General features: G+C 69.8%; 54 protein-coding genes (1 of these 54 cut by a window edge). 28 read left to right on the top strand and 26 right to left on the bottom strand.

Translation table 11 applies throughout. The features are described from left to right. Positions 1–367: 367 nt before the first annotated feature. The 8 genes from WMF11_RS12270 (at position 368) to WMF11_RS12235 (ending at position 7,720) form a co-directional block, all read left to right on the top strand. Positions 368–1,036 carry a hypothetical protein gene (locus tag WMF11_RS12270; RefSeq protein ID WP_437977600.1) on the top strand — a complete coding sequence of 223 codons (669 nt, stop codon included), beginning with the start codon at positions 368–370 and terminating at the stop codon, positions 1,034–1,036. Continuing rightward, positions 1,033–2,517, top strand: a complete 1,485-nt coding sequence (locus WMF11_RS12265) for a hypothetical protein (RefSeq protein ID WP_437977599.1) — start codon at positions 1,033–1,035, stop codon at positions 2,515–2,517. Before WMF11_RS12270 ends, WMF11_RS12265 begins: the two co-directional genes overlap by 4 nt. Then, positions 2,514–4,517, top strand: a complete 2,004-nt coding sequence (locus WMF11_RS12260; protein WP_437977598.1) for a hypothetical protein — start codon at positions 2,514–2,516, stop codon at positions 4,515–4,517. The genes WMF11_RS12265 and WMF11_RS12260 overlap by 4 nt, the downstream gene beginning before the upstream one ends. Before the next feature lie 418 nt (positions 4,518–4,935). After that, complete coding sequence (locus tag WMF11_RS12255) at positions 4,936–5,304, top strand: response regulator (RefSeq protein ID WP_437299247.1); 369 nt, start codon at positions 4,936–4,938, stop codon at positions 5,302–5,304. 85 nt (positions 5,305–5,389) lie between these two features. After that, a complete protein-coding gene (locus WMF11_RS12250; protein ID WP_437977597.1) occupies positions 5,390–6,067 on the top strand; it encodes a GAF domain-containing protein in 678 nt (225 codons plus the stop codon). Then, complete coding sequence (locus WMF11_RS12245; RefSeq protein ID WP_437908577.1) at positions 6,064–6,588, top strand: chemotaxis protein CheD; 525 nt, start codon at positions 6,064–6,066, stop codon at positions 6,586–6,588. Before WMF11_RS12250 ends, WMF11_RS12245 begins: the two co-directional genes overlap by 4 nt. 5 nt (positions 6,589–6,593) lie before the next feature. Then, positions 6,594–7,589, top strand: a complete 996-nt coding sequence (locus WMF11_RS12240) for a methyl-accepting chemotaxis protein (protein WP_437977596.1) — start codon at positions 6,594–6,596, stop codon at positions 7,587–7,589. After that, positions 7,586–7,720, top strand: a complete 135-nt coding sequence (locus WMF11_RS12235; protein WP_437977595.1) for a hypothetical protein — start codon at positions 7,586–7,588, stop codon at positions 7,718–7,720. Before WMF11_RS12240 ends, WMF11_RS12235 begins: the two co-directional genes overlap by 4 nt. 92 nt (positions 7,721–7,812) lie before the next feature. Here the strand turns inward: WMF11_RS12235 and WMF11_RS12230 are convergent, their stop codons facing one another. The 6 genes from WMF11_RS12230 to WMF11_RS12205 form a co-directional block, all read right to left on the bottom strand. Continuing rightward, positions 7,813–8,367, bottom strand: coding sequence for a hypothetical protein (locus WMF11_RS12230; protein ID WP_437977594.1), 555 nt, complete (start codon positions 8,365–8,367; stop codon positions 7,813–7,815). 115 nt (positions 8,368–8,482) lie between these two features. Further along, positions 8,483–8,938: a hypothetical protein gene (locus WMF11_RS12225; RefSeq protein ID WP_437977593.1), complete on the bottom strand. Its 456-nt coding sequence runs from the start codon at positions 8,936–8,938 to the stop codon at positions 8,483–8,485. 207 nt (positions 8,939–9,145) lie between these two features. Then, positions 9,146–9,523, bottom strand: coding sequence for a hypothetical protein (locus WMF11_RS12220; protein ID WP_437977592.1), 378 nt, complete (start codon positions 9,521–9,523; stop codon positions 9,146–9,148). A gap of 301 nt (positions 9,524–9,824) precedes the next feature. Then, positions 9,825–10,184: an immunity 8 family protein gene (locus tag WMF11_RS12215; protein WP_012234832.1), complete on the bottom strand. Its 360-nt coding sequence runs from the start codon at positions 10,182–10,184 to the stop codon at positions 9,825–9,827. Between the two features lie 127 nt (positions 10,185–10,311). Then, positions 10,312–10,857, bottom strand: coding sequence for a hypothetical protein (locus WMF11_RS12210; RefSeq protein WP_437977591.1), 546 nt, complete (start codon positions 10,855–10,857; stop codon positions 10,312–10,314). 157 nt (positions 10,858–11,014) lie between these two features. Continuing rightward, positions 11,015–11,524, bottom strand: a complete 510-nt coding sequence (locus tag WMF11_RS12205) for a hypothetical protein (protein WP_437977590.1) — start codon at positions 11,522–11,524, stop codon at positions 11,015–11,017. 574 nt (positions 11,525–12,098) lie between these two features. Here WMF11_RS12205 and WMF11_RS12200 point away from each other — a divergent pair. Together WMF11_RS12200 and WMF11_RS12195 are read left to right on the top strand one after the other, a co-directional pair. Further along, entirely contained in the window at positions 12,099–12,719 is a 621-nt protein-coding gene (locus WMF11_RS12200; protein ID WP_437977589.1) for a glutathione S-transferase family protein, read from the top strand. A gap of 65 nt (positions 12,720–12,784) precedes the next feature. Continuing rightward, positions 12,785–13,186 (top strand): hypothetical protein, encoded by a 402-nt coding sequence (locus tag WMF11_RS12195; protein WP_437977588.1) that lies wholly within the window; start codon positions 12,785–12,787, stop codon positions 13,184–13,186. A 601-nt stretch (positions 13,187–13,787) separates the two neighbouring features. On the opposite strand, the gene WMF11_RS12190 is transcribed toward WMF11_RS12195, so the two are convergent. Continuing rightward, positions 13,788–14,390, bottom strand: a complete 603-nt coding sequence (locus WMF11_RS12190) for a hypothetical protein (protein ID WP_437977587.1) — start codon at positions 14,388–14,390, stop codon at positions 13,788–13,790. An 81-nt stretch (positions 14,391–14,471) separates the two neighbouring features. Between WMF11_RS12190 and WMF11_RS12185 the strand changes: the two genes are divergently transcribed. The 9 genes from WMF11_RS12185 to WMF11_RS12145 all read left to right on the top strand — a co-directional run bounded on the left by WMF11_RS12185 (position 14,472) and on the right by WMF11_RS12145 (position 24,721). Then, positions 14,472–14,999, top strand: a complete 528-nt coding sequence (locus WMF11_RS12185; protein WP_437977586.1) for a hypothetical protein — start codon at positions 14,472–14,474, stop codon at positions 14,997–14,999. A gap of 196 nt (positions 15,000–15,195) precedes the next feature. After that, entirely contained in the window at positions 15,196–16,143 is a 948-nt protein-coding gene (locus WMF11_RS12180; RefSeq protein ID WP_437977585.1) for a hypothetical protein, read from the top strand. Continuing rightward, positions 16,137–17,672, top strand: coding sequence for a protein kinase domain-containing protein (locus WMF11_RS12175; RefSeq protein ID WP_437977584.1), 1,536 nt, complete (start codon positions 16,137–16,139; stop codon positions 17,670–17,672). The genes WMF11_RS12180 and WMF11_RS12175 overlap by 7 nt, the downstream gene beginning before the upstream one ends. A gap of 19 nt (positions 17,673–17,691) precedes the next feature. Beyond that, entirely contained in the window at positions 17,692–18,612 is a 921-nt protein-coding gene (locus WMF11_RS12170) for a hypothetical protein (RefSeq protein WP_437977583.1), read from the top strand. 517 nt (positions 18,613–19,129) lie between these two features. After that, on the top strand, positions 19,130–19,507 hold the full coding sequence (locus WMF11_RS12165; RefSeq protein WP_437977582.1) for a hypothetical protein: 378 nt from the start codon (positions 19,130–19,132) through the stop codon (positions 19,505–19,507). Positions 19,508–19,623: 116 nt separating this feature from the next. Continuing rightward, positions 19,624–19,929, top strand: coding sequence for a glutathione binding-like protein (locus WMF11_RS12160; RefSeq protein WP_437977581.1), 306 nt, complete (start codon positions 19,624–19,626; stop codon positions 19,927–19,929). Positions 19,930–19,994: 65 nt separating this feature from the next. Then, on the top strand, positions 19,995–23,390 hold the full coding sequence (locus tag WMF11_RS12155; RefSeq protein WP_437977580.1) for a DNA methyltransferase: 3,396 nt from the start codon (positions 19,995–19,997) through the stop codon (positions 23,388–23,390). Positions 23,391–23,683: 293 nt separating this feature from the next. Then, entirely contained in the window at positions 23,684–24,073 is a 390-nt protein-coding gene (locus tag WMF11_RS12150; RefSeq protein WP_437977579.1) for a hypothetical protein, read from the top strand. A gap of 3 nt (positions 24,074–24,076) precedes the next feature. After that, a complete protein-coding gene (locus tag WMF11_RS12145) occupies positions 24,077–24,721 on the top strand; it encodes a hypothetical protein (protein WP_437977578.1) in 645 nt (214 codons plus the stop codon). A 10-nt stretch (positions 24,722–24,731) separates the two neighbouring features. On the opposite strand, the gene WMF11_RS12140 is transcribed toward WMF11_RS12145, so the two are convergent. Next, positions 24,732–25,586 carry a hypothetical protein gene (locus WMF11_RS12140; RefSeq protein ID WP_437977577.1) on the bottom strand — a complete coding sequence of 285 codons (855 nt, stop codon included), beginning with the start codon at positions 25,584–25,586 and terminating at the stop codon, positions 24,732–24,734. Positions 25,587–25,604: 18 nt separating this feature from the next. Further along, positions 25,605–26,102, bottom strand: coding sequence for a hypothetical protein (locus WMF11_RS12135; RefSeq protein WP_437977576.1), 498 nt, complete (start codon positions 26,100–26,102; stop codon positions 25,605–25,607). A gap of 881 nt (positions 26,103–26,983) precedes the next feature. Here WMF11_RS12135 and WMF11_RS12130 point away from each other — a divergent pair. Continuing rightward, positions 26,984–28,105 carry a hypothetical protein gene (locus tag WMF11_RS12130; protein WP_437977575.1) on the top strand — a complete coding sequence of 374 codons (1,122 nt, stop codon included), beginning with the start codon at positions 26,984–26,986 and terminating at the stop codon, positions 28,103–28,105. Positions 28,106–28,302: 197 nt separating this feature from the next. Here the strand turns inward: WMF11_RS12130 and WMF11_RS12125 are convergent, their stop codons facing one another. Beyond that, positions 28,303–29,001: an alpha/beta hydrolase family protein gene (locus WMF11_RS12125; RefSeq protein ID WP_437977574.1), complete on the bottom strand. Its 699-nt coding sequence runs from the start codon at positions 28,999–29,001 to the stop codon at positions 28,303–28,305. 84 nt (positions 29,002–29,085) lie between these two features. Between WMF11_RS12125 and WMF11_RS12120 the strand changes: the two genes are divergently transcribed. Further along, a complete protein-coding gene (locus tag WMF11_RS12120) occupies positions 29,086–29,406 on the top strand; it encodes a hypothetical protein (protein ID WP_437977573.1) in 321 nt (106 codons plus the stop codon). 380 nt (positions 29,407–29,786) lie between these two features. Next, entirely contained in the window at positions 29,787–31,130 is a 1,344-nt protein-coding gene (locus WMF11_RS12115; RefSeq protein WP_437977572.1) for an endo-1,4-beta-xylanase, read from the top strand. Positions 31,131–31,520: 390 nt separating this feature from the next. On the opposite strand, the gene WMF11_RS12110 is transcribed toward WMF11_RS12115, so the two are convergent. The 11 genes from WMF11_RS12110 to WMF11_RS12060 form a co-directional block, all read right to left on the bottom strand. Next, a complete protein-coding gene (locus tag WMF11_RS12110; RefSeq protein ID WP_437977571.1) occupies positions 31,521–32,696 on the bottom strand; it encodes a hypothetical protein in 1,176 nt (391 codons plus the stop codon). 156 nt (positions 32,697–32,852) lie between these two features. After that, the gene (locus WMF11_RS12105) at positions 32,853–34,094 is read right to left on the bottom strand and encodes a FecR domain-containing protein (RefSeq protein ID WP_437977570.1); all 1,242 of its coding nucleotides are present in this window, start codon (positions 34,092–34,094) and stop codon (positions 32,853–32,855) included. After that, a complete protein-coding gene (locus WMF11_RS12100; RefSeq protein WP_437908557.1) occupies positions 34,091–34,783 on the bottom strand; it encodes an RNA polymerase sigma factor in 693 nt (230 codons plus the stop codon). Before WMF11_RS12100 ends, WMF11_RS12105 begins: the two co-directional genes overlap by 4 nt. An 88-nt stretch (positions 34,784–34,871) precedes the next feature. Continuing rightward, positions 34,872–35,993: a hypothetical protein gene (locus tag WMF11_RS12095; RefSeq protein WP_437977569.1), complete on the bottom strand. Its 1,122-nt coding sequence runs from the start codon at positions 35,991–35,993 to the stop codon at positions 34,872–34,874. A gap of 52 nt (positions 35,994–36,045) precedes the next feature. Then, the gene (locus tag WMF11_RS12090; protein WP_437977568.1) at positions 36,046–37,614 is read right to left on the bottom strand and encodes a serine/threonine-protein kinase; all 1,569 of its coding nucleotides are present in this window, start codon (positions 37,612–37,614) and stop codon (positions 36,046–36,048) included. 111 nt (positions 37,615–37,725) lie between these two features. Continuing rightward, positions 37,726–39,087, bottom strand: coding sequence for a formylglycine-generating enzyme family protein (locus WMF11_RS12085; RefSeq protein ID WP_437977567.1), 1,362 nt, complete (start codon positions 39,085–39,087; stop codon positions 37,726–37,728). Positions 39,088–39,297: 210 nt separating this feature from the next. Continuing rightward, entirely contained in the window at positions 39,298–40,461 is a 1,164-nt protein-coding gene (locus tag WMF11_RS12080; RefSeq protein ID WP_437977566.1) for an NAD(P)/FAD-dependent oxidoreductase, read from the bottom strand. Next, a complete protein-coding gene (locus WMF11_RS12075) occupies positions 40,458–41,192 on the bottom strand; it encodes a methyltransferase domain-containing protein (protein ID WP_437977565.1) in 735 nt (244 codons plus the stop codon). Before WMF11_RS12075 ends, WMF11_RS12080 begins: the two co-directional genes overlap by 4 nt. A gap of 4 nt (positions 41,193–41,196) precedes the next feature. Beyond that, positions 41,197–42,312, bottom strand: a complete 1,116-nt coding sequence (locus WMF11_RS12070; protein ID WP_437977564.1) for a type III polyketide synthase — start codon at positions 42,310–42,312, stop codon at positions 41,197–41,199. A gap of 217 nt (positions 42,313–42,529) precedes the next feature. Continuing rightward, a complete protein-coding gene (locus tag WMF11_RS12065) occupies positions 42,530–42,922 on the bottom strand; it encodes a hypothetical protein (protein ID WP_437977563.1) in 393 nt (130 codons plus the stop codon). 158 nt (positions 42,923–43,080) lie between these two features. Then, positions 43,081–44,262, bottom strand: coding sequence for a hypothetical protein (locus tag WMF11_RS12060; protein WP_437977562.1), 1,182 nt, complete (start codon positions 44,260–44,262; stop codon positions 43,081–43,083). A 683-nt stretch (positions 44,263–44,945) separates the two neighbouring features. Between WMF11_RS12060 and WMF11_RS12055 the strand changes: the two genes are divergently transcribed. The 4 genes from WMF11_RS12055 (at position 44,946) to WMF11_RS12040 (ending at position 48,324) form a co-directional block, all read left to right on the top strand. Then, complete coding sequence (locus tag WMF11_RS12055; protein WP_437908548.1) at positions 44,946–46,421, top strand: basic secretory protein-like protein; 1,476 nt, start codon at positions 44,946–44,948, stop codon at positions 46,419–46,421. A gap of 337 nt (positions 46,422–46,758) precedes the next feature. After that, positions 46,759–46,953: a hypothetical protein gene (locus WMF11_RS12050; protein WP_437908547.1), complete on the top strand. Its 195-nt coding sequence runs from the start codon at positions 46,759–46,761 to the stop codon at positions 46,951–46,953. Positions 46,954–47,533: 580 nt separating this feature from the next. Continuing rightward, positions 47,534–47,836: an RNA recognition motif domain-containing protein gene (locus WMF11_RS12045; protein ID WP_437908546.1), complete on the top strand. Its 303-nt coding sequence runs from the start codon at positions 47,534–47,536 to the stop codon at positions 47,834–47,836. Positions 47,837–48,141: 305 nt separating this feature from the next. Continuing rightward, on the top strand, positions 48,142–48,324 hold the full coding sequence (locus tag WMF11_RS12040) for a hypothetical protein (RefSeq protein ID WP_437908545.1): 183 nt from the start codon (positions 48,142–48,144) through the stop codon (positions 48,322–48,324). 148 nt (positions 48,325–48,472) lie between these two features. On the opposite strand, the gene WMF11_RS12035 is transcribed toward WMF11_RS12040, so the two are convergent. Beyond that, positions 48,473–49,132: a glutathione S-transferase family protein gene (locus WMF11_RS12035; protein ID WP_437908544.1), complete on the bottom strand. Its 660-nt coding sequence runs from the start codon at positions 49,130–49,132 to the stop codon at positions 48,473–48,475. Between the two features lie 313 nt (positions 49,133–49,445). After that, entirely contained in the window at positions 49,446–51,494 is a 2,049-nt protein-coding gene (locus tag WMF11_RS12030) for a penicillin acylase family protein (protein ID WP_437977561.1), read from the bottom strand. 595 nt (positions 51,495–52,089) lie between these two features. Here WMF11_RS12030 and WMF11_RS12025 point away from each other — a divergent pair. After that, complete coding sequence (locus tag WMF11_RS12025; protein ID WP_437977560.1) at positions 52,090–53,571, top strand: hypothetical protein; 1,482 nt, start codon at positions 52,090–52,092, stop codon at positions 53,569–53,571. Positions 53,572–53,691: 120 nt separating this feature from the next. Here WMF11_RS12025 and WMF11_RS12020 read toward each other — a convergent pair whose 3' ends face one another. Further along, positions 53,692–54,552, bottom strand: coding sequence for a hypothetical protein (locus WMF11_RS12020; protein ID WP_437977559.1), 861 nt, complete (start codon positions 54,550–54,552; stop codon positions 53,692–53,694). Between the two features lie 306 nt (positions 54,553–54,858). Beyond that, the gene (locus WMF11_RS12015; protein WP_437977558.1) at positions 54,859–55,581 is read right to left on the bottom strand and encodes an SAM-dependent methyltransferase; all 723 of its coding nucleotides are present in this window, start codon (positions 55,579–55,581) and stop codon (positions 54,859–54,861) included. Positions 55,582–55,780: 199 nt separating this feature from the next. Between WMF11_RS12015 and WMF11_RS12010 the strand changes: the two genes are divergently transcribed. Then, complete coding sequence (locus WMF11_RS12010) at positions 55,781–56,461, top strand: hypothetical protein (protein WP_437977557.1); 681 nt, start codon at positions 55,781–55,783, stop codon at positions 56,459–56,461. 51 nt (positions 56,462–56,512) lie between these two features. Here the strand turns inward: WMF11_RS12010 and WMF11_RS12005 are convergent, their stop codons facing one another. After that, positions 56,513–57,259, bottom strand: the 3' end of a protein-coding gene (locus tag WMF11_RS12005; protein WP_437977556.1) for a hypothetical protein. The gene runs 1,128 nt beyond the window's last position; the window shows 747 of its 1,875 coding nt (coding positions 1,129–1,875); its start codon lies off the right edge, out of view; its stop codon occupies positions 56,513–56,515.

Raw genomic sequence — 57,259 nt, 5'->3', positions numbered from 1 at the left:
CGCCCCCGCGCCCCCTGCACCGACACAGCCAGCGCCGGCTCCGCCTCCTCCGCCACAGCTCGCGCCCGCGGAAGCTCCGCCGCCCGCCCCTGCACAGCCTGAACCGGAGCAGCCCGCGCCGCCTCCTCCGAGCGCCGCCCAGCCGTATCCATACCCGTATCCGTATCCGTATCCATACCCGTATCCGTATCCGTATCCGTATCGAACCCCGTATCCGTATACCTATCCATCGCAGCCTTACCCGCCTGGGCCTCCACCGTTCATGCCCCCGCCGGCCCCTGAGCCTCCACCGTCCATTCCCCCGCCGGCCCCCACCGCTGACGCGCCGTCGAAGCCAGCGCCTCCGGCCAAGAGGAAGCCGCGGAGCGTGCCCTTGTCCGTGTTTCGCTTCGGCTACGGCGCGTACGCGAGCGGCACGCTGAATTTTCAGGGCCAATGCGCCGGCAGCTGCCCGCTGTCCTTGCGCTCCGGGAGGGAGGACGTCGACGATCACACGCCGGTGCTGCTCGGCCTCGATCTGATGTTCGGGCCCGAGCCCGTGAGCCTCGGGTTTGGCTTCTGGTTCACCACGGGCACGACCCTCGAAGGACGAGAGCCCACCGTGCCGGAGCGGGGCATCGGCTGGGAGTTCGCGACCCCCTTCATGCTCGGCGTCGCGGTCCCCGCGACGGAGTCCCTCGCGCTCCGACTGGGCGCCTTCGCCGGTCCGGAGTTCCTGTTCGCGCACGACGGCAGCGCGCAAGGCAGGGACGGCGAGGCCTACGAGAGCTTGTGTGACGACTTGCGGGCCCGCGGGCAAGTCAGCGAGTGCGACGTGACCTATCCGACCCGCTTCAGCTGGATCTACGGGTTCCAGGTCGGCCCTGTCTTCCGCACGTCGCGCCTCAACACCATCGGCGCCGAGCTCCTCGTCCAGCACGTCGATTATCGCCTGTTCGGGGTCGACGCGGAGGGACCGAGCTGGCGAGCCAAGCAGACGTACGACTACAGCGCGTGGAGGTTCTGGCTCATGGTCACCGTCGGGATAGGGAAATGACGTTGCGCTACGGGCTCTCGGCGATGGCCCTTTCGCTGGTCGTCGGGTGTGCAGACGACGGCGACAAGGCCCCGCCGCCCGACTGCGGCGAAGGCCGCGTCTGCACCTGCGCGCCGGGAGACGACCGGCCTGGATGCAATCCGTGCCGGGAGGGATACCGGCCCGCGCTGATCGGGTCCGACTGTGTCCCGACCTGCAACGCCCCCGACGTCGACTGCGGCGAGGCGGGAGTCTGCGAGGAGACGGCGAGCGGGGCCGCGTGTCGCTGCGATCCGGGGCACGCGGGCGAAAGCTGCGAGCGCTGCGAGTCAGGGCTCACGCAGAACGACGCCGGCCAGTGCGTGGCCGCGCTCTCGGCACCATCGCTGCTGACGCTGTCCATCGTCGGCTCCGAGCGCGTCCTCGGCGCGCTCGTCCCGCCCGGCTGGTCGTTCCGCCCTCTGGCGAGCGTGCCGAGCACCGTGACCGACGTCGCCTATGACGCGGGCTCCGGTCGCGTGTTCGCGCTGAACGGCGGGCGCCTGGCGACCCTCGATCTCGCTTCCGGTGCGGTCATGGATCTCACGAGCGCCGACGTCGATCTCGGGAGCGCGCTGTCGCTGGATCCAGCCGGAAACAGGGCGCTCTCCGCCTCGGCGGACGCCATTTACGAGATCGATCTCGACACGTTCCAGGCCGAGGAGCTCTCCGCTGTGGGCGCTCGCGCGCTCGAGTACGACCCGGGCCGCGCGAGGATCCTCGGGCTGGACGAGGCGGGCGCGACCTTCGAGCTCGCTGATTCCACGCCGGAGCTCGTCGGCCAGGCGCAGGGCTCCGACTGGCTCGCCATGGCCTTCGATCCCGGAAGCGCGCGCGCCTATTTGCTCCGCAGCGACGCGGAGAGCCGTGAGGACCGACTCCTGCGTTATTGCGCCGGGGCCCTCGCGCGCTTCGGCGCCGTCCCGGCGTGGCATGCGAACCGCGTCGTCGACGCCGGCGGCGGGAGCACGGCGCCGCTCACGCTGGCGTACGAGGGCGCGGATCCGGCGCTGATCGTGGCCGATCTGAGCACCCAGCCGATCGACGCGGTGACCATCGCGGTCGACCACCCCGACGCGGCCGTGTGTGTCGTCGACGACGGAGGCGGCGGGGCGGCCGAGCTCGAGATCGCGCTGTCCCCGAGCCTCCGGGCCGGCTTCCTCCTGGTCGCCGCGCCGGGCCGAGCGGTGAGCGTCGACGCGACGGCGCGCCCCGCCGACGCCAGCTACAGCTTCATCGTCCACACCAATGAGGGCCTCAGCGTCTCGGGGCCGATCGAAGGCATCACCGGGCACGACACGGCCTCGTGGGAAGCGCTGGCCCTCGACAGCATCACGAACTTCCCCGAGCGGCGCGCCGCCACCCTCGCGCTGATGGACTGGGCGTCTCAGGCCACCCTCGAGGTCCGCCTCCCGCACGAGCCTGCGGGCAACGCGCTTGCGTGGGTAGCGGAGGTGCCATGAAGGTCCTGCGCGTCTCCTGGCCGCTCCTGCTCCTCTCCCTTCCGGGGTGCGAGGACTCGGTTTCTGGCTTTCTGAGCTGCGGCGTCGAGATGTGCAGCGCCCGGCAGGAGTGCGTCAGCGCGGCGCTGGGCCCGACCTGCGTGTGCACCGAGGGGTTCGTCGGCACCGAGTGCACGACGTGCGCGTCCGGTTACAAGCTGGTCGACAACCGCTGCGCGCTCATCCCGCTCGACTGCGCTGTCAACCCGGAGCGGTGCGGTCCGCACGGCACGTGCGTCGCGACGGCCGGCGCGGACGAATGCGCGTGCGAGGCGCTGTACGAAGGTCGGCTGTGCGATCAATGCCAGAGCGGCTACCAGGACAACGACGCGAACGGCGACTGCCGCCCCACCTGCGCGGAGGCCCAGCTCGACTGCAAGGCGCCGAGCCGCTGCTCGGACGCGGGCGGCACGGCGCTGTGCGAATGTCCGACGGGGTACACCGGCGACGACTGCTCGCGCTGCGCGCTCGGCTATCGGGACAGCGGGACGGGCTGCGTGCCCACGTGCGCCGCCTCCGGCTTCACCTGCAGCACGAACCAGATCTGCGTCGACACGGACACGGGCGCCCGCTGCGGGTGCGCCGAGGGGTACGGCGGGATCGGCTGCGCGAGCTGCGCCGAAGGCTACCAGCAGGATTCGACGACGGGCGCTTGCCTGCCCTCCTGCGACGGGGCCGGCGTCCGCTGCGGCGAGCACGGCAGCTGCGACGATTCGATCGGCTTCGCGCGCTGCGTCTGCGTCCTCGGATACACGGGGGAGCGCTGTGACCTCTGCGCCGCGAACTTCGAGCAGGGCGCCGGCGGGACGTGCGGCCGTACGCCCACGGCGAGCGAAACGCTGGTGATGGCGGGCTCCTTCGAGGGGCGTCCGGTCCTCGCCACGCTCGATCCGGGCTCGGGCAGCGCGCTGCCGCTGGCGGAGCTCGAGGTCACGGGGCTGTCGGGCGGCGCGACCCCGCGGGCGCTCTTCGTCAACCGCGCCGGGTCGATCTCGTCCTACTCGCTCGCGACCGGCGCCGTCGAGGACGCCGTGGATGGCAGCGGCGCCGTGGGTCCGCTCACCTGGGATGAGGCGACGAATCGGCTCTACGCGCTCGGTGGACCGAGGTCGTTCTCCCTGCTCAGCATCGATCCCGCCGCGAAGACGGTGGTGCCGCTATTCGACACGGAGCTGGCCGGGGCGGTGGATCTCGCGTTCGACGCCGCGAACCAGCGGGTGCTCGTGCTGCGCGACACCTTGTTCGCGGTGAGCCTCGCCGACGGCGCGGTGACCGAGCTCGCGCCGCTGCCCCCGGCCACGCTGGGCATCGAGATCGGCGCCGACGGCGCGCTCCTCGCGCTGTCGGCGACCGACGCGGACGAGGCCGCCGCCCGCGTGCAGGCCTGTCGCTCGACCGCGGCCGCGCTCGGTCTCGACGGCTACGCGGGCGCGACCGGCCGCTTCGTACAGCCGGACTCCGACGTGGACCAGGTGACCCTCGCGGCCGCGACGCCGGACAAGCTGGAGGTGCAAAGCTATCTGGGCCGAGGCGGCGACAGCGCCCCGCGGACCGTGCAGATCACCGCGGACAACCCCGACGCGTTCCTCTGCCTGGCCCTCGAGGAGGCGACCCTGGTCGGCGTGGCGGCCGGGGCGCGCTTTCGAGCGCTCGTCATCTACGCGGCGGACGACCCGATCGAGCTGCAGATCGAGGACGGATTCGCGGGCGGCGCGGCGCCCCTGATCCATCTGGGCGGCTACGCTCCCGCCTTCACGCGCCCGGATCGAGACGACATCGTTGTCTACACACCAGCGGAGTGGGCCGCGCGCGGGCTGGCCGTCGATCCGCGCTTCCACCGCCCGGGGCCCGGCGTCCTTCACACGCTGGACGGCGCGTTCGCCGTGAGATCGAGCGTGCCCCTCTCGGGAGGCGTCATTCCCGGAGGGCCGCTGGCCCGCTGGGAGCCGGTCGCGCCATGAAGCGGGATCCTTCTTGACGATGGAATGAAGAAGACCGCCTCCCGACCCATGGGAGCCCGGAGCTCTGGCGTGTCCGCCCACGTCGTAAGCGGTTGTACAACACTCGGGCCTTTGTTTCGTCACCTTCCGAAGGGTCTTTGCGCCTCCGCCAGACACCGACGCTCTCGCGGTGGCGTCCGGCCCTCGCACCCGCGCTGTCGAGGAGGTCGGGGCCGGCGCGCCGACCCGCCGGCCCGCCAGCCCGTCAGCTCAATAGAAAGATGCTGTATGTCCGAGTGTTCTTGCCTCGATTGATGTTTACTTGAGGCGTGACCCGATCGTACCTTGGGCAAAGGCGACGCCCCTTGGGGAGAGGGGGCGTGCGAGCCGCGCGGGCGAGCGCTCGAGTGGCCTTCGTTGCCTGCGAGGGGAGGCGGTGGTGTCTCGAAAGAAGATCCTGCTGGTGGACGACTCGGAGACCGTCCTGATGATGGAGCAGATGATCCTCCGGAAGAGCTATGACGTGGTCACTGCCAAGGACGGCAGCGCGGCGGTGGCCAGGGCGCTCGCCGAGCGACCTGATCTGATCCTGCTCGACGTGATCATGCCGGCCATGGATGGATTCGAGGCCTGCCGGAGGCTGCGATCGGAGGAGGCGACGCGGGAGACGCCCATTGTCCTCGTCACGAGCCGAGGCGAGGTCTCGCACAGGGAAGAGGGGTTTCGCTGTGGCTGCTCCGACTACATCACGAAGCCCATCGACTCCCTCGAGCTCCTCGAGAAGGTCAAGAGCTGTCTAGGCGAATGAGGTGAAGACCGACATGTCGCGTGATGGACAAGCGGAACGCGGGGTGGAGCAGGCGGTGCGCCGCGAGCGATCGTCACGAGCGCACGTGAGCGCGCTCGAAGGGCAGAAGAAGCGGCTCGCGCGGCGCGCCCGCGCGCTCGGCCGGCTGCTCGGCCGGCTCCGGAGGGCCCGCGGGCACCTCGAGGCCCGCGCCGTCCGCGCCGAGGCGGCGCTCGCGCTCGCCGCCGATCGATGCGCCGAGGAGGAACAGCAGCGCTCGCAGCTCGCGAACCTCTATGTCGCGAGCCGCCGGCTCCTGCCGCTCCGGACCCGGGAGGAGGCGTGCCGCGCCCTCCAGGACATCATCGCGAACCTCGTCGGCTCCGAGGAGATCGCCGTCTTCGAGATCGACAACAGCGGGGCGGCGAGGGTCGTCGCGGCCTACGGCGTCGCGCCGTCGTCCGCCGTCCTGATAGCGCCGGAAGAGGGCATCGTGGGGCGCGTGGCGCGGCGGATCGAGCCGTATTTCCGGCAGGGCGCCGCGCTCGGCACCGACCCGGCCGCCCCCCAGGCCCCCTGCGCGCGCGGCGAGGGCGACGTCATGGCCTGTGTCCCGCTCACGGTGGACGAGCGCGTGGTCGGCGTCATCGCCGTCTTCCGCCTGCTCTCGCAGAAACCCGAGCTCGGGCCGATCGACAAGGGTCTCCTCGAAGCGCTCGGCACGCTGGCGGCCGGGCCGTTCTGCGCGGGGCGGGAGCGCTGCGGCGCCCTGGAGATGCGATGACGATGCTCAAGCCCCCGTCGCAGCGGTACGGCGCTGGACGAGCGCGGCTGAGCGCGCCCCCCCCGAGCAGCCCGCAGCCCCACTACCTCACGCCGGGCAACGTCTTCGCGTCGGGCGAGCCGACGATCATCACCACGATCGTCGGCTCGTGCGTCGCGATCTGCCTCTGGGAGCCGGCGCTCGGCGTGGGCGGCATGAACCACTACGTGCTCCCCAGCTGCCCCAACCTCACGCTGCCGCTCGGGCGCTTCGGAGACACCGCCTTTCAGCAGCTCCTCGATCGTCTGGCGGCCCTCGGCGCCACGCCCCGCTCGCTCCAGGCCCGGATCGTCGGCGGCGCCTGCATGATCTCTGCCTTCCGGGAGCGGGACTCGCACCTCGGACACCAGAACGTGGCGGTCGGGGTCATGGTGCTGCGCGCCGCCGGGATCCGGGTCGTCCAGCAGGACACGGGCGGCAGCCAGGGCCGGAAGCTGATCTTCCGCACGGACGACGGCAGCGCGGCCATCCAGCCCCTGTGATCGCGATGGATGCCGAGCGGGCCGCGCTCATGCAGATGTTCGCCGCGGCCTGCGCCGGCCCGCGAGAGCGTGGTCGTGGTGGCCCACGAGGGGGCCAGGCCGGCCTCGTCGTCGACTCGCTCGACGGCGAGGGCAGGGCGGTCATCAAGCCGCTCGAGGTGAGCGGCTCGATCCAGAAGAACGCCAAGAGCAGCCAGCAGACCGGCGAGCTCGCCACCGGCGCCGCGGCCGCCGCGGAGCAGAGCCTCGCCGCGGTCCAGCGCACCGTGGCCGCGATGCGCGACATCGCCGACAAGGTCTCGATCGTGCAGGAGATCGCGTACCAGACCAACCTGCTCGCGCTGAACGCGTCGATCGAGGCGGCCCGGGCCGGCGAGCACGGCCGCGGCTTCGCCGTGGTCGCGAGCGAGGTCCGCCGCCTCGCGGAGCGGAGCCAGGCCGCCGCCAAGGAGATCGGCGCGCTCGCGTCGGCGAGCGTGCAGGTCGCCGATCGCTCGGGGCAGCTGATCGAGGAGATGGCGCCCTCGATCCGGCGGACCTCGGCGCTCACGCAGGAGGTAGCGATCGCTTCGCTCAGCCAGGCCGATGCGGTCGGCCAGGTGAACAGCGCCATGCGCCGCGTCGACGAGGTGACGCAGCGCAACGCCGCGATCAGCGAGGAGCTCGCCAGCACGGCCGAGGAGCTCGCGGCGCAGGCGGACGCGCTCTCGGGCATGCTGCGCTTCTTCCAGGTGGGCGAGGAGCTCGCGTTCCCCGAGCGCCCCCGCGTGCCGCGCGCCCCCGGCGCGGGCGGCGCGCGGCGCCTCTCGCCGCCTTCCCGGGAGGGCTCCGCGGCCTCGCCGGGCGCCTCGAACGGCGCCGCCGTGCTCGCGACGCTCGCCCGGGCCAGGACGAACGGGGCCCTGCGCTCCCCCGCGGCGCTGCGCGAGGACGCCGAGCTCGAGCGCTCTCGGCCGCGGGGCGCGGATCGGGCCGCCTCCGCGCGCGCGGAGGTCCCGTGAGCGCCGCGCCGGAGCCTCGATCGTCGCAGTACATCTCGTTCTTCGTGGGCGACGAGCTCGCGCCGCAGGGCGAGCCCGCGGGGGCCGGCGCGCTCGGCGCCGGCGAGGGCAGGCCGCGGCCTTCCCCGTAGGCGTCCGCGGTCAGGGGGGAGAGCAGCCGCAGCTGCTCACTTCACGACGCGGTGGCACGCGCGCCGCTCATCGCGAGCGACAACGTTCGCGCTCAGCGGCGAGGGCGGTGCAGAGCCCCGGCCTCGTCCGCCGCAGCGGGTTGTCCGGCCACCCCGGCCGCCGCGGCGCGCAGCTCGGACATCGCTTCGTTGTAGGCGGGGCTACCTGGGGCGCAGGGCGCTACATTCCGCGGCCCCGACAACGGATTGCTCTCCAGCGCGCGGATGGCGCTGTCGATCGTGTCGAAGTGAGCGAACCACCGCCTTGCGGCTGCCACGACCCGAGGGGCGAGCAGCCGAAGGACCTCGACCTGCTCCGATTCCGACAGGCGAAACGACCAGGGGATCTCCTCCCAGTTGAACGAATGCCCCGGCTGCGCGCGGAACTGGCAATGCCACGGAGCCGGATTGTTCCGGACGGCTGTGCGCAGCCCACAGCCAAACTCGACCTGGAAGATGCCGGCGCGAGGGCAATGAAACCAGACGACGTCGACGAAGTACGGGCGAAGCCGCCACATGGCACGGCCCGGGTTGTGGAACCCGAGATCGACCAGCCGCGGGCCGACGATCTGCGAGATCAGCCGCTTCACTTCAGCCCAAGAAAGCATCGCCTCCCCTTCCCTGCCGAACGGGGCCTCTGCCGCGAGCGGGGACGCGCGCTCACCCTCTCATCGGCAGCAGGCCCAGGTCGGCCAGCGTCGGCGACACCGAGAGCCACCGCGATCACGGGTCGTCTCCGGGCTGGAGCGGAAACTCGAGCCAATCGAAGCGATCGAGCAGCGCTGCCTCCGCGTCGTCATACTCGAGATTGAAGCAGTGATGGTGCGGGACAGGGATCTCGATCGCGCGCCGCGCCAGGCCGCGCGCCTCAGCACGACCGATGAACTGCTCGAGCGGACCGTACGCGTAGACAAGGTTGTGGTTGTCGTAAACGATCGTGCTCTGCGAGGGCAAGGATGTGACCCAGACGTGATGGCGGCCATCGCGCTCGAAGAACTCTTCGAATTCGCGAAGAAAGCCGGCCACGTCTCGCAACTGCATCGGGGCTGGTTCCTGCCGCCGCGCAGCCGCGTTGCCGCAGCGGGACACCAAGAGCACGTGGAGAACACCGAACGGCGCCGGCAACGGTCGCAGGAGATCGAGGATGAGGTCGATCTGGCGTTCGGCCGGCGCGAGCACCAGGCGATCGGGGCCCGAGGTGCGCTGGAGATCCCACGCGTCCGGGTATCGATGCTCGACCCAGCGGTCATCGGGTGCCAGCGAACCGAGCTTGTAGGGTTGTACAATCATGGATAATGGCCTCAATCGAGCACCGCCGGGGCGCTCACGTGGACGTGCTCGACCGGGATCCCGCCGACAGCATGCCGTCGTCAGGCGCTCGACCCGTCAAGTCTGTGGCTTCTGGCATCGCGGATCCCATCTTCGATCCTCTCTCCCGTCGAGGTCCGCTCTGACCTCTCCGAACTCGTCGAATTGCCAGGCTGAATATCCATAGAAGAACCACTTCTTGATCGGGATCGGCCGCATCCCGCGGAGCTCCTCCGGCGTGTGATGCCAGTGAGGTGGAATGGCCGAGAAGAAGAGGTCGTTCGCGATTCGCCTCGCTCGAAGGGACATCGACAAGAAACAGTGCTTGAACGTCCCTCGCGGCGCGACCTCATCACAGTCCGGATGAGAGTAGAAGTACCGGACGCCCTGCATCACTTGCCCGATGTTGAGCGCCGTGTGCTTCGCGTACTCCTCCAGAAAGATTGTCAGCCTCATTTCTCTGCCCTCGGACAAGCGGCGCAAAGGTCAGCAGATTCGACCGAAGCCGCGGCACCAGCGCTGTCCAGTTCGTCACCTCTTGGGACCTCGCTCACACAAAATCTCACAGACCGGCTCTGCGCCGCAAGGCGCAAATGGTGTCCAGCGCGGTGGCGTAGGTGCGCCTGACACGGGCGGCGATCGCTGCCTCTCCGGGGGCCGCGAGCGCCGGCAGGGCGGCCGGGCCGGAGGAGCCGCCGCGCGCCGAGCGCCGGCGCTGCGGCGCGCAGCGGGGGCGAACAGGGGAGCGCGCGCCGTGTCAGGGCTCCCGGTAGCTCTCGTACTCCCAGGCGAAGTAGCGCCGGAGGTTCTCGACGCAGGCGGGCCAGGTCTCGGCCTCGCAGGACGCGACGGTCTGCTCGAGCCAGCGCCAGAGATCGTCGAAGTCGTACCGGCGCATCACGAGCAGGGGGCGGGTGGCCAGGATGCCATCGCGAGCCTCCAGCCGATCCAGCCCGGCGGGCGTGGCCACCCTGAGGGTGAAGGAGTCCGCGCCCGCCCCCTTTCTGGGCCCGATGTCCAGCATCACGAGCTCGGCGAACGCGTCGGGATCGTCGGGCGCCCATGTCCGGAGATTGGGATGCCCCCAGACGCCAGCGGAGCGGATGACGAGCTTCATGGTCGGGGAAAACGAAGAGCAAACCGGTTCTCTGGTCAAGGGCGTCAAGGGCGTCACGCGTGTTTCGCCGGTGAGGCGCTCGGCTCGACCCGCGCGCGAGGCGTGGAGCGCGGCGCCACTCCGGGCGTCAGCCAGCATCGATCCACCCGCGCGCGTCGCACTCGTTGCAGGGGAGCTCGATTCCGGATCCGGGGGCCGGTTCAGCGATGCGTTTGCCGTCGCACGTCGAGCAGACCGACGACCCCGGAGGTGGCTGCGGGATCAGCTCGAGGAGCTCGACGATGCCCGTCTTCCGGGCGCCGGCGATCAGCGCGGAATGTGCGTGCAAACCGCCGACCTCGACGATCTCATCGCCGTCCCAGCCACGGAGGTCCTCGAGGACGCGGCCGTCGGAGGTCAGGTAGGTCATCGGTCCCATGCCGGGGTCGAGCAGGAACGCGTCGTACTTGTCTTCAACCTCGTCCTGCCAGGAGTTCATGGCCGCGACGTACCGCCCGGCCGCCTGATCGACGGAAGAAGCTCCAGAGAAGACGCGTCGAATGGAATCGATGAAGTTGCCGCCCGCCTGCGCGCGCGGCGCGCCGGCAGCACTGCGGGTCGCCCGCAGCTGACGTTGCTCAAGACGTCGAGCGCGCAGGCGTTCGAGCAGGGGCGGAGGGATTTCGAAGGGCATGCGGGGACCTCCTGCGGGGTTGCCGTGTCTGCCTGGCGACTGGCGTTCTTCTGCGTGGTCCCGAGCGGAGCGAGGGCCACATCAGCAGCAACGACCTGGTCAGCCGGCTTCTCGCCGTCCGACTTCGCGCGTCGGCTGCAGCGCGTTGTTTGGTCGATCAGCGGCTGCCCAACCATTCCATGAACTCGTTTGCCGTTTCCGGGGACAGTTCGAGCACCGCTTCCGCGACGGCCGGCTGGTTCTTCGAAGCGGCGAGGGCGCTCAATGCACACAAAAGGAAGTTAGCGTCCCAAGGTCTTGATGCCGCCGCCGCGACAAGAGATGGCAACTGTGACAACGCGTCGAAGTAAGCCGGGGCAAGATCCTCTGGAACTGCGATACGCTTCTTGGCTCGACAGATCTCCACCCAAGCCGGAAACTGAAAGTACGTGAAATCGGCAGAGGCCGGAGCGGATGCCAACGCTTTCACCACGTAGGGGACTGCAGCAAAAGAAGCCGAGTAAACGTCCCCTTGGTGCGCCAGGGAGCTCCAGAGTGAGAACCAGGGTTCTTGCTCTCCCTCCGCAGCGGGCAAGCCATCGAGTTTGCGCAACAACTCTGGAACATCTGAAGCAGCACCGTATGCGTGCTCCAGCTCTGACCATCGAGCACTCGTGAGACTCAGCATCTTCGCTCTCGAACGGTCAAAAGGAGCATTCCGGTGGAGATGGTCATGTTGCTCTGGCGCGGCCGTCTTGCCTGCCCAACTATCCGTCGATCGGTCAACCGAAGCCGCGGAACCAGGTCTGTCTAGCGCGTCGCCTTTTGAGGCGTCCCCCACGAAAAATCTCACAGACCGGCTCTGCGCCGCAAGGCCCAAATGCTGTGCGGCGCCGCAGGGTAGATCCGTCTAACACCGGGCGCAGTCGCCGCCTTTCCGGCGGGCCGGGGGCGCCCGGAGGGCGCCCGGCGGGCGCGCAGCCGGAGGCATCGCGCCAGGCTGATACCGCAGCCGCCTCATCAGGAGTTTCCGGACACCTGGTCCTGGGCGTCGGCGAGGGCCACCCAGACGGCGCCAGCCGCGACATCGGCGGCGTGCTGGGCGCGCACGGCGCCTCGCTCGCGCGAGTTCGTTCGGGTGAAATCGACGTGCTGCGCGCGGACCGTTCAGCCCTCGCTTGACCTTCGCGGGTCACCCGGGGAGCATCCCCGCAGCACCCGGGACGGGTGCCGGGGGCCCCGCGGATGGGAGGGAGTACCAGATGATCGACCTGTACACGTGGACCACGCCGAACGGCTACAAGCCCGTCATCCTCCTCGAGGAGGTCGGGCTCGCCTACCAGATCAAGCCGATCGACATCGGGTCCGGCGCGCAGAAAAAGCCGGAGTACCTGCGCATCAACCCCAACGGGAAGATCCCCGCGATCCAGGATCACGATCCTCCGAACGGGCCAGTCACCGTCTTCGAGTCGGGCGCGATCCTCATCTACCTCGCCGAGAAGACGGGCAAGCTCTTGCCCGCGAGCGAGCCGGGCCGGTCGCGCGTCATCGAGTGGCTGATGTTCCAGATGGGCGCGGTGGGGCCGATGCTCGGCCAGCTCGGCCATTTTCGCAGCGCCGCGCCAGAGAAGATCCCTTACGCGATCGAGCGCTATCAGAACGAGCAGGACCGCATCTACAAGGTGCTCGACGGCCGCCTCGCCGAGTCCGAGTACCTCGCCGACGAGTACTCGATCGCGGACATCGCCACGTTTCCGTGGATCTCCGGGGCCGCGCGCATGGGGGTCGCGCTCGAGCCCTATCCGAACCTCGCGCGCTGGGAGCAGGCGATCAAGGCGAGGCCGGCGGTCGCACGAGCGCTCGCGGCGAAGATCAAGCCCTGAAGGCCGCGCGCAGGTAGAACCTGCAGCAAAGCGCGCCCCGCTCGCGTACACTCCGGGCGCTCGGCATGGATCAGCCCGTCCCCGGGGACAGCAGGGCGCAGCAGGCAGACGTCGCGGGCGCGCTCGCGGAGCGGGCCTTCGACGCGCTTGGCGTCCTGCTCCGCGGCTTCGAGGACGCGGCCGAGCGCGACGGGGCGGGCGCGCTCGAGGATGCGCTCGCCCGCGGCCCGGAGCACCTCCACGGCGGCCTGCTCACCGCGATCCTCCGGCTCGTGTTCCTGCTGCACGCCGAGGACCGGGGCTCCTGCCGTTCGACCACGCGCACTACGCCGCGCACCTCACCTCTTCGTGGACCCGCTGCTCCGGAAGCTCGCGGCGGAACGCGGCGCGCGCCTGGGCGCTCTGCCTTCAGACCGTGCGAGTCCGGGGATCCTCCATCGCCGGAGTGCAAAAAGTGTCGATTGTGAGGTTTAGATGACTGTTCACGTCGCTACAAATGGAGACATTCGTAGAGCGGTCCAGCGCGGGCTTCGCCTTCCCGTGCGTCGCATTGGCGACAGCATGCTGGAGGGGCCGCCGGAGGATGGGTTCAGCCGTGGATTCGTCCATGTGAAACCGGCTGACGCGCGCCGCGGTTTGGACGACGCGCGCGCTCTATCCCGGACGCGCGTCCTGCACATGGCGCGCTCTTGGCGAAAGGTATCCGGTCGGTCTCCGGTCCTGTCGACCGAGGGGGGGCGCAAGGATCTCGAAGCGCTGGGCACCCATCAAGCGGCATTTTTCCCTCGGGTGGACGGTAGCAAGCTCACCCTATCTCGGATTGACGAGCTCTTGTTCTCGTGTCTCGGAAAAGACTGGCTGGCGCCCGTGGACGTGTTGGTGCAACGTTCATCTGCTAGCGCAGAGCTGCTGAAGATCTGGATGATACGCATCAGCGATTGCTATTTTGCCATGCGGCTGCGCCAGTGGGCCGAGCACCGTGGGGCCGAGGCCGCGCTGGAGAGTAGAAATATGGCCATATCTAAAGTTGACCGGCGAGCGTCTCCGAGCGCCGGCTAAAGGCGCATGCTAGCCGGCTGCATCATCGATCCTCGGCTTGAACAGCCAGCTTGTTTCTTCCCACTGCGGTCTTTCATACGCTTGAAGGTCGGCAAACTCCCCGAGAGCGTCGATGGCCTGTGCTTCGGACTTCGGTTTGGGGAAAAGATTGTCCGGAAGCACACTGAGCCCGACAAAGCGGCCTTCAAGGTCAAACTCCGACGTCACTGCGCGGAGCGTACATCCAGCGATATCGTCGAGATCTGCCAGAAAGCCGCCCCGGACACGAAAGCGATCAGCTCGTGATCGTTGAAATGACAACTCGATACGTGAAAGCGGCTGATGCCGCCCGAAGAAGTACAACGATGCCTCGACCTCAAGGGGACGAACGCAACACTCAAGCGTCAATCCATCCATCTCCCGCCAACTGCGGACTGGCCAGGTTATCCAGTCGCAGAGCAACATACACGGCCACCCCTCGCCATCTTCCTCGCTCTCCCGTGCGTGCAGCATCGGCGCGAAGTCGATGTTGCAGGACCAATAGATTCCGCGAGGTACGCCCGCGCTCGGATTCTCGAACAAGTGCCCACTGATTTCGGCCTTCCGAGCTTTGAACGTCGGCGCTGCAGCCATCTGTCTGCTCCCGGCGGCAAACTATCATTCGATGGGTCGGCCGGAGCCGCAGGACCAGGTCTGTCGAGTTCGCCGCATCTCGTGACCTCGCCCTCGAACAATCTCACGATCCGGCTCTGCGCTGCAAGGCCGACACGCTGTCCAGCACCACAGGGTAGATCAGCCGAACACCGGCGGCAGCTACCGTCTTTCCGGGGCGCCGGGCGGGGGAGCGCCGCGGACGCGCAGCCCGAGGCGTCGCGCTGGACGACACGGCGGCCGCCTCATCGGGAGGTTGACGTCGCGAGCGCGCTCGCGGATCGGGCCTTCGACGCGCTCGGCGTCCTGCTCCGCGGCTTCGAGGACGCGGCCGAGCGCGACGGGGCGGGCGCGCTCGCCCGCGGCCCGGAGCACCTCCACGGCGGCCTGCTCACCACGATCCTCCGGCTCGTGTTCCTGCTGCACGCCGAGGACCGCGGGCTCCTGCCGGCCTCGGACCCGTACTACGCGGCGCACCTCGGCGTGCTCTCGCTCTTCCGGGAGCTCGCGGCGGCGCGCGCCGCGCGCCGCCGCGAGCTTGCGATGACTGCCCCTGGGCGGGCCTGGCAGCGATCCCCGTCGACCGTGTGAGTTACACAGATGCGCGGTGTTTTTTGTGATGTTCCGTGAGAATTTCTGGCGCGCAAAGGCAATGCGGTGACTCAGGTCATGCGCGGAGGCAGGCAGCTTCCGCGTTCGCTCGTGTCGCAACATGGTGTAGAAGAGCACCGCCGCGCTGCTGCTATAAGCGCTGCGTCGTGGTCCCTTCATGCCGGCACGGTGAACGGTGGGTGCTCGTCTCCTCTTCGTCCATGCAGCGCGAGCCACCGCCCTGTCCGTGGTCCTTGCCAGCGCCTTGCCTCTCGGGGCAGCGGAGCCTCCCCCGCGGTCCCGCGAGGTCCAGGAGCTCATCGATGAGGCGGAGAAGGCCGCCAAGCGGCTCGAGCTCGCTCGCGCTCGCGAGCTCTGGGCGCGGGTCAACGCGATCGCTCCCTCGACGATGGCCGTGTGCCAGCTCGGGCAATACGATCTGCGCCTCGATCGCCTCGAGGAGGCCGCAGCCGAGCTCGAGGAGTGCGTCGAGAAGATGCCAGCGCCGACCGATGACGTCGAGCGCCGCCGCTACGAGGTGAGGCACGCCGATCTCGCAGCGGTGCGGCAGCGCGTGGCGGAGCTCCATGTGAGCCCCCCGCCGGGCACGGCACGGCTGCTCGTGGACGGTCGCGAGGTGAGCGCGGGCAGCCCGGTCTTCGTCGCGCCTGGGCAGCACGAGGTCACGGCGATGGGCGAGCAGGGGCAGGTCGTCCGTGCGCTCGTGAAGGTCGCGGCGCGGCAGTCGCGCCGCGTCCCCCTGCCCCTCTTCGAGGCGCCCAAGGCTCCCGTCACAAGCGCCCGCGCCCCCTGGATCATCACCGCCGGCGCCGCCGCCACGATGACCCTGCTCCTCACCGCCGTCGAGCTTCGCGAGGCCGGCAACTTCGCCGAGCACGAGACGTCCGCCAAGGTGGCCCGCCTGTCGGACGGCTCGATGGCCCCGAGCAGCGCGCAGTTCCGCGAGGTCTACGGCGAAGCCAGCGCCGCCGACTCACGAGCAAGCCTGTTCCATGGCTTCGGCACGGCAGCGCTCGTCACCGGCGCAACGCTCGGCGCCGCGACGGTCGCGTACGTCGTCTGGCCGCGGAAAGCCGAGATCCGCCCTCGATGCGCCGGCGCGGAGGTCAGGCTCGTATGGTAGCCGCCGGCGAGATCTGGGAAGGCCACGAGCTGCTCAGAGAGGAGCGCGGCATGGTCCGTCACTTCCTCGCTCGGCAGCTCGGCGACACGGGAGCCCTCGTCTGGTTGCACGTCCGCGAGGGATCGAGCCTCGATGAAGGCGCGTTCACCGAAGAAATGGCGCGCCTTCAACGCCTCTCCGACGACGTCCCGGAGGTCGTCCGCGTGCTCTACGGCGGGGTGAACGGCTCGGTGGCGTGGGCAGCGACCCCGGTGCTCGGCGGCGCGGTCCCGCTCATCGACGCCATGCGCGGGAACGACCTCGGGCCCGCTGCGCTCAAGGTGCTGATCGACATCGGCCGTTGCCTCGTGCGCGCGCATGAACGCTCTGTCATCCACGGCGCCATGAGCCCGGACCGGGTCTTCGTCGTGGACGGTGACCGGTACGCGATAACGCACTTCGGCTTCGTTCGTCTCTTTCAGCTCGGTGCGGAGGAAGCCAATCAAGATCCGTACGGGTATGCGCCGCCGGAGCTCATCGGCGGTGGACGCGTGGGACGCCGGACCGACGTCTACGGCTTCGGCACCCTCCTGTACGAGCTCTTGTGCCAGCGCCCCCTCTCGACGTGGACGTGGCCCCCGAGCCTTCCCGCCGGGATGCCTCCGCTGCTTCAGTGGATGATCAAGTTCTCCCTCGCGGAGACCCCCGAGCGACGGCACCCGAGCATCGAAGAGATGCTCGCTGCACTGACTCCCTTCGCCCGGGCGTGGGAAGAGCTCGGCGAGCCTCCGGGGCCTGCCCGTCAGGTCCCCGCGGAGCCGTCCGGCGCCCGGTGCGAGCCGGACGAGGGCGCACCGAACCCCGTGGAGGACGAGGCGGAGGCGTTCGCCTCGGGTGAGGAGGGGGGACGAGCCGTCGCGCCGCCCACACCGCGCCCTTCCGACGCGCCCGATACGGTCAAGAGCGAGATACCGCGGGACGCGCGGGCCGGCGTCACCCACGCGCCCCCGGTCGCCACGCCGCGCTCTTCGGAGGCGCCCGACACGCTCCAGAGCGCGGTGCCACCACGGCACGCGCTGGGTGACGTCACCCACGCGTCTCCGGTCGCGCCTCCGTCGCCTCCCGCGCCCGACCTGCCGGACCTCGATCCGATGCTGCCGGTACCGCCGCCGCCCTCGATCCCTCCGCGTCCGAGCGGCACGCCAGCGCGGCACTCCAGCCCACGCGCGCTCGGCGCGGTGCTCGCGCTCGCGCTCTTGCTGGGCAGCGCGGCGGCGGTCCTCCTCTGGCGGACGCAGCCCCCCCGCGCAGCCGCGCTGCACCTGGCACGGGGCGTCTTGGTAGCCGCCCTCCGAGCAAGCCAACTGCCCTCGCCTCCGCCTCCCGAGCGGCGCCACGAGCCGCCACCAGCAGCGGCTGCCGCGCCGCCAGTCGCGCCGCGGCCCCGCACGACCCGCCCCGCCGCTCCCCCACCGCAGGCCATGACGCCGCCGGCGCGGGAGTTCGATCCCTGCGACGGCATCATCCCTTGTCAGAAGGTCGATTACTGAGCAGCGGAAGGGCTTCACGATGCGATCAACCTCTTGTCTCGTTCTCAGCGCGGCCGCGCTGCTCGGCTGCGGGGATGGCATCGAGATCCCCAAGCCTCGGGCCAATGCTAACCCGGTGATGTTGTGGGTAGGCGACACGCCGGATTTCCCCATCTGTCCCGATGGTCGACTCGACTATTGGGACGGCTGGGCCGATGTATCCATGAATCCTCAGTACCAGAACGTATGCGGGCCGTGCGCGTGCGGCCCTGCCGCATGCGCGCTGCCGGACAGGATGCTGGCGCACGAGGCACCGCTCTGCGCAGGCGAAGCGATGAAGATCAACCTCGCCGGTGCAGCCGACCCGCCAGGGCACTGCGCCGAGATCTCGTCCCCTGTCCCGGGCGACGCGTTCGCCGCGATCACCATCAGGCCGCCTACGATGGCGCGCACGTGCGCTCCCGCGGTGCAGCCTGCTCTGCCGCCCCTCAGCGGGAAGTTTGCACGAGCTTGCCCGTGGACCGATGAGTATGTGGCAGACTTCAAAGGGCTCGCGTGTATTACACCCGAAGACGATGGCTCGTGCCGCCTGGGCTTCGACATTCGCTTCGAGTTCCAGAAGAAGCTCCGAGACGCGCGTACCTGCACGCCCTGCAAATGCGGCGCACCCGTCGGCGGAAACTGCGTTGCGGACGTGCTGCTGTTCAGCGACGCGAGCTGCTCGAACATGCTCGCCTCGCTCAACGAGATCCGTACGGAAGGGGAAATCTGCCATGAAGCACAGGAGGCTTCAGCTCTGGCCGCGGTGCGTGTGGTGTTCGCACAGGACGAGCCGGGCACATGTTCGCCGACAACCGAGGTCTCCCTGGTGGACGGCACGGTCGAGAGCGGCGAGACCCGAATTTTCTGCTGCTCCCGCGCGGAACTTGTGGAGGTGATTCATGCCAGTGCTGACAATTGACGAAGGCCGTGGGGTAGCAGCCGCGCTGCGTTCGGTTGCGCTCTCCATGCTGACCGCATGGGTATTCATCGGCTGCTCCTCGACGCCCCCCACCGACGATCTGCCAGAGCCAGATCCGAGCCAGCTCATCCTGCTCTATAGCGGCCCGCCCGAGTATGCTCCTCGATGCGATCCGCACAGCGACGGCAACCTCTTGTGGGAAGGGTGGGTAGGTACTCCCGGGCAGGAGGAATGCGAGCCCTGCACGTGTGGACCGTCGCGATGTGTGCTCTCGCCCAGGGTGCCCGTACACTCTTCGGCCCTTTGCTCCCTTAGCGACCTCGTAACCACGATCGATGCGGGCAGCCCCTGGGATGGTACCTGTTTTCCTCTTCCTGACCCCGTTCCGAGCGATTCCTATGCCTCTGTGGCCATCGACCCGCCGATTGCGTCGGGCTGCCAACCTATCCCCGAGGTTCCTGCGCTACGGCATACAAACATGAACTTCGTCCGGGCTTGTGGTCCAGACATGGAAGTCGTGCTCACTGGATTCAGCCGTTGTTATCCGCCGCAGCCGAACGGGGAGTGCTGGGCCGGCCACGAGATACAGTGGGAGTTCCCCCTCTACAACGACACGCGCAAGTGCAGCCCGTGCTCCTGTGGCGAGCCGAGCCTCGGCGATTGCCGCGTGCAAACCAGTTTGTACCGACAGGCAGACTGCTCTGAAGATCTCGGATCCATTCTCATCTCCGGACTGGATCGGCCGCTCTGCACGGACACGATTGAGGGGCGGATCGGCGCGGTGCGGTCCATCTTCACGAAGGACGAGCCTACCTGCGCCCCCTCGACCGACTCCACGGTGGTGAGCGGGGAAATCGTCCTCGGTGACACGCACGTGCTCTGCTGCAACCGTTGAGGCGCGCGTCGGCCATCCTTACGCCGCGTGCTGCCGCACGCCGCCGGCACTCCGGGTCCGCCTGACTATGAATCGATTGGTCAACCGAAGCCCCGGGACCACGCCTGTCTAGTTCGTTGCCTTTGAGGACCTCCTCACGAGAAATCTCACGGACCGGCTCGGGGCTGCAAGGCCGAAATGCTGTCCAGCGGCGCAGGGTAGCTCTGTCTAACACCGCCGCAGTCGCCGCCTTTCTGGGAGTCGTGTCCGAGTACCTCGCCGACGAGTACTCGCTCGCGGACATCGCCACGTTTCCGTGGCTCTCCGGGGCCGCGCGCATGGGGGTCGCGATCGAGCCCTATCCGAACCTCGCGCGCTGGGAGCAGGCGATCAAGGCGCGGCCGGCGGTCACACGAGCGTTCGCGGCCAAGATCAAGCCCTGAAGGCCCCGCGCAGGTAGAACCTGCAGCAAAGCGCGCCGCGCTCGCGTACACTCCGGGCGCTCGGCATGGATCAGCCCGTCCCCGGGGACAGCAGGGCGCAGCAGGCAGACGTCGCGGGCGCGCTCGCGGAGCGGGCCTTCGACGCGCTCGGCGTCCTGCTCCGCGGCTTCGAGGACGCGGCCGAGCGCGACGAGACGGGCGCGCTCGAGGACGCGCTCGCCCGCGGCCCGGAGCACCTCCACGGCGGCCTGCTCACCGCGATCCTCCGGCTCGTGTTCCTGCTGCACGCCGAGGACCGCGGGCTCCTGCCGGCCTCGGACCCGTACTACGCGGCGCACCTGGGCGTGCGCCCGCTGTTCCAGCTGCTCGCGGCGGAGCGCGGCGCGCGCCCGGGCGCACTGCCGCGGCGCTTCGGGGCGTGGCCGCGGCTCGTCGCGCTGTTCCGCGCCGTGTTCCACGGGCTCCGCTGCCCCGAGCTGACCCTGCCTGCGCGGGGAGGGCAGCTCTTCGACCCCGAGCGATACCCGTTCCTGGAGCACGCGGGGCCGGCGGCACACGCGGGGCCGCCAGAGGACCGCGCGAAGCCGACGAAGCACGCGTCGCCGGACGACCCCGCGGCGCCGCGCGCGCCGTCGATTGACGACGGCACGGTGCACGCGGTGCTCGAGCGGCTCCTCGTGCTCGACGGGCGCCCGCTGTCGTACCGGGCGATCGACGTCGAGCAGCTCGGCGGCCTCTACGAGGCGCTCATGGGCTACCGGGTCGAGCGCGCGGCCGGGCCGACGGTGTGCCTCCGGCCCGACAGGGTCTGGGTGGGCGCGGCCGAGGCGCTCGCGCAGCCGACGGCGCGGCGGGCGGCGTGGCTCGCCGAGCGGGCGGGCATCTCGCGGCGGGAGGCGGCGAGGCTCGGGGGGGCGCTCGTCGCCGCCGAGACCGCGGCCAGCGTCCTCGAGGCGCTCGGACCGCTGCGCGCCAGGGACACCGACGTGCTCGGGGCGGGGCGGCTGTTCCTCCAGCCGATCGCCGAGCGGCGGCGGACGAGCTCGCATTACACCCCGAGGAGCCTGTCCGCGCCGATCGTCGCGCGGACGCTCGAGCCGCTGCTCCGGCAGCTGGGCGAGGAGCCCGCGTCCGAGGCGCTCCTCCGGCTCGCGATCTGCGATCCGGCGATGGGCTCCGGCGCGTTCCTCATGGAGGCGTGCCGGTACCTGGCCGACCAGGTGGTGGCCGCCTGGACGCGCGAGGCCGCGCGCGGCGACGCGGCGGCGGCGGCGCGGCTCGCCCTGCCGGGCGAGGGCGCCGTGAGCCAAGCGCGGCGGCTCGTCGCGCGGCGCTGCCTCTACGGCGCCGACAAGAACCCCTTCGCGGTGAGCCTGGCGAGGCTGTCGCTCTGGCTCGTGACGCGCGCGCAGGACGAGCCGTTCACGTTCGTCGATCACGCCCTCCGGCACGGCGACTCGCTCGTCGGCCTCGACCTCGCCCAGCTGCGCGGCTTCCACTGGAAGCCCGCGGCGCCGGCGCCGCCGTTGTGCGAGGCGATCGACGCCGCGGTGGCGCGGGCGCTCGAGCTGCGGCGGCGGCTCGCCGAGGAGGCGGACCATCCGGCGAGCCTGCGAGACCCGGGAGGGAGGGACGTCCCGGAAGGCGGCGGCGCGCAGTTCCCGGCGAGCCTGCGAAACCCCGGTGGGCCGGGCGTCCCGGAAGGCTACGACAGCGACGCTGCGCGCCGGCGAGCGCGGCTCGCTGAGGAGGCGGACGAGGCGATCGCCCGGGCGCGGCTGCTCGGCGACCTCGTCGTGGGGGCGTTCTTCGCGCACGAGAAGGACCGTGATCGGCTGAAGGAGCGCGATCGGCGGGCCGAGCTCGCGATCGCATGGCTCCGAGGCGGCGGTCCGCCTTCGGAAGAGCTCCTGTCGATGCAGCGGGCGCTCCGCGAGGGGGCGCCCGGGGGGCCGCCGCCATTGCCTGCGTTCCACTGGCCGCTGGAGCTCCCGGAGGTGTTCCAGGGGCCGCGTCCGGACGAGCCCGGCAGCACCCGCGATCCGCGGCCGGCGCGGCTCGGCGCGTTCGTCGGGAACCCGCCGTTCCTGGGCGGGAAGCGGATCTCGACGGATCACGGCGAGCGCTACGCCGCGTGGCTCGAGCAGCTGCACGGCGCCACGAAGAACACCGATCTGGCGGCCCACTTCTTCCGCCGCGCGGCCGCGCTGCTCGGGCGCCGCGGGACGGTGGGGCTCATCGCCACGAACACGATAGCTCAGGGCGACACCCGGCGTTCGGGCCTCAGGCCGCTCGTCGAGGCGGGGGGCGCGGTCATCTACCACGCCGTGCGCAGCGTCCCGTGGCCGGGAGACGCCGCGGTCCACGTCGCCGTCGTCCACCTCGCGCTGGGCATGTCGCCGGGCGACGGCCTGCCGCCGCCGCGGCTCGACGGCGTGCCCGTGAGCCACATCAACTCGCACCTGCGCGCGATGCCCGAGCGCCCCGACCCGCGCCCGCTCGGGGCCAGCCGGGATCTGTGCTTCATCGGCTGCTTCCTCCGGGGCGACGGCTTCGTCCTGACCGACGGCGAGGCGCGGGCGCTCCTCGCGGCCGATCCTGCGGCCGGCGAGGTGCTCCGCCCGTTCCTCGGCGGCGAGGAGGTCAACTCGTCCCCTTCGCACAGCCCGCACCGCCACGTGATCGACTTCGGCGAGCGCGGGCTCGAGGAGGCCGGCCGGTGGCCCGCGCTGCTCTCGATCGTGCGGACCCGGGTGAAGCCGGCGCGGGATCGCCTGAAGGGCACCGGCATCGACGCGGGCCACCGGGCGCGCTGGTGGCAGTTCGCCAACACGCGGCCCGAGCTCCGGCGCAAGATCGCGCCGCTCGAGCGGTGCCTCGTCGCGGCGCGGGTGACGAAGCACCTGTGCTTCGCCTTCCAGCCCGCGGGCCGGACGTTCTCGGACCAGCTGTGTGTGTTCGCGATCGACGACCATGCGCGCTTCGCCGTCCTCCAGTCGCGCGCGCACGAGACGTGGGCACGGCTGCTCTCCTCGACGATGGGAGAGGGCCTCCGGTACGCGCCGTCGGACTGCGTGGAGACGTTCCCCTTCCCTCGCCCGGCGCACCTCGCCGAGGGCGGCCGCGTCGAGGCCGCCGGCGAGCGCCTCTACGCGGCCCGCTCGCGGTGGATGCTGGCGTCGCGGCTGGGGCTGACGGAGACGTACAACCTCATCAAGAACCCAAGGTGCAAGGACCCGAGCATCGTCGAGCTGCGCGCCCTCCACGAGGAGATGGACCGAGCCGTCCTGGCGGCCTACGGCTTCGACGGCATAGAGGTCCCCCCGTACGCGGAGCCCGCGACGCCGGGAGAGCGTCAGGCGCGGAGCGCGTTCGAGGACGCGCTGATCGACCGGCTGTTCGCGCTGAACGAGGCGCGCGCCGGGGAGGAGGAGCAGGCTGGAGCAGAGGGCGGGTCGTGACGGAGAACGCCAAGAAAACGGGGTATGCCATGCGTGTTCTCGGAGCGACGCTCCTGCTCGTCCCTGCCTTTGGCGCTGGCGTACTGGTCGGCAGATCCCTCCTGGACCGGAGGCCGCCAGCGAAGGAGAAGGGAGCGGATCCTGCCTCGGATCCCTCCGTGCGGAGAGACCGGAGAGCGCTCGCCGCATGTCGAGAAGAACAGGCAGCCCGTTCGGAGCCGCGAGCGACCGCCTCGGCGGCCGAGGCTCCTCCGGGGGAAGAGAGACAAGACACTCCCGAACGAGCGGCCACCGTGGATGAGCTCGAGGTGGAGCTGAAACGGTGCAGAAAAAGCGAAATCCTTGTCGACGCTGAGCTTTGCATCGCCGCGGCTCGCCAGTTCAAAGCGCTGATGGCTTTGCCCAAGGACGGGTTGATGTGCGGGCCGAAGTCCAGGTCTGCCGATCTCATCGAGAAGAACTTCGAGAGCTGCGCGGCGCTTTCGGACGTTCCCGCGGATTATCGCTCGAACGATCTGACGAAGGAAGAATCGAGCCTCATCGCGGAAGCGATCCGGGTTCGTGAGACGCTCACCGAAGACGAGCTGCTCCGCAGCCTGAAAGAGTTCGTCTGGACGTGCACGGAGACGCCCCCGAAGCTGCCTTCGATGCCGAAGCAGGCACCGAAGCCTCAGGGAGATTGACGCATGAGCGAACGCCCCAAGAGCGCTGGCCTCATGGTTCGTCTCCTCATCGCGGTGGCCGTGCTCGGCCTCGTCTTTGGTGGCGGCGTGCTGGTCGGCTGGGCGACGCGGGAGCGCAGACCTCCGGCCATGGACAAGAGCGCGGCGTCCATCCCTGAGGCGGAGGTGAAGCGAGAGCTCGGCGCGTGCCGGCGAGAGCTGAAAGCGCTCTCGAAACCCCGATCCACCCCGCCGGCGGCGGCGACCCCTCCTACGGGAGAAACGGACGACGCCGGGTTGGAGCAAGCAGCCAAGGTCGAGGCACTACGAAAGGAGGTAAAAGAATGCAGAGGACGAGAGACCTTGGCCAATGCCTACGTGTGCGGCGCGATCGGCGACCACCTGAATTTCCTGTTCGTCTTGACATACAGCGCGTCATGCGTGGACGAGGGTGGAGTTGGCGAGCTCATGGTGAACAGCTTCGAAAAGTGCGCCGAATTCACAGATCTTCCAGCACACCTGAACGAAGACGATCTGACGCAAGAAGAGAAATTTAGACTCTCCGAATCAAAACTTAACCGCGAAGTCAGGACGAGGAACAGCTTGATCCGGGACGTGCAAGAGATGCACCGCAGGTGCCGCAAACGATTCGGGCTGCCCGATGAATGAACGGACGTGTTCATAACGTCATCTCCCAGGCCGTCTGGGTGGGGGGAGCGGCTTCGATGGGTGAACGGACCAAGTCGAAGGAAGGCCGGTGCGTTTGCGTGTCGCGCGCGTGGTCGTCCAGCTTGTCGAGCGCGAAGGTCAAGGCGCCCCAGAGCCGCCACCGAACGGGTGCCGGGCCGCCAGAAAACTCGATGGGTGAGCGGAGCTCTAACCCGATCGCGACTTTATGATTCCATATCGCCAGATCGCTAACCCGGACCGAAAGAGAAGGAACGGCGTTGACGACAGCATTCTTGCCGCCGACCATGATCCCCCAATTCGCTTGCGCGTGCTTGTGATGACGAGCATAGAACCGCACACCTCCGAGATACGCGATCGAAAGGGGAACGTGGGAGGACTGCGGCATGATGGCCGCTGAGGCTGCCCCCGTGAGCTGGATCAGCGGCAGCGAGGTCCCCCAGAAATTTACATGGCCCGCGGTGGCGGGCGCGCCGGTGATGACACCGCTCACGGGTTCGCTCGGCCTCTGTGAGCCCTGCCCCTTGGCGGCCATTTGCAGAAGCCACCCGCCGCGCCGGTTGTCGAAGAGAGGTACCCCCACGCTGATGCTCGCTTCGCCAACCCCGAGAGGGAACACGCGCATCCCGCTGGCGCAAGGAGAGTATCGTATCTGCCTGTACGAAAAGCGTGTCGTGGCGAGGAGCGGAATTCCCGCGACGCGTTCTCTCACCTGGACCTGCCCACCGCCCCAGAACCCGTTGAACGGCTCGGGGGCCGTGCAGGGGCCCTCGTGGGCGAAGACCTTCGAGGGTCGGACGAAGGCGGAGGCCACGAGGATGGCGGTCGCGAGGATGCGCGCAGGCATGACCATCATTACCCCCCATCACTCCTCGGGGATGAGCTCCACATCCTCCAGGGGGTGAGCCGCTGGCTGCCCCCTCGGCGGGCAGACCACGAAGCTCAGCCCCGCGTACACGGGCTGTCCATCGGACCCAAACTCTTTGATGACGTCGGGGGGTTCAACGATCGCACAGAACCCCGATTCGAAGAAGGTAAAGTCCTCAGTGCACCAATTCTGGGGCTCCAACATCAGAACAACATACTCCGAATAGGCAGCGCTTCTTGTCCGAACTTCGTCGCACTGAGGGCCATACCAACCTCTTCCGTGGAGGAGCGGCCTCGTAGTGTAATCCCACCCCTGGCAGCATTCGAACAAGCACTCCACGGGGATGCAGTGCTGATCGAACCAGTTCCTGACGATGGGCTGCGCCCTCTGCGGGTCATCGCCGAACGTGCAGCCCTCGAGGGCGAGCGCCGCGGCAGCAGCGGTGATGACCGTGGATGCCGGCCGAACCGCCGTCCAAGTGATCCAGGCAGCCACCCGGTTCCTCAATTCATGGCGCCACATGAGAAAATCTCCTCGAGGGGACGACACGCTGGACCTTGGCGTACGTCGCGAAGGACCTCTCAACGCATACGGCAAGCGCCGGCCCCCCAGAAAGGCCCCTCCCAGACATAAACGACTGGCTCGGTCGCGGCAACGTTTGCGGCAGGTCTCGTCGAGCTCCTCAGCGACATTGCTGTCGAAGCCGAGGCACATTTCGGGACGAGCTCGCGCCGTCACGCGCCGCCGCGTCGGCCGCCACGCTCTCGGCAGCGCCGCCCTACCTCGCGGCCTGTGAAGCACAGACGGGGGTCGTGCATCACAGCCGCTCGTCTCAAAAATTTCGCCCAGATGGAATCCTGCATTGCGAATTCCGGCGTATCCGGCCGCCCGTTCCGACCTGGCCCGGCCACCTTCTTGTGGCCCCCCCTCCAGATCGAAATTCAACTCTTCGGCAACATGTCGATACCCTCCGAGGAGAGCTTCAATTCTTCCGCCAGACCCGGCGCGTCGAAGTCTGACGCTGTGTGCCAAATGCAAGCCCTTCGAGAGCTCACGAAACCGCGTAGCACGCTTCCGGCGCCCGCACTCCCGACCGTTCCGCTATCACCTCCTTCTTTCGCCCACACCACACGCACCCGCAGTCACACGTGCGCATAGCTGCGCCCAAGACACCGCGAAGGGTCGATCGCCACGCGCCTATCGCTGCTCGCGCCTGTCCGGCCGGTTGAGCATGGGGCGACTCTCACGCCGGAGCTGTCGCACAGGGAGATCGCGCGGGTGGGGCTGGAAATCAAGCAGCCTGTAGCGCTTCGGGTGGAGAGCCTCCCCCATTTTGGCTCTCCGGCCAGGCGCGGGGAGTGGTAGTCTCAGGGATCATGACAAGACTTCATTTCGCGACGCGTTGCTGCGCTGTGCTCGCAGCGCTCTGGCTTCCCGTGATCGCCTGTTCATCGGGCGGTAACGGCAACACCACGGGGAATGGCGCGGTCGGCCAGGGCGCCGGCGGCGGCAGCGTCAGCAGCGTCAGCAGCACCAGCACCGGCGACGATATCGGCGGCGAGATCGGGCTGACGAGCACGGGGCCGGGCGGCGACCCGCCGCCCGACGCCGGTCACCAGACGACCTGCGACGACGCCGGCAACTGCACCTGCATCAACATCGCGTCGATCGGCCGCGAAGGCGTCTGGGGCCCGTGCAGCAGCGACAGCACCACGGCGCTCCAGGATTGGCTCAACACGCAGAGCACGGCCCAGGTCGACAACTACAACCGGGAGAAGCCCACGCTCACGGCGGAGTTTCTCGCCAAGTACGACGTGATCCTCCTCCAGTGGATGGTGACGAAGGGCGCCCAGAACGACGACGGGGAACCGTGGCAGTTCTCGCCGGACGAGGTGAACGCGCTCAAGGACTGGGTCAACAACGGCGGCGGCCTCATCGCGCTGAGCGGTTATCAGTGCAATGGACAGGGATGCACCATCCACGACATCACGGCGACCAACCAGCTCCTCTCGTTCACCGACATCCAGTTCAATGCCGACGGTCTGATCGACCCTGCGCAGAGCGGCTGCGCGAACTGCAACTGCTGGGGCGGCTCGCTGCCGCTCGGAGGCGATCTCCCCGTAGCCGTGGGCACCTGGAACCAGGATACGCCGCTCGGCAGGAACATCCAGAGCGTGGGCGCCTACATCGCGCGCTCGATCAAATCGACGACCGCGACCGTCGACAGCACCGATGGCAGGAACAACTTCGCGGTGCACGAGGAGATCGGCAAGGGCCATGTCGTCGCGTTCGGCGACGAGTGGGTGACCTACTCGGGCCAGTGGCGCGGGACGGCCGCGTGCCTCAATCCGCAGATGTACACGGACCCGAACAGCCCCTGCTACGAGAGATCCGCGGCGCAGGTCTTCCAGATCTCGCAGTTCTGGTACAACGCGATCAAGTACGCGGCGTCGTCCGTCGAGTGCTTCACGATCGAGGACCCGGCCATCATCAATTGACGCCGCGCCGCGCGCGCGACGACGGCGGCTCATCGAGCGCGCCGCTCGTCGCGGACGGCCCGATCACACGGCGTGGAGCGTCCTCTTGAGCCCATGGCGCGGCCACCATAGGCGTTCACCACGCTTCTGGCCGCGTTCTCCTGCATCCAAACGTTTACGCGGTCGTGGCCGGCGCGCCGTGCGGCGGGCCCTCGCCGTCACGGCGCCTTCGGGCGCGCGGCGAGGACCCGCGCCTTCAGCCAACCGTCGATCGCCAGGTCGATCTCCTCGAGCCCGCTCTCCCTGGTCCGCCCCGCGGACTTGAGGAGATCGAGCGAGTGGTCGCCGCCCTCGATGACGTGCAGGCTGGCCCGCTGCCCGAGGCGCTTCAGGACGGGCCGGAGGAGCGCGAGATCACACAGCGGGTCGCGCGTGCCCTGAAGGAACAGGAGCGGCGCGGGGATCGCGGGCAGGTGCGCGTCCCGGAGCGGGGAGCGCTTGCCCGCGGGGTGGAGCGGATAGCCGAGGAACAGCAGCCCGTCCGCGCGGACGCCGCGGGCCGCGAGGAGCGACGCGATCCGCCCGCCCATCGATTTGCCGCCGATCACGAGGCGCTCCGGCCCGTCCTCGAGCACCCTCTCGATCGCCGCCTCGAACGCCTTCTCGAGGAGCGGCTGCCGATCGGGCGCCTTCCGGCCGAGCTCCTTGTAGACGAAATTGAAGCGGAGCACGGTGTGCCCGCGCGCCAGAAGCCGCCCGGCGACGTCGACGACGAGCGGCGCGTTCATGTCGTTGCCGGCGCCATGGCCAAGGACGACGGCCACGCCGGAGCGCTTCGCCCGCGTCCTCGGGACGTGGATCACGCCCGAGACAGGGCTGCTATCGACGATCGGGATCGAGATGGAACGCTCGGCCATGAGGCCCATCCATGCCATGGACCGGCACCGCTCGTCGAGGTGCACGCCGGTCGGACGCCGTGCCCCGCTGGGACAGCCTGCGGCGTGAGCGTCGCCGCGGACATGGCCTCCCCGCCGGAGGGGTGGTCCTTCAATGGAGACGCCTTCTGGGACGCCGACAGGCTGTCTGGCGTGCTCACCGACGCCAGACACGAACAGGCTGGCACCATCATCTACTGGCGTCCACTCGCCGCCGACGCCTTCACCGCGACGTTCGAGTTCCGCCTCGGCGACGGCGACGGGATGGGGTTCATGCTCCAGACGACAGGAGAGACGGCCGTGGGCGAGCCCGGCACGGGAGACGCCACCGCGCGCCAGGAGATCCGGAATGTGAGGATCACTTTCCCCTCTCCCCGCTGCCTCTGAACGCCGGCGCCAGAGGACGTTTCGCCGCGCGATCGTCGAGGTCTGCGGCGACCTCCTGCTCGTTCCGGGGAGCAGGTGCGCCCCAGCAGCAGGTGCACCCCAGGAGCAGGGCGAGCCGCGTGTGGGGCGCCCTACCGACTCGGTCTCGGGCGCACATTATCCCCATGTCAAAATTCTCAAACGGCCCTGGAATTCCCTTCCGGAGCCCCTTATCCTTCGGGTCCGCCTCGTGAAGCTGTATGCTTGGGAGACAGCGGCCCGATATACTGCCGGTTCGGCACCACCTCGGGTGCCGCCCGCGCGCGACCGTGGACCCGCGGATGATCAAGGCACCAGGTCGCGTAAGTTAGTAAATACATTTTACTTTGGAGCATGCGAGCATGAGATCAGCACCCTTTACACTTCTCCTCTCGGCGTTCCTGTGTGCAGCCGGCTGCTCGGACAGCGGTGAGGGCAATGGAGACGAGACGAGCGGCAGCGGCGGCGCGACCGGCGCCACCAGCGGCGGCACGACGAGCGGCACCCCCAGCGGCGCGACGACCGGCACCGGCGAGACGACGAGCGCCAGCAGCGGCGCGACGACCGGCAGCGGCGAGACGACGAGCGCCAGCAACGGCGCGACGAGCGGCACCGGCGGCGGCGCGACCACCGGCGGCGGCGCCGGCGGCGAGGGCACGGGCGGCAGCGATGGTACGGGCGGCGGCGCCAGCGCCAGAGTCCCCGCGGCGAGCGCCAGCACGCTGAGGGAGGCCGGTGAGAAGGCGAACCCCCCGCTGCTGATCGGAGCGGCCATCTCCAACGGTGGTCTCGGTAACAACGACTACAAGCGCGTCGCCGCCGCCGAGCACAACTACGTGACGGCGGAGAACGAGATGAAGTGGGACGCGCTCGAGCCCAGCGCGGGGAATTTCAGCTGGGGCTCCGCGGACACCATCGTGAACTGGGCGCGCCAGAACAACATGAAGGTCAAGGGCCACACCCTGGTGTGGCACAGCCAGCTGCCCGGCTGGATGAGCTCGATGACCGGGAAGGCCAACGTCGAGGCGGCCATGCGCAGGCACATCGTCCAGGTGATGGGGCACTTCAAGGACCGGCTCGACCACTGGGACGTCGTCAACGAGGCCGTCCAGACCGACAGCGACACCGGGGTCGGCAATCCTCGCATGAGGCCCACGGTGTTCTACAACCAGATCGGGGCGGACTACATCGACCTCGCCTTCCGGATCGCGAGAGAGCAGGATCCGAAGGCCAAGCTCTATTACAACGATTACAGCATCGACGCGCGCAACGACAAGGTCGAGTTCGTCTACAACATGATCAAGGGCATGGTCGATCGGGGGGTCCCGATCGATGGCGTCGGGTTCCAGATGCACATCGGTCCGCCGAACAACGAGGCCACTGGCGCGGATGTGGCGGCGAACTTTAAGCGCTTCACCGACCTGGGCCTGGAGGTGCTGATCTCCGAGATGGACATCAACCGCTGCGGCGGCGTGGTCACGGCGGACGAGCAGCTCACGTACTACCACGACATCGTCGCGGCCTGCTTCAAGGAGCCCAAGTGCACCGCCATCACCTTCTGGGGGATCAACGACGGCAGGTCGTGGCTCAACAGCTGGAGCGGGGCGCTGTGCAACGGGCAAAGCTCGCAGTCGCTGCTCTTCAACGACCAGTACGGGAAGAAGGAGACCTACAACAGGGTGATGAACGCCCTGCTGGGCAAGTAGCGTCCTCCGCGAGCGCGGCGGCCACGGCGCCGGGGCCACCAGGTCACATTGTCAGAGAAAAATTGAACAGGGAGGCGGGGAGACGGGGAGATTGATGGGATTTTACTCCCCGTCTCCCCGCCTCCCTGTGAATCTCCCCGAACAACTCGGGGGGATCGAGCCCTACGCCTCGCGACCTGAAGAGATCCGCGATCTGGCCACGGCCGTCCTCGCGACGAAGCCCGACGAGCTGACCTGCGACGAATGGCTGGAACACGCCGTCACGCCAGGAGCCCGGGCCTCTCGCGCTGCGGGCTCCCCTCCGGCGACTGGATGCGAGGACCATGACCTCGCTCGTCAGCACCTCCCTGGCGCCGGCGCGCCGGCGCGCCGGAGCCAGGGATCACCGGCTCACTGCGGGATCACGATCTGCTGGCACACCCCGCTAGCGCACACGTCGCTGTCCGAGCAGCAGTCCGTGCTGGTCGTGCACGCCTCACCCGACTCCTTGCATTCCCCGCCTCCACCCGGATCCTCACCTGCATCGCTGCCCCCGCCGCCGCCGGCGGGCGGGTCGTCGCCCTCACACGTCGGCGTGTCGCACGGCCCCCGCGTCACGGTGACCGTGTCCGACGGGTACTTGCTCGGAGAGGCGTGCACGTAGCTGATGGTCGCGTCGCCGAAGCCCGCCGCGCCGAACGCCGAGGCGCTCACCCACACGTCGTAGACAACGCGGTAATCCCAGTTCGGCGTCTCCGGATTGGGGGTGAAGTTCTCGTCCGTCTCCGGGGAGTCTTCGAGGTACGCGCCGTACCCGCACGCGTTGAGATCGCGGTCGAGCGAGGTGGTCGCCGCGACGACGGCGCCGGCGTCTCCGAGGAGCATCTTGCCCTCTCCGCCGACCACGCCGAGCGACGCATAACCGGAGGGGCTCGCCTCGTCGACCGAGATGTAGTCGACGTAGAAGTCGAGCACGAGCTCTCCCTCCCCGTTCGTCAGCTGGAACTGGGCCTTGTCGCTGCCCACGAGATCCTTGAACGTGTGGCCCCCGTGCCCCTTCGGCTTCGGCGCGTCACCGGGCTTCGGCGCGTCACCGGGCTTCGGCCCGCCGGGCTGCGGGCCGCCAGGCTGCGCGCCGCCGGGCTCCTCGCCGTCGCCCCACCCGATGGCCGTCTCGCCATACGTGTTGTCGACGAACGCGGGGTTGAGCGTCAGCCGCACGTGCACGAGCTCCTCGCTCTCGGCGATCTCGACGACCCGCTCGACGAAGGCCACCGGGGTCGTCGAGTCATTGTTCGTGTAATAGCAGTCGACCTGCGCGGTCCCGCCCACCGGGACCCCCCGCGCGCTCGCGCCGCACGACAGCGGATCGAGGTCCGCGGTGATGGAATCGCCGGCGCCCGACATGCCGGATCCCGGGAAGCTCGGCGCCGGCGCGCTGCCCTCGCCGTCCGAAGGGACGCAGTCTTCCCCGGAGATGATGCGGCCGTCCGCGTCTCCTGTGCCCGATAGGGAACAGCCCGCGCCGAAGGCCGCGAGCGACAACAGCCCACCACAGAACCACCCTGTCAACGCGAAAGAACGCATCGGGATCCTCCCAATTGGAAAGAAAGCACGACCTGGAGCGCAGCCGGCGAACCCGATCGCCGGCGCGATGATCTCCTCGATGAAGTGAAGGTCGCCGGAGGCGCCGGGAGCAGGCAGGGTTTCGTCAAAAATCGACACCGCCCCGCGCGCGGGCGCTCAGGGGCGAGCGCCGCCGGGGCGGGAGGCGGACGTGGCCTCCTCGCGCCCGAAGCCCTGCGGGTAGTCCTTGAGGTACCGGCGCGCCTCGGCCGCCGTCCGGTCCTTGTCGCCGAGCATCTCGATCGCGCGCAGGCGTTCCACGCGGGCGATCTCGGCCAGCGGCGAGTCCGGGTAGCGGCCGAGGAGGAGATCGAGCCGCTCGATCGCCCGCCTCGGCTGCCCGCGCCGCCGCGCCGCCATCGCGCCCTGGAGCAGCTCGTTCTCGGCCGTGAGCGAGGCGCGCGACGGGGCCTGGCGCGCGTCGCGCGGCGCGCGCGGCTCCCCCGCGCCGCCCTCGCCTGCCCCGTCGCCCCTGCCGCCCTCGCCGGCGGCGCTGTCCTGTCCGGGGTCGCGAGGCGGCGCCGGCGCGTCGCCCGGGCGTCCCTCGGCGGCCCGGTCCGACCGGCGCTCCTCGTCGCGGGACGACCACGTCTCGCCTGGGCTCAGGAAGCGCTCGACCTCGCCGCGGTGCACGGCGACCCGCCCTTCCACGACCGACACGCGCGTCTCGGCCGGCTCTCCCGCGGTATCGGGCCGCCGCTCGACGGAGAAGCGCGTCCCGTGCACCGTGACCACGGCGTCCGACGTGCGCACCGACAGGCTCGTGCCTGCCGGGAGCGGCGGCACGTCGACGGCGATCCTGCCCTGCTCGAGGGCGACGACGTCACCTGCGCGGTCGCGCCCGGCGCCCACCGGCGCGAACCTCACGCGCGTCGAGGGCCCGACCTCGACGGTGGCGCCCGTCGCGAGCGACGCCTTCGCCCGCGCGCCCTCGCCGGTCCGGAGCTCCTCGTCGCTCGCGAGCGGCACGAGGGCGAGCGACGGCGGCGAGCGGGTCGCGCCCCCGGCCGCGATCTCGACCGAGCCCTGGAGCGCCGTCACCTGCGCCGCGGCGGGCGGGGCGTCGCGCGGCCGGACCACGACGAAGACGCCGGCAGCCGCCGCGGTCAGGGCGGCCGCCAGCGCCGCCGCGCCCAGGGCGGCCCGCTTCCGCCGGGAGGCGCGGGCGCGCCGCTCCGCCGCGTCGGCGACGAGCTGGTCGATGCGGCCGGCGATCCGCTGCTGGAGGTACCTCGCCTGGATCCTGGGCAGCGGCGGCACCGGCTGCTCGACCAGCGCCCGCAGCGAGGCCTCCACGCCGTCCACGCCAGCCGCCGCGGCGCGATCCTCCGGGGTGGTGTCAACGTCGTCCTGCTTCATCGTGGCTCCTCGGGTCCAGCGGGGTCGCGTCGCGCCGCCGCCTCGGGTTCAAAGCGCGCCTGGAGCTCCCGCCGCCCCCGCGACAGCCGCGACTGGGCCGCGGCCACGGAAACACCGGTCAAGTCAGCGATTTCCTTGAGAGAATAGCCCATGGCGTGGAGCAGCAGCGCGGTCGCGCGGTCGCCGTCCATCGCGGCGAGGTGCCGGCGCAGGGCCTCGAGATCGCGCTGCGCGCTCACCTCGCGCTCGGGATCGGCGCCCTGCGAGGGCGGCTCGGGCCCGGCGCCAGGCTCCGGCGACCCCGGCGTGCGATCGATGACCTTCCGCTCGCGCCGGCGGGCGCGCAGCGCGCTCAGCCCGACGTGGCAGGCGATGACGGACGCCCAGCCCGCCAGGCTGCACTCCCCCGCGAACCGCTGTTTGGTAAGTGTGCTCACGATCTGCTCGAACGCGCCCTGCACGAGGTCGGCGTGGTCCTGCTCGCGGCAACCCAGGATCCGGTACAGGGTCCGGTCGACGGCCGGCAGCAGGTGCTCGTAGAGCCGCAGGCCGATCCCTCGTTCACCGCGCTGGAAGGCGAGCAGGATCTCCTCGTCGCTGGCGGGCGCGGGCGAGGGCTCGCCCCCGGCGCCCTGGCTGGAGACGAGCCTGAGCCGGCGGCTGGGGGGGTGGGGCTCGGCGGTTCCCATGCTCAAGGACAGTAGCCGGTCCGCCCGAAAGCAGGCTGAACGGCGGAGGATCTTCCTCGCTCCCGCCGCCGAGGCGCTGCGGCCAGCGTCAGAAGCCCCCTCTCGCGCCGAGGACTGCCCCCGCCGGCCCTGCCTCCAGCACCCCTGCGCTGACCCACGTCCGGCGCCCGCTGGACGCCGCGCCGGTGTGCTTCGGCTCGGTCAAGTACAGCACCGCCGCCGCCCCGAGCCCGGCCAGCCCCACCCCGAAGGCGACGGTGCTGACCTGGGCCATCGTGATCGCGCTGTTCCCGGCGTCGACCCCTGCCGCGTCGCAGTCGCCCGGGTCCTTGAACCCGATTTTGCTGCCACAGTGCTCGGCGATCACACCTTTCTCGCCGAACACGAGCGCGCCCATGACGCCGCCGAGCACGAGCCCCGCCGCCCCGAGCCCGCCCGCCACGTAGACGGCCGTCCGGCGGGCTGCCGGGGCCGCCGGCACGTCCGGCCCGACCGGGGCAGGCGCCGGCGCGATCCTGGCCATGGCAGGCGCCGGCGCGGCTCGGGGCGCGGCCGGCGGCGGGGCGGCCGTCGGCGGCGCGGGGGCGCCGGGAGCCGGCGTTCCGTTCAGCTCCAGCGTCAGCTTCCTTGTCTCGCCCTCGGCGATCGTGATGCGTCGTTCCCGGGCGGGCCCTCCCGGGGCCTCGATCGACAGCACATGCTCTCCCGGGTCCACGGGCAAGGGAATGCCGAGCGCGGCCTCGCCAAGCACGAGGCCGTCGCGCCTCACCACGGTCCCGGCCGGTGCTCCCGGCGGCAGCGAGAGCGCGAGCCGCGGGACGCGCGGCGACAGCTGGTCGCGCCGCCGTCTGGCGAGCTTCGGCCGCTCGCCCTGACGGGCCCCCTGCGCGGGCGTCATTCGCTCGAACAGCGCGAGGTACTCCCCGAAGCGCGTCACCGCGGTGGCGATGCGGCCCCAGTCGGCCTCGCACGCCGCCAGCGTGAAGAGCGTGCCTGGCTGAGGATCGAGGCGCTCGCTCTCGGCCAGGGCCCCGCAGCCCGTCTCGTAGCGGCCTGCCTGCATGTCGGCCAGCCCTCGATTGAAGAGCTCCTCGGCGGCCGCGATGTCCCGCGCCGCTGCGGAGATGTCCTGCGCCGTCGCGGGAACAGAGAGGGAGAGCAGGCCGATGACGGCGAGGAGATGCGTTGAGCGGCGGAACCAACGGGGCATGCTCTGACACTCGGCAGGTAAGGAGACCTAGAGGTGCGGGCGGAGATGCAGGTCAATACCGCCCGTAGGGGGAAGTCGATGCCGGCTTCGACGGGGGCTGCTTCTTGTCGCTCGGAGATGGCCTGGCTCCGGTCGGCGCCTTCGGGCGGAGCGCGGTGGGAGCGGGGGTCGTGGAGGCCGGCACCACCGCCGGAGGCGGCACACGCGGCGCCGCGGCGCTCGGTGCCGCCGCCGCGGAGGGCAGCGCCGGTGCCGTGGCGCTCGACGCCGGCACGGCGGCGCTCGGGTCCGGCGCGGCAGCGCTGGACGCCGGCGTGGCGGGGGTCGGCTCTGCTGGTGCCTTCTTTTCCGGCGTCGCCCGTCCTGGCTCACGCGCTGCCGCATTCGCGCTCGCGGAGGCGGCGTCCGTCGCCGCCGCCGGCTCGTCCCCGCGGCCGGCGCGCAGCGCGAGCCCGGCGCCCAGCACGCCGAGCCCCAGCACGCCGAGCCCCAGCACGGTGAGCGGCCCGCGGCCGGGTCGTTGCGGTCGTGCCGGCGCGGCGGCCACCGCGGCGCCGGTCGACGTCCCCGCGAGCCCCAGGCCGGAGGAGCGCGCGTCAGGCTCCTGGCCCGGGCTCCTCGCCGGCGCGGGCTCGGTCGTCATCAGGGCGGCGATGGGAGGCATCGGCACGGTGGTGGCGGGGTAGACACCCGGCGAGGACGGCGCGCTCGGGAAGGTCCCCCGGTTCCCGGCCGCCGGAACGCCGAGCACCTCGCCGAGGGCCTGCACCGCCTCCATGGCCCGGCCGAACCGGGCCGCCGGATCGGGCGCCGTTGCGCGGGCGAACCACGCGTCGAAGCCCGGCGGCAACACAACGCCTTGCGAGCGCGCCCGCTGCACCGCCGGCTCCTGCGGGCCGCGGGCGGCCACCATCGCGAACGCGAACACGCCGTCGGCGCTGCTCGCCTCCGGCGTCCAGTACGGGGTGCCCACGAGCAGCGTGTAGGCGATCATGCCGAGCGCAAAGATGTCCGCGGCGGCGGTGAGCTTCGTATCGCCGTGGAACTGCTCGGGAGCCATGTAGATCGGCGTGCCGATGCTGCCGGTGGCGCCGGCCCTTGTCGCGCCGTCGGCGACGAGCTTGGCGATGCCGAAGTCGAGGATCTTCACGCGGACCGAGCCGTCCTCCCGCTGCGTCAGGAAGAGGTTCGCGGGCTTGAGGTCGCGGTGCACGATGGACGCGGCGTGCGTGCGCTCGAGGGCCAGCGCCGTCTGGTAGACGTAGGTCATCACCTCGGCGGGCGGCAGGCGACCGGCGCGCGTGAGGCGCTCACCGAGCTCTTCGCCGCGGAGCAGCTCCATGACCAGGAACGGCATCCCGGTCGCCTCGTCGACGCCCGCGTCGAAGACGTCGACGATGTACTCGCTCTCGACCTTCGCCGTGATGCGCGCCTCGCGCTTGAAGCGCTCGCGCATCTCCTCGCTCTGGAAGAGGTGCGGGTGCATGACCTTGAGCGCCCGGTGGCGATCGGTCTCGAGGTGAATCACCTCGTGGACGGCCCCCATTCCGCCGGCGGCGATGAGTCGCACGACGCGGTAGCGGCGCGCGAAGACGGTCCCCTCCGCAAGTATGACCGACACGGCGGGAGGCTCTCGCGCCGGCCGGGCGGCGTCAAGGAGCCAGGCGGCGCGGGCGCCTCCGCCAGCGAGCCGCCATGCTCGCTGTCAAGGCAGGCGTGGAGGAGGCGATCGCTACCGCGTCTTCACGCACCGGGCCCCGACCACGTAGTGGCGTTCGGACGGGTACCCGCGGATGCGGCTCCAAGAGGGCAGGAACGTCGCCTCATCGAAATAGCCCCCGCCCCGGACCGCACGGGTCGAGGCGTCGGCCAAACTGGCACAATCATCGCATGGGCTGGGATAAGGTGCGTGCGAGTCCAGTACCCACTCCCACAGGTTTCCGCTCAGGTCCGCCTGCCCCCACTTCCCATCTCCCGCCGGCGACCGCGACCCGGCCGGCTGGATATCGCCGGGCTTACAATCGCCGGGCGCTGACCCGTCCCCAGTGCAGTGATACACCGCATGGCTCGGATCGGGCAGCGTCGAGCTTGCCGGCGTCGACCACGGGTACAGCCGCTGCTCGATCCCTCCGGCCGCCGCGTAGTTCCACTCCGCCTCTGTCGGCAGCCGGCCCCCATCCCACGCGCAGAACGCGAACGCCTCGTACCAGCTCAGGCAGTTCATCGGCAGGTGCTCGTTCCCGCCGGGCTCATCCGTCCAGGTCTGGTCGGACGACTTGCACCCCGCGACGGCGGCCTTCAACGCCGTCGCATCTGCAGGCAGATTGCTGTCCCAACCCGCATCCCAGCCGGTCCCCTCGATAAGCGGGTGCACCCCCTCTCCCGCCACAGGACGGCTCCCGGGATACGCCTCCACGAACCTCCGGAAACGCCCCACCGTCACCTCGAACCGATCCAGCGAGAACCCGCTCACCGTCGCTCGATACGCCGGATTGTTGTCCCGGTTGAAGGTGCCACCAGGCACCGCCTCGCTCGCGCAGCAGTCCTCGTCGCCCGCTGGCCCGCACGTCGTCGCCATCCCGACACAGCTCGGCGGTGTCGTCCTGCACGTCCCTCTGCTGCAAAGGGGCGCGGCCTCCTGGCACGGCGCCGCGTCCTGCCACTGCCCGCGCTCATCGCACTGCTGCGGCTGGTTCCCCCAGCAGCGAACGACTTCCGGGCGGCACTCCCCGATGCACGTCCCCTCCACGCATGCCTGCCCCTCGCACGCCGTCCCGCCCGGCGTGCACTCTGGGCCGCCTCCGTCTCCCCCGCGCCCGCCGGCGCCCGCGCCGCTGCCGGTCGTGCCGCCCCCCTCCCCGCCGGTCCCGCCGCCCGCGCCGCTGCCGGTCCCGCCGCCCGCGCCGCTGCCGGTCGTGCCGCCCCCCTCCCCGCCGGTTCCGCCGCCCGCCGCCCCGCCGGTCCCGCTCCCACCACTACCTCCTTCCGGCACACGATAGCTGTCCTCCAGCCCCGCCAACGTGGCACACCCGCCCGCCGTGAGCGCCCACGCCGCCCACAGCCATCTCGCGCGCTCGCTCTTCCTCTTCTCCATATCTTCCCCTAAGCCGCCGCGCAGCCGCTGTCCACCGCCGCGCGTGATCGGCTTTGCCCTGCTCCGCGAGCCGGCCTGCATGCGCTTCGCAGCGTGCGCGCTCCCCGCGCAGCGTCGATTGATCGAATGCACTGCTCGCGGAGCGCTCATGTCACTCGCGCCCGACCCCGACGTCGCCGCCTGGTGCGCAGCGCGATCGAGACCGGCTTCCTAGCGTGTCGCGCAGCGCGGCCCGAGCCCGCCCTGCAACGCGGCGACCGGCAGCCCTCCGCGCACGAGCGCCGCCTCGGACACGCGCGTGCGCCCGGCCACGGCCGCCATGAGGCCCGGGCAAAGGCGCGCCGCCGCGCCGAGCGCCGCCTGGGCGGGCCGCCGCACGAGGCCGTGAGAGAGGCCGGTCGCGAGCAGCACCTGCGCGAGCACGTCGCGCGAGAGCCGGCGCTGGAACGCCTCCGCGCTCGCCCCTTCGAGGTACGCCGTGGCCGCGAGCCGCGCGCTGTGCAGCGCGATCGACATGCCGTCTCCAGAGAAGGAGGGGATGACCGCCGCCTGATCGCCGAGGCGCCAACTCCCGTCCGCGCGGCGCTGGACATGGCCGTACGGGATCGCCGAGAGCGCGAGCGGCCGCTCCCGGCACGGCTCCGCGCCCGCGAGCCGCGCGTCGAGGTGCGGCGACCCCTCGCGCATCGCGCAAAGGAGGCGGTCCCAGCGCTGCCCGAGCGCGGCGAAGCGGCTCTTACGGACGAGGAGGCAGAGGTTCGCCCGGCCCCCCTCGACCGGCTGCAGACCGGCATAACCACCTTCGAACAGCACGAGCTCCACGTGCCTGTCGAGCTCCGCCGCCTGCCGCGGCGACAGCCGCCAGTGCAGCTTGAAGGCCACGAGATCGTCCTGCAGCCCAGAAGGCCGCCTCAGGCCCCGGACGTCGTGCTTGCCGGTCGCGAGGAACGCGGCGCGCGCCGCGATCGCGCTGCCGTCCTCGAGCCGCGCGCCCCAGCCCGCGCCCGCCCGCGTGAGCGCCTGGACCCGGACGCCCCGCCGGATCGAGGCGCCCGCCGCCGCGGCGCGCGCGAGCAGCGCCTCGTCGAGCACGCGGCGCGACAGGCTGAGCGCGGAGAACGGCAGCGCGGCGGCCGCGACCCGATCGCGCTCGACCAGGCGCACGGCCTCGATAGGCACCGCGCCGAGCGCCCGCAGATCGAGCCCGAACGAGGCAAGGTAGAGCGCGGCCTCGCGCGACAGGAACTCGCCGCAGACCTTGTCCGCCGGGCCGGCCTCGCGCTCGATCAGCGCGACCTCGCGCCCCGCCTGCGAGAGGAGCAGCGCGACCGCCGCCCCGGCCAGGCCTCCTCCGACGACGACAGCGTCGTTCACGGGACCTTGAACCTCCCGACGGTGAGCCGGAACGGCATCCACCATCGAACCTCGACGGCGCGCGGATCGAGCCCGGCCTCGGCGATGAGACGCCGCCAGTCGCTCGCCGAGAAGGCGCGGGCGATCGACACCGGGCCATCGTGCTGCACGAAGCGGTGCCAGCCCGCGAGGCGCGAGAGGTGGCGGAAGAAATGATACGGCAGCGGGTGGCGGTGCAGATCGTTGACGAACCAGCCGAGCCGCGCCTTCGCCTCCATCCAGGCGAGGAAACGGACGACCCCCGGATCGGGGAGATGATGCGTGAAGAGCGAGCTCAACACGACATCGATGCCGCCGGGCGGCTCGTACGCGAAGGCGTCGGCGGTGACCCAGGTGATCGGCCGGCCCGGCGGAGTCGCCTCGGCGGCCGACCGGCGCGACCACGGGTTGAGGTCGACGCCGGTGAGCGAGACGGCGATGCCGCGCTCTCTGGCCCACGCGTCGATCCGCCGCAGCATGTCGCCGTGGCCGCTGCCGACGTCGATCACCTCCAGCGGCCGGTTCTCGGGCAGACCGCGCAGGCCGCGCGCGACGAGGCGCTCGAGGAACGCAAACGTCGGCCGGTAAGCGAGCGTCAGCCGGTTGACCTGCGCCAGATCGACGAGGCAAGCGCGGAATTCCTCGAAGCCCACGGCCTGGGTATCCATCAGCTCGTCGAGCGTGGATCGACGCGAGAAGTCGAGGGCGCTCATCGGTCTAGGCCGTATGGAACAGCATCGTCTCGGCGGTCAAACCCGGACCGAACGACATGGCGCATCCGCGCATGCCCGGCCGCGCGCGAGCGACGATCGACTGGAGCACGAACATGAGGGTCGCCGAGGACATGTTGCCGAAGCGCGCGAGCACGTCGCGCGACGCCGCGAGCGCGACCGGCCCGAGCTCGAGCGCGTGCTCGACCGCGTCGAGCACCGACCGCCCGCCGGGGTGCACCGCCCAGAGGTCGATCTCGCCCGGCGCGGCGCCGTCGAGGATCGCACCCGCGGCGGCCTTGAGCCCCCGGTCGATCGCGCCCGGCACGCGGCCGGACAGGAACATCTCGAAGCCGAGGTCGCGGATGTTCCACGTGATGAGCTCGCGCGTCCCGGGCACCACGACGGCGTGGAGCCGGTCGAGCGCGAGCCCTGTCGGCTCGGCGCTGACCACGGCCGCGGCGCAGCCATCGCCGAACAGGAGGAACGACAGCATCTGATCCATGGCGATGGCCTCCTGCAGGTGCAGCGTGCACAGCTCGACGTTCACCACGAGCACGCGCGCCTCGGGCGCCGACCGCACGATATGCCGCGCGAGCTTCAGCGCGTTGATCGCCGCATAACACCCCATGAAGCCGATCATCGTGCGCTCGACCGATGGATCGAGGCCGAAGCGCTCGACGAGATCGAGGTCGATGCCCGGCGCGGAAAAGCCGGTGCACGACGTCACGATGACATGGGTGATCCGGCGCGCCGTGCTCCCGAGGTCGAGTCCGGAGACGGCCTGCGCGGCGAGCTCCGGCGCGTGCTTCTCGTACAAACGCATGCGGTCCGCGGTCGTCGGGAAGCTGCCGCGCAGGTAGAACCGCCCCGCGTCGATCGAGGCGCCGCCCACCTCGACGCTCGGGGCCAGCACGGAGAACCGGTGTGAAATCTGCGCCTTGTCCGCCATCCGCCCGAACAGCACGCGGCTGCGCTCGTCGCTGAACAGCGTGCTCGCGAAGCGGACAAAAGAGGAGTGCACGTCATGCGGCGGCACGGCCGTGGCAATGCGGTTGATGTAGGCGGTTGCCGGCGACCGTCCCTTTGCGGCCGAGCCTCGGCCGGCATCCTCGCCGTGCACCAGGCCTCCTCGTGAGTCGTTAAAATTGGTCACGCTCGCAAGGAGCAGGCATCGAGTATGCCACCTGCGGTGTTGCGCTGCCGACCGGCGGAGGGGGAACGTGGCGTCCGCGACGTCGACCCTGCGTGGCCGACGGAGACGTCGGCCGCTGTCATGGCGGCGCCGTCGTGAGCCCGTCTGCCGCCGTTCACGACGCCATGGTGCGCCCCGCTGCCTGTCAGCTCCCGAACGCCGCGAACCGCCCCGTCCGCGCCAGGATCACCTCGTCGAGCCAGCGCAGCAGACCCGCCAGCGGCGGCTGCTCCTGCGCCTCCCGGTGCCATCGTTGGATCTCGCGGCGCCCGGAAGGCGTCTCGATGTCGAAACCAACCTGCGTCTCCCCGGGGACGCCCATTCGCTTCGACGCCGCGTCCACCGTCGCGGCAGAGGCCAGCAATCCATCGAGCGCCGCCAGCTCCGACTCCGACAGGGGCTCCGGTCCCCGGTGGATCTCCTCCCCGAGCGCCTGGCCCGCGAGCGTCACGCTCCCCCTGGCGTCGACGCTCACCACCCACGCGCCGAACCGCCCGTTCGGGCCGTACGCCGCGCCGCCTCGGAAGACCATCCTCATGACGAGCATTGTGCCCCGTCGAGCCGAAGCTGAACAGCGTGGAGTCGACGGCGTCCCGGCGCCCCACGGCCAGTACCGGAGAGCACGTCGGCCTGATGGATCCGAGTCCTGCGTCCGCTCTCCCGGAGGCGGCCGCGGGACGGCCGCCTCCGGGCAGGTCAGCAGGCGTGGAACAGGTTCGCGAAGTAGGTCTGCGTGAACTGCGTGTCCACGAGAGACCCGCTCGCGTTGAAGCACCGGACACCGACGTCGAGCAGGTCCGGATCCGAGGCGGGAGTGCTCCAGCCGGTCACGTTGCAGTATTCGGGACCCGTGCCGTACGCGGTGGCCAGGGCCGCCCCGCTCGGGACCGCCGTGCCGCTGCCCATCTCCGGATACTTGATCAAGTAGCGCCCGGTCGAGAGCCGCTGCGCGGTGAGGATCTCCGTGATGTCGTTGCACTCGGACGTGATGCGGTGGTGCTGGAACGTGAGCGAGGGTGTGTAGCTCGTCGCGGTCGGGTCGTGCGCCCACACGAAGCCGCCGCTCTCGGTCGCTGCGTCACGCACGTCGCGGATGTACCTGAGCGAGAAGCGCGAGTCCGCCGGCGCGCCGCCCGGACCGAAGCAGCGCACCTCGACGTCCGTGTCCGTCCCCACCCGCTGCCATTCCGCCGTCTTGCAGTACTCGGCCCCGGTCCCATACGCCGTCACGAGCATGGAGCCGCCGTCCGACGCCTGCCCGGCGAGCGTGACGATGTAGCGGCCCGTGCGGGTCCGGTTGACGGTCGACGGCGCGCCCCACTGATACGTCGGCGAGGGGGTGAACACATCGGTGCTGGGCCGGTCTACCCACACATAGGCTCCGTCGCTTGAGACCGCCGTGCCCCCCGCGAAGCGAGCATACGAGACGATGAAGGGAGAGTTCGCCGCCTGGCCAGCCGCCGCGTGGCAACGGATGTTGACCTGGAGCGCCGCCCCGGCGGTCCCCCACGAGGCCACCTTGCACCGCTGGCCGTCTCCCCCCGCCGCGTTCACCTGGACGTTGCCGCCGCTTCCGCTCAGGCCATCGAACGTGGCCGTGTACACCCCGACGCCGGAGCTCACGACACGCGTCGCGCCCCCGGACGAGTTGAACGATCGCACCGGGACGAGCCCGGATCCGTTGTAGAAAGCCCAGCCGGCGGCGTCGCCCGAGCGCAGCGCTTCTTCGCTCGCATCAACGCTCTCGTCCGCGGGATCTTCCACCATGGGCTCCTCCGCCGGCGCGGCGGCGCACGCCGGCACGGCCGCCACGAGGAGCAGCGCGAGAACGGACCGGGGACCACGGCGGAGCGACTCGATCTTGAGATTCGTCTTCATGTGTTTCTCCATGGCTGCCATCGCGGCCTTCTCTGGCCGCACGACCCGAGGGCGGAGCTCCGCTGTCCAGACGACAGCTGCTCTGCCCTCCTCTACGTCGGGCGCCGTCCCCACCATTAGCAACGGGTGTACCAGCGCGATCGGGCCGAAAAGCCGGGGCATCGCGCCAGCCGTGAAGCGCCGTTGCGCGCGCCGCTGCGCAATTGCGCGGGCGCTCGCTCAACGCGCTCCATGTCGTTGCTCTCCCCGCCGCCCTGGCTGCCTGCAGCTACGTCGAGATCCCCCGCACGACCCTGCAGACGTCACGTTCGTAGGATGCTTTCCCCCCTTCGAGCCGCTTCCCGCGTTCTGCCCAGAACGAGCAACTCTTGCAGCCCGCCTCCCACGCCGCTGCGGTTCGTGATTTCGTGCTGAGCCATGGGTGCCTTCCTTTCGCCGAGCCTCGGGCTCGCCGGGAACGTAGGCTTCGTCGCAGCGCCGCGGGAGTAACAAAGCTGTCGCGATTCGCGATGCGCGCGATGTGAAGTAATGTAAAGGGTGCTTGAATCGATGGACCCCGGAAGCATTGATGGGCTGGCGGGAGCCTATCGCGATGGCTCCCGTCCTGGCGTGCTCGCGGCGAGCGCATGAATCCGACGACTCGCTCGCGTGGGTACGCCCTCTAGACGCGCACAACGAGGAACATGACACGATCGATTCATCACAGTACACGCAAGCTGCTGAGCCGAGCGAGTCTGCTGCTGACGTGCTGGGCGCTGAGCGCCTGCGCCGTCGCCGGGGAGCCCCATGAAGAGGCCCCGGTCGAGACAGCCGAGCTCGCGCTGACGCAGCAGGACTCGGTCTTCGGGTTCGAGAACGTGGCCGACTGGACGGCCTCGGACGGGATCCTAGAATCCTCGACGCACCACACGGAGGGCGCGGCCGCGCTCGGGCTGCGCGACTTCTCGTACGCGGAGCTGACCTCTTCGGCGCTCTCCACCCTGTCGGGCGTCACGGACGAGCTCGCGCTCGACATCCGGGTCCCCGTGAGCTCGGTCTGGGGTCAGGTGCACATGTACGTGAGCAGCCCGACGCTCGGCTTGAACAGGGCCTGGGTGGGCCTGGCCTCGCTGGAGAACGTGCCGGTAAACACGTGGAGCACGCTCTCGTTTGCGGTGCCGGCTCACCTCGAGAGCGCGTTTCAGCAGCAAGTTTCGGATCTCCGGATCACGCTGGCGCTGAACGTGCCGCGCTCCAGCACGGCCACCGTGCTCGACAACCTCCGCTTCGAGGGGGGCACGCCAACTCCGGCTTGCGGCGACGGCAGCCCCTACACCCTCAACGTCACCACCGTCCCAAACTTCAATGACGTCATCCTCGAGGACATGATTTGCACGTTCTACACCGTGTACCCGCAGCTCGTGCAACGCTTCAACCCGGCCGCGGCCACCACGGTGGGGCTGCACATCACCGACCAGCCCGGCATCGCCTGGGCGAGCGGCACCAACACCTTCTACAACAGGCAGTTCATGCTCGACAACCCGCTGGGCGCGGACGTGGTCGTGCACGAGACGATGCACGTCGTCCAGCTCGGGTACTGGGGCGAGGTCCCCGGCTGGATCATCGAGGGGGGCGCCGACTATGTGCGTGACGCCTACGGCCTCAAGAACGAGGAGGCCGGCTGGTCCATCCCGAGCGGGTGGACGTACGGGTCGCATTACCTCTTCGGCTACGGTGATGCGGCCGCCTTCTTCAAATGGATGGACGCGACGTACCGCGTGGGCCTGCCGCCAGTGGTCGACGCGCTCGACGACATCCTGCGTCAAGGGGAGTACTCGAGCGAGACGTGGGTCGACTTGACGGGCTACGATCTGGAGACCCTGTGGCAACAGTACTCGAACTACAACGCCCCGCCGCCTGCCACCTCGGGAATCACCGTGTACGAGCACGACGCCTTCGGCGGCAGGGCGGTCGTGCTCGACCGCGGGCAGTACGACGTTCTCGACATCCGCGCTCGCGCGATCGCAAACGACTGGATCTCCTCGATCCAGGTGCCCCCCGGCTACACGGTCACGGCGTACTACGACGCAGGGTATACCGGCACCTCGGTGCAGTACACCTCCGATGCCCCAACCCTGGGCGCCATGAACGACAAGATCTCCTCCATCGTCGTCGAGTGATGGCCTCGGGCGTTATCGCCGAAGCGCTCTCCTGAGGCTCCCCCCAGGGCTACCCCTCCACCTCGGCCGCCGCCCCCGAGCGCGCCTCGGAGCATCGAGGACGCGCGGCTCGGGGGAGTCGGCGATCCGGATCTGAAGGCCACCGCACGCGGCGAGCTGGAAATAGGGCTTGATGGAGTAGCCCGAGCGGACACGCTGCGCCTCTCCTTCGTCACCGCTTCGGTGGAGCAGAACGACGCTGGGATCGCGGCGTTCGCCGCTAACATCCGCGAGAACCTCGCGAGGACCACGCCATGCTCAAGATCGGGGCCGCACCTCCTCTATCAACGCGCGTAAGGTGGTGTTCACCGCGCAGCCGCTGCATCTGCCCTTCGAATGCATCGACGCCGGCGCAACCTTCAGGATCACGAGGACGCCGGAGTACCTGGCGCGCAACCCGAACGCGCTGGTGCCCACGCTGGAGGACGACTACTTCCGTTTCCAGCAGGTCGACTTCTTCACCGAAGTGCCCGGGCCTACACGCGCTTCTTGATTGACATGATGGCGCGGCCTGTGCGGAATGACGCCCGCGCCCGAGTGCGCCTCGTCGAGGGGTGCGCGCATTTCTTCGAGCCTACGCACCCAGCCGCCCAGGCCAGCCTCGACCCCTCGCGTAGCGCATGATCGTGAGCTCACCGGTTCATGGCAGCGCACCGGACACCTTGACGAGGTCTTGGCTGGGTACAGGGGAGTACTTCTGGAGCCCGGCCACGGCGGCGGGCTCATCACTGGCGGCTCGGCGCCGACTTCTGCAAGAGCCGTCCGCGCCTTTGCCTTGACTTCTCGCAGATCGTCCGGGACGCGCCGCGCATCGAAGAAGCCAGCACGGTACCGCTTGCGCACCACGCCGTGTTGGAGTACCCTGCCCTCCTCACGACGTCACTGGCTCTCTACACGATGCTTTCTCTCCCTCTTCGCGGGGGACGTTGCTCGCGCGGATGACTGGACGACGCACCGTGTGCCTGCGCGAGATTCGTCGCGCGGCACGTCATCGTTCGATCCGCAACGGCTTCATCGAATGACGGGCGAAGAGCGCTCACGAGCGCAACTGCAGGCCGTGAAAGCAACGTTCCATGGGTAATCGTCTTTACGTCGGCAATCTCTCGTACAACACCACGCGCGAGTCCCTCGAGAGCGCGTTCGCCGGCAGCGGCGAGGTCCGCGAGATCTCGATGCCGACCGATCGCGAGACCGGCCAGCTGCGCGGGTTTGCGTTCGTCACGATGGGCTCGGCCCAGGATGTGAACAGCGCGATCTCGCAGCTCAACGGCTTGATGCTCGACGGGCGCGCGCTCAAGGTCAACGAGGCGCAGGAGCGCCCGGCCGGCGGCGGCGGGCGCGGCGGCTTCGGCGGCGGCGGGCGCGGTCGTTACTGATCGCGCGGCTCGTCCAGTCGAAACAGGGCGGCGGACCCGAAGGTCCGCCGCTTTTTTTGCCACCCCGGGAACCTGCACGCGAGCCAGCCGAGCTCGAGCGGGCCAGCGAGCCGCGGGAGAGGGCCTCTCCGCGTGCTCGTCTCGTCGAACTTGCCAGAGAAACCAGGCTGCTCGTATAAAGTGTGGGCACACGCTCCGGCACGACCGCAACCACATGTCGGTCTGTCCGGGCGTGCGCCCACAGATCTCACCGAGAAGCCTATTTCAGGACGCTCGATCAAGGGCGTCCTGAGGCTGGAGTCATCATGCAACGACAGACCGCGTTGAAGCGCCAGAAAGAGCGCGCCCGTATCGAGAAGCAGCGCGAGAAGACGGCGAGCCGCCTCCAGCGCCGCAATGACAAGGGATCGAGCGGCGGCCTGGCGCCGGGTGAAGATCCGGATATCGCGGGCATCGTCCCAGGACCGCAGCTGCCCGCCGTCGATTGAGCCCGGTCACCGCGCCGCGCTGCTCCGCGCGACGCAGGTCGCGAGCCGGATGAACTCGGGTTTGACCACACTTTCCAGCTACGGGCCTGCCGTCGCCAATTGTTCCTCCCGAGGAGTTTGGCTTTGAAGGCCTTGACCATTCACAGCTTCAGGCTGCGACTGGAGCGTTTCGAGCGTAGTCCGCCATTTGGTCGCGCAAGGCCTTTTGGAAGGCTGGCCGCGCCTCACAGCGCTTGACGTAGGCGTCGAGCACGGGAAACTCGGTCACCAGGTCTGTGTGCCGAAGGAACCTCAGCACGGTCGTCATCAGGACGTCCGCCGCGGTGAAGCGATCGACCAGATAGTCGCGCCCGTCGAGCCAAGCGGAGAGCGCGCCCAGCCGAACTTTCACCGCATCCACAGCCGCGGGACGCCGCAGCTTCGCCCACTGTTCCTCGCTGTGCTGCAGGTCCATCGCGAAGAGGTTCTGGATCGGCAGCTCAACCGTGTTGAGCGCGGCGAACATCCAGGCGACCGTGTTGGCGCGGTCGTGCCGATCGGGGGGCATCAGAGCCTCGGAGTCCGCAGCGATGTGATGCACGACGGCGCCCGATTCAAACAGCCCCCGACCATCCGCCTCGAAGGCCGGCACCATTCCGAAGGGGTGCTTCTGACGGTATGCGTGCGAGCTCCGCTCCCCGCCATCGATCAGTCTGACCTCATAGGGAAGTCCGGCCTCCTCGAGCGCCCAGCGCACGCGCAAGTCGCGAACAAGCCCCTGCGCGAACGGCGGAGCCCAGGGCAATCCCGTAACGGTGATCTTATCCATTTGAATTCTTTGCCTCTGTGGAGCTGTATTCCTTGGAGATGGCGCCGATCCTCGGACGATCTTCGCTCATGCTCTCGAGCGAAACATCGTTCTTCGTCGTGCAGAAACCGGCATGCATCAGGCGAATCCGGATGCCGTCGTGGACTTTGGTGAGCGTCCACGTGACGACGGTCTCTCGAACAAATCGCGGAGCGACGCGCGGCCGCTCGGCCCACGAAGACGTACTCCTTGTCGATCTTCATCCAGGGGAGTTCGTGCCGCTCCGCGGAGAGCGCGTCGCGTGCTCACGCGCCGCCCGCCGGCAACGAAAGGTTTAGCGCAGGAGCAGCGCCCCGGGGAGCAACAAATCTGTCGCGAATCCGGTCAGCGGCGGCGCGAGCACGACGACCTCGTACGAGGCGAACGACGCCGGGCGCGGAGATGGGAGCGGCCTGCATTGTTGCAGGTCCCGCCGCGCTGATGAGCAACATTTCCCGCTGTAGCGCCCGCGCCCTACCTCAGGCTCGAGCCCTGGCCTTGCCGATCCGCTGCCGCGCGGGCGGTGACGCCTGCGCGGGGGCCGCGGCCCAGCGGCCGCGGGTCCGGCGGCAGGGATAAGCCGGGCGGTATGCGCCTTCGCTGCGGCCGGGCGAGCGGGGAGCTGCTGCGCCGCCGCCGTGCTCGACCGCTTACCGTCGATCTGCGTCGGGTACACGGCCGGCGGGAAGTCGAACGAGAGGGCGTTGCAGGTCAGCACGTCGACCGGCGCGCGCAGGGACGACCGGCCGGCCACGACGCCGACGTTCGCGCGCGCGACGCTCGCGGTGGCCGTCGAGCTCTCGCCGCCGATCACACGACGAAACGGTGGCTGGTATGCCGCTATGGCTGCGAGCACCGTGTCAATCCCGCCGATGACGAGGTGCGTCTGGTTCTTTCGCCAGAGCTCCGCCTGATCGCGGAAATGTGGGCTCTCGGCGTCCCAGACATTGCCTCCGGGAATGGCGTTCCACGCCTTCGGCCCCGCCGGGTCGAGCTCCACGACGAGCCGTTGCGACGGGCCGTGGACATACCGGAAATCCGGTGACTCGTCGAGCGCCCACGAGAGGCGGTAATCCGAGGAGTCCACCGCGAACTCGTCGCCGCCGCGCGGAAAGCCGCCGCTCCAGAGGGGATCGCTCGGCGGAGGGATGCTGAGGCTGCTGGAGAGGGGGACGAGCGCGTCGAAGGTGACCGTGTGAAAGGCGCCCCAGCGGGGCGCCGCAGCCCCGGAGCCGCCCTGTCGATCGAGCCAGGCGAGGGCGTCGAGCAGGGCGCGCAGCACGCGCTCGTCCCTGGACTCGACCGCTGGCGTGCCCATGTCGTCCCACAGCGCGCTGTCCTGCACGGCCGGATCAAAGGTGGCGAGCTGCTCCCGATCGGCGGAGAACAGGTGGAGCAGCGCCTTCGCCGACAGCTCCCGGGAGAACGACGAGAAGCCCATCTGGCCGAGCTCGTCGCCCAGCACCCGGCGCACCACCCGGACGAGCCAGAGGTTGAAGACCAAGGTCGCCTCCGAGGCGCGGGCGTCGATCGCGCCAGGGCCATCGCCCTCGTCCGCGAGCGGCGTGGCGGTATCGAGATCGATGCCGGCGGCCGCCTTGTAGTCCGCCTCCTTGCCCCAGCCGTCGAGGAGCGCCCGCAGGTCGGCGAGGCGCTGCGGGACGTATGCGGCGTCCGCGACGATCACGGTCAGATCGGGGTGAGTACCGGGCGTCGCGCGCTCCTCGTCGGCGCGGTCCATGGCGCCGAGGAGGTGAGGCACGAGCCTCGCGCCGAGCGCCGACTTGATGTCGCCCTGGATCGCCGCGCAATCCTCCGGCGACAGAGGTCCCTCGTGGGCATCGATCCGCTCCTGGATGCGGCCCTCGCGAAACCCGATGTCGAAGCTGCAACCCAGGTACATGGGGGTGCCGTCGGGGAGCGCGCCGTTCGATGGATCGTTGTCCAGGGAGTCCCCGATGGGGTCGTTGTTCGCCGTGGCGATGTATCCCGCCGGCGGGTTCTTCGCCCGGGGGATGAGGTGCTCGGGGAGCGTCCCGGTCCACTCCGCGGTCCCGTCGCCAGGGAGCACCATGCAGGGGAGGACGCCCGTATAGGTGGCCGCGTCCCAGGCGAACGCCTCGCGAGACCGCGTCGGGATCGCCGCGTGCGTCGTCCAGAGGATGTCGCCCGCGGCGTCGCCCATCACCCAGTTCTGCGCGCCGACGCTGAATTTCGAGAGCGACTCCTGCGCATCATCGACCGAGCGAGCGCGCAGCAGGCCGAAGATGGCCTCCAGCTCCTTCGTCGGCGTGAGCCCCGTCCAGCGGACGCTGAGCGCCCCCACGGCGGGGTCCGGATCCACCACCGCGTGGTCGACGATGGTCGGGTCCGGGCGGCGTCGAAGAACTGCTGCATGGTGATGTCCAGCTCGGCGTCGAACGACAGGAGGTAGCTCTGGAAGCGGCTGATCACGAGCGAGGCGTCCACGAGGTTCTCGGCATAGATATGGGGCCTACCGTCCCTGTCCTGGACGACATCGACGGCAGAGAGCAGGCCGTCGACGGTGAGCCGCCCGTCGACGGGCAGATCCGGCCGATCGCCGAGCGGACCGAACGTCGCGGAGGACGGCGGGCTGCCGTCGGGCGCGCCCGCGTCGGGATCGCTGGGCGCGCCAAGCTGTCTGAATCTTACCTTGGTCCCCCGGGTCGCCGAGGAGGCCAGCGACTGCGGTCGCGCTGCGGCTGATTCATGAGCGCGACCAGATCGACCATGGCTCCGTGGAGCTCGCGGAGCTTCTCTGTTTTGCAATCTGTGTATTTTGCACAAATTTTCTTGACGCCTCACGGGGACGATTATATGTACAATACACATATCCAAAACGCCGTCGAACAAACCGTGGCTCCTTACCAAGCGACCGGCCCCTTCGCTCGTGAAGGATCCGGATGCCCGGAGGTCTTATGCCTGCTTCACTGCGTTCGCGTTCCGTCGCCCGAGTCTCGCTGTCCGCCCTCACCCTCGCCCTCGCCCTGCCAGCCGCCGCCGCGTTCACCGGCTGCTCCGGGGGCGACGAGCCCACGGAGCCCCAGGCTACCGGGAGTAGCCCCACGTTCCACAAGGACGTCGAGCCCATCCTGCAGAAGAGCTGCATGGGCTGCCACTCCGCGGGCAATATCGCGCCCTTCAGCCTTACCGCGTACGACGACGCCAGGGCTGTCGCGGCGCTCATGGTCCAGACGACCAAGGCGGGCACGATGCCGCCCTTCGCCGTACGTGACACGGACGAGTGCTCGACCCGTCACGCGTGGAAGGGCGACATCCGCCTCTCCGACGCGGAGATCAGCACGCTGGAGGCCTGGAGCAAGGCCGGCACCCCCAAGGGTGATCCGAAGGACGCGCCCGCCTCGTTCGTGCCGAAGAGCCCCGGCCTGCCAGGCATGACCCTCGAGGTTCATCCGAACGAGCCCTACGTCACCTCCGGTGAGCAGGACGAGTTCCGCTGCTTCATCATCGATCCCGGGCTCACCGAGGACCAGTACCTCAATGGTCTACAGATGGTGCCCGGCAACCACAAGGTCGTTCACCATGGGATAATCTCCATCGATCCGGAGGGGAAGTCCGCGAGCCTGGCCGGCCCCGACGGGAGCTTTCCGTGTGGCGCCGGCGAGGTCCCGAATGGCGTGGAGATTGGATCGCTCCAGATGCTCACAGCCTGGGCTCCCGGCGCCGACCCGGTCGATCTGCCCGAGGGGGTGGGTCAGCTGATCCCGAAGGGGTCGCTCATCATGATGCAGATCCACTACCACCCCGCCGGCACGACGGCCGACCCGGACCTGACGCGCGTCCAGCTCAGGCTCACCAAAGAGAAGCCGAAGTACGGCTTCCTGTACCACCTGATCGGCAACTTCGATGATCCGGTCGGTCAGTTTGGCTTCGGGCTGCTACCGGGTCCGGGCGACAAGAACGGCGTCGAGTTCCTGATCCCCGCGGACAGCAAGAACCACGTGGAGACGGAGCAGTTCACGGTCCCGGCCCCGGGCTCGCCCGGATCGCAAGAGATGCCGTTCCCGCCGGGCACGCGCATCTATGGCGACTTTCTGCACATGCACTACCTGGGCTTCGACGAGAAGGTGACGGTCACGCGGGCGAACGGCTCACCCGAGCAACCCAAGGAGGAGTGCCTGGCGCACGCGCCGAAGTGGGAGTTCGGCTGGCAGCGTTCGTACTCGTACGACGCGCCCATCGAGACGCTCCCGACGCTCGAGCCGGGCGATGTGCTCCAGATCCGGTGCACGTACAATAACTCGACGGAGAACCCGTACGTGGTCAAGGCGCTCAAGGAGGCGAAGATGATCTCGACGATCGACGTGGCCTACGGCGAGGGGAGTACGTTCGACGAGATGTGCGTCGCCGGGCTCTCGCTCGTGTACCCGATGCCCTGACGGGAGCGGACGCGGAAGGAGTACAAGGCATGGCATGAGGCCGCGGATCGGGTGACGCTCTGCCGCCAGAAGATCCATGCCGGGTTGTGACGAGCGAAGGCGCGCCAGAACGCCTCCGCCTCATTCGGTGGTGCAGTCGGGCACCGAGCTCGGGTCGGCCACCCACGCCGCGAGGCGCGCGGTCCCGGCGTCGCCCCACGCATCGTGCGCGAGCTGATTGAGCCGGCACCACTCATGACGCGTCTGCTGGATGGCGAGCGACTTCGCCGCGAGGTGCTGCTCGACGCGATCGGTCAAGGAGGTCTTGTCCTTGCTGAGCTCGTCGTGGGTCATCGCCACCGGGGGCGGACAGTAGTCGCCTGGCTCGTAGTCGACCGTGCCCGAGACGAGGCCATGGGCGGTCGTCCGCCGCTGGCGGAAGGTCACGATCGCGTACTCCGGGTACGGCGCATCGTCGTCGCGAGTCACCGCAGCCCCCCTCGGCTGTCGGCCCTGCACGACGATGAAGCCCGTCGACGGCACCGCGGAGTACGGCGCGAGCGCGGGGAACGCCGTGAGCGACTGGTCCACGAGGACGTCGCCGCCGAGCTCGACCCAGTTCGTGTGTGCGTAGAAGTCCTGCACCGCGTGAAGCGAACGGGAGAACGCCAGCAATGCCAGCGCATCGCCACTCAGCTGCGCGATGCCCGGGCCCAGCGCCGCCACCGCCTCGGCTTGCTTCTCGGCGATGAAGGCGGCTCCTCCGCTGAAGTTGCAGTCATCGAAGTGCGCAGCATTGCTGAAGTGGAGCTCGGCGTCCGTCGACACATTGCCGATCTTCAGCGCGCTGATCACCGCAGGCTTCAGGAACGACAGCGCGGTGCTGGTGATCTCTTCGTGGTTCGGCTCACCCGGCGCCGCTGAGAACGCGTCGCGGCTCTCCTGAAGCGCCTCTTCCGTCCCAGGCTCGCCGGCGCAGCCGAGCGTAAGCGAGAACCCCATGACTCCAACGATGAACGCAGCGTGCTGATGTATGTCTTGCAGCATGCCTTGTATAACTGCAAAGCGCGGTCCAGGCGTGCGGGCTGAGCGTTCATCGAGAGACACGCGGAAGGAGCTTGCGTGAACGCGCTCGCGCCCGATGAGCGCACCTCATCGCCTGTCATTCCCTTTCACGCGCGAACCGCACGCGTGCCTCACTGCGGCATTCCGCCACACGCCTCCCCTTCTCCCTTACTGCAGCGTCGAGCCCTGCCGGGTTGACCAGCAGCGACATCGGGCGGAGCCGCGGCCCCGCGTGTCGCCGCGTCACGCGCCGAGCGTGGACGGGTCGTAGCGCGTCACCCAGGTCTTGATTTGCAGCTCGCAGAAGATCAGGCGAGGCGCAATGAAGCCTGCCTGGGCCAGGAGCGCGAAGACCTCGGCGTCCGAGGCCGGCATCCTCAACGACGCCATGGCCTTCCGTCGTTGCTCCGCCGCCTCGGGTGGCCGCCCCTCCGCGAGGGCCCGCCGGTCCTCGACGGCGCTCAGCAGCGGATCGTCTCCCGTCCGACAGCCGATCACGAAGGGCGCCCCCGGCTTCAGACGCCCGGCGACCTCCCGCAGGAGCTCGAGGCGCGCCTCATCGCCCGGGACGTGGTGCAGGACGCCGATCATCTGGGCGCCGTCGAACAAGGGCCCGCGCGCGAGATCGCGCAGCTCGCAGGCATGCAGGCTCGTCCGCTCGAGGAGGCCTTCCGCCGCGAGCTTCTCGCTCGCGACGGCGACCATCTCCGGCGAGGGGTCGACGCCCGTGAAACGAACGCCGGCCCCCGCGTAGCGCGCGAGCGGCTTCACCTCGCTCCCGGTCCCGACGCCGACGATCAGCAGCGACGCGGCCTCCTCGTCGGGGAGCGCAGCGGCGATCACCTCGGCGATGACCTGCTGCATGACGCCATAACCCGGCCAGAAGCGGCGCACCTGGTCGTCGTAGCTCAAGGCTCGCTCGCGCCCGAAGCTCACTGCGTGTTTCCCGTGCTCGTCCGTCTTCATCACGCCTTCTCCTCGGCGGACGGTCGCCCGGACCGCCCTCAGAAGGGGAGTATCACCCCTCGTGCAGCCTCGACATGGCGGGGGTTTCGATCCGATTGGCAGGGCTTTCTGTCGCACCCCCCGCGGCCTTGAGCCCACCCGTGCCGGCGCGAAGGTTCTCGCCCTGGCCAGGCGGGGCCCTCTGAGCGATCATGCCCTCGTGGAAGCCCTGCTCCTCTCCGCGCTGGGTGTCGCGCTGACGCTCTGCCTCGGCGGGGTCGGGCTTCGATGGGCGCTGGGGCGCGCCGAGCGAGAGCGCCTGCGCCGGGCGCGGGTCGAATCGATCGCGCAGCTGCGGCCAGCCCGCTTTGCCGCCGCGAGGGGCCGAGCGGTGCCCGTCGGCGAGCCGCTCGTTTCGCCCTTCAGCGGGCGCCCGTGCGTCGCGTTCCGGGTCGTGCGCTGGCGGCAGGAGCGCAAGGGCGGCTTCGGCCCCAACGGCATGGGCTTCGTCTGGGTCGTCGACGACGACGCCGAGTGGGCCCCCGACTTCGCCCTCGACGACGGCACGGGCCAGGCGCTCGTCCGCCCGGGCGGCCACGTGCGCTTCGATCTCGCGGACGCCGAACCGCCCCCGGACGCCGCCGACCACGTCGACACCTTTCGCAGGCGCTACGGCCACGAGCGCGCGTCGTTCTTCGCCGGCTTTCACGGCGCGGTTCGCTATCGGGAGACGGTCGTCGAGGTGGGGCAGCCCGTGCTCGTCGCGGGCACCGCCGCCGCCTCGATCGGGCTCGACGCGAACGACGAGCGGGACGACCATCGCGCGTCGCCGCGGCCCATCGAGCTTCGACCCGGCGACGAGCCGCTCTACATCGGCGACGGCCGACGACCGGACGCGTGATGCCGCAGGTCGTTGCGGGGTGGTGACAGGGCGACGACGCGGAGTGTCGCGTTATCCCGCGGCGCCGGTCCTCTCCCGGAGCGCGTAGGCGACGCCGCTCTTGAGCGTGCTCATGGTCACGATCGATCGGAGCTCCACCCCGAGATCGACGAGCGCCTGCGCGACGTTCGCCCGGATGCCGGTGAGGATGGCCTCGATGACGAGCCTGTCCTCGTCGGGCAAGATCAAGAAACCCCGCTGCGCGCCAGCGCTCTTGATCACGATCCTCATCAGCTGCTCGAGGAGCCTATCGAAGTTGAGCTCGCTCGAGATCGCCTGCGCGGCGTGCATCACCGTCTCGACGTCGAGGAGCTCCGCCGAGGCCGCCCTCGCGCCGGCGTCGGGTCCGGCGAGGCTGTCCGCGCCCGCGGAGGGCGGCGGCGGAGACGCCGTCACCCGCTCCATCGCGCCGCGGACGAGGTCTGGGTAGGACTCCTGCAGGTGCTTCATCTTCGCTATCGCGCCCCACCGCGAGTACGCCCGATACGCCGCCTCCATCGACAGCCGTGCTGCGGCGACCCGCCGCTCGCCGAGCCAGAAGCGCGCGCAGAGCTCGTACGCGAGCGCCTCGTCCGGCAGGAAATGCCCCGCGCGCGCCGCCTCGATCGCCTGATCGTAGCAGCTGGCCGCGTCGGCGCTCCTGCCGAGGGCCCGCATTCGCTCGGCTGCGATGAGCAGCCGCCGATGCTCGAAGTTCTCCGGGCACTGCCTCGCCCAACCCTCGATCTGCCGCTCGTACCGGGCGAGCGCGGCCAGGAG

Source organism: Sorangium sp. So ce295 (genome assembly GCF_051527405.1).
Classification (GTDB): domain Bacteria; phylum Myxococcota_A; class Polyangia; order Polyangiales; family Polyangiaceae; genus Sorangium; species Sorangium cellulosum_B.
Note: the sequence above shows the minus strand (reverse complement) of the source record. Positions and strands in the feature narration are given on the sequence as shown.

Bases quoted from the DNA above. Each gene is read 5' to 3' on its own strand.
- WMF11_RS12265 (WP_437977599.1), top strand. From the start codon at position 1,033: ATGACGTTGCGCTACGGGCTCTCGGCGATGGCCCTTTCGCTGGTCGTC.
- WMF11_RS12260 (WP_437977598.1), top strand. From the start codon at position 2,514: ATGAAGGTCCTGCGCGTCTCCTGGCCGCTCCTGCTCCTCTCCCTTCCG.
- WMF11_RS12245 (WP_437908577.1), top strand. From the start codon at position 6,064: ATGACGATGCTCAAGCCCCCGTCGCAGCGGTACGGCGCTGGACGAGCG.
- WMF11_RS12240 (WP_437977596.1), top strand. From the start codon at position 6,594: ATGGATGCCGAGCGGGCCGCGCTCATGCAGATGTTCGCCGCGGCCTGC.
- WMF11_RS12230 (WP_437977594.1), bottom strand. From the start codon at position 8,367: ATGCTTTCTTGGGCTGAAGTGAAGCGGCTGATCTCGCAGATCGTCGGC.
- WMF11_RS12220 (WP_437977592.1), bottom strand. From the start codon at position 9,523: ATGAGGCTGACAATCTTTCTGGAGGAGTACGCGAAGCACACGGCGCTC.
- WMF11_RS12215 (WP_012234832.1), bottom strand. From the start codon at position 10,184: ATGAAGCTCGTCATCCGCTCCGCTGGCGTCTGGGGGCATCCCAATCTC.
- WMF11_RS12210 (WP_437977591.1), bottom strand. From the start codon at position 10,857: ATGCCCTTCGAAATCCCTCCGCCCCTGCTCGAACGCCTGCGCGCTCGA.
- WMF11_RS12205 (WP_437977590.1), bottom strand. From the start codon at position 11,524: ATGCTGAGTCTCACGAGTGCTCGATGGTCAGAGCTGGAGCACGCATAC.
- WMF11_RS12200 (WP_437977589.1), top strand. From the start codon at position 12,099: ATGATCGACCTGTACACGTGGACCACGCCGAACGGCTACAAGCCCGTC.
- WMF11_RS12195 (WP_437977588.1), top strand. From the start codon at position 12,785: ATGGATCAGCCCGTCCCCGGGGACAGCAGGGCGCAGCAGGCAGACGTC.
- WMF11_RS12190 (WP_437977587.1), bottom strand. From the start codon at position 14,390: ATGGCTGCAGCGCCGACGTTCAAAGCTCGGAAGGCCGAAATCAGTGGG.
- WMF11_RS12175 (WP_437977584.1), top strand. From the start codon at position 16,137: ATGGTAGCCGCCGGCGAGATCTGGGAAGGCCACGAGCTGCTCAGAGAG.
- WMF11_RS12170 (WP_437977583.1), top strand. From the start codon at position 17,692: ATGCGATCAACCTCTTGTCTCGTTCTCAGCGCGGCCGCGCTGCTCGGC.
- WMF11_RS12155 (WP_437977580.1), top strand. From the start codon at position 19,995: ATGGATCAGCCCGTCCCCGGGGACAGCAGGGCGCAGCAGGCAGACGTC.
- WMF11_RS12145 (WP_437977578.1), top strand. From the start codon at position 24,077: ATGAGCGAACGCCCCAAGAGCGCTGGCCTCATGGTTCGTCTCCTCATC.
- WMF11_RS12140 (WP_437977577.1), bottom strand. From the start codon at position 25,586: ATGCCTGCGCGCATCCTCGCGACCGCCATCCTCGTGGCCTCCGCCTTC.
- WMF11_RS12130 (WP_437977575.1), top strand. From the start codon at position 26,984: ATGACAAGACTTCATTTCGCGACGCGTTGCTGCGCTGTGCTCGCAGCG.
- WMF11_RS12125 (WP_437977574.1), bottom strand. From the start codon at position 29,001: ATGGCCGAGCGTTCCATCTCGATCCCGATCGTCGATAGCAGCCCTGTC.
- WMF11_RS12115 (WP_437977572.1), top strand. From the start codon at position 29,787: ATGAGATCAGCACCCTTTACACTTCTCCTCTCGGCGTTCCTGTGTGCA.
- WMF11_RS12110 (WP_437977571.1), bottom strand. From the start codon at position 32,696: ATGCGTTCTTTCGCGTTGACAGGGTGGTTCTGTGGTGGGCTGTTGTCG.
- WMF11_RS12105 (WP_437977570.1), bottom strand. From the start codon at position 34,094: ATGAAGCAGGACGACGTTGACACCACCCCGGAGGATCGCGCCGCGGCG.
- WMF11_RS12100 (WP_437908557.1), bottom strand. From the start codon at position 34,783: ATGGGAACCGCCGAGCCCCACCCCCCCAGCCGCCGGCTCAGGCTCGTC.
- WMF11_RS12095 (WP_437977569.1), bottom strand. From the start codon at position 35,993: ATGCCCCGTTGGTTCCGCCGCTCAACGCATCTCCTCGCCGTCATCGGC.
- WMF11_RS12085 (WP_437977567.1), bottom strand. From the start codon at position 39,087: ATGGAGAAGAGGAAGAGCGAGCGCGCGAGATGGCTGTGGGCGGCGTGG.
- WMF11_RS12075 (WP_437977565.1), bottom strand. From the start codon at position 41,192: ATGAGCGCCCTCGACTTCTCGCGTCGATCCACGCTCGACGAGCTGATG.
- WMF11_RS12065 (WP_437977563.1), bottom strand. From the start codon at position 42,922: ATGAGGATGGTCTTCCGAGGCGGCGCGGCGTACGGCCCGAACGGGCGG.
- WMF11_RS12060 (WP_437977562.1), bottom strand. From the start codon at position 44,262: ATGAAGACGAATCTCAAGATCGAGTCGCTCCGCCGTGGTCCCCGGTCC.
- WMF11_RS12055 (WP_437908548.1), top strand. From the start codon at position 44,946: ATGACACGATCGATTCATCACAGTACACGCAAGCTGCTGAGCCGAGCG.
- WMF11_RS12045 (WP_437908546.1), top strand. From the start codon at position 47,534: ATGGGTAATCGTCTTTACGTCGGCAATCTCTCGTACAACACCACGCGC.
- WMF11_RS12040 (WP_437908545.1), top strand. From the start codon at position 48,142: ATGCAACGACAGACCGCGTTGAAGCGCCAGAAAGAGCGCGCCCGTATC.
- WMF11_RS12035 (WP_437908544.1), bottom strand. From the start codon at position 49,132: ATGGATAAGATCACCGTTACGGGATTGCCCTGGGCTCCGCCGTTCGCG.
- WMF11_RS12025 (WP_437977560.1), top strand. From the start codon at position 52,090: ATGCCTGCTTCACTGCGTTCGCGTTCCGTCGCCCGAGTCTCGCTGTCC.
- WMF11_RS12020 (WP_437977559.1), bottom strand. From the start codon at position 54,552: ATGGGGTTCTCGCTTACGCTCGGCTGCGCCGGCGAGCCTGGGACGGAA.
- WMF11_RS12015 (WP_437977558.1), bottom strand. From the start codon at position 55,581: ATGAAGACGGACGAGCACGGGAAACACGCAGTGAGCTTCGGGCGCGAG.